The sequence below is a fragment of the Nocardiopsis coralliicola genome, assembly GCF_054779695.1.
In genome coordinates this window covers 1-57671 of the sequence record NZ_BAAGXT010000031.1, presented here as the reverse complement: position 1 = coordinate 57671, position 57671 = coordinate 1, and the positions used below count along the sequence as shown (strand labels likewise).

Sequence of the window (57671 nt, the reverse complement as noted above, 5' to 3'; positions counted from 1 at the left end):
GCGCTGGTCGCCCGCCAGATGACCAACTACTGGGGCTACAACACCCTCGCCTACCTCGCGCCGCACAGCGGCTACGCCGCCAACGGCTCGCGCGGCCAGCAGGTGCAGGAGTTCAAGGCGATGGTGAAGGCCCTGCACGGCGCCGGCATCGAGGTGCTGCTCGACGTCGTCTACAACCACACCGCCGAGGGCGACCACATGGGCCCCACGCTCTCGCTGCGCGGTATCGACAACCTCTCCTACTACCGGGTCGCCGACGAGGACCCGCGCTACTACGTCGACTACACCGGCTGCGGGAACAGCCTGAACGTGCGCCACCCGCACTCGCTGCAGCTCATCATGGACTCGCTGCGCTACTGGGTGATGGAGATGCACGTCGACGGGTTCCGCTTCGACCTCGCCTCGGCGCTGGCCCGGGAGTTCCACGACGTCGACCGGCTGAGCACCTTCTTCGACATCGTGCAGCAGGACCCGGTCGTGTCGCAGGCCAAGCTGATCGCCGAGCCGTGGGACGTCGGCCCCGGCGGCTACCAGGTCGGCAACTTCCCGCCGCTGTGGACCGAGTGGAACGGCAAGTACCGGGACACGGTGCGCGATTTCTGGCGCGGCCGCCCGGTACTGCCCGAGCTCGCCTCGCGGCTGGCCGGCTCCAGCGACCTCTACCAGGACGACGGGCGCCGCCCGGTCGCCTCGATCAACTTCGCGACCTGCCACGACGGCTTCACAATGGCCGACCTGGTCTCCTACGACCACAAGCACAACGAGGACAACGGCGAGCAGAACCGGGACGGCACCGACGACAACCGGTCGGCCAACCACGGGGTGGAGGGGCCCACCGACCGGCCGGAGGTGCTCGCGCTGCGCCGCCGGCAGGTGCGGAACCTGCTCACCACGCTGTTCTGCTCCCAGGGCGTGGTGATGCTGTCGCACGGCGACGAGGTCGGGCGCACCCAGGGCGGCAACAACAACGCCTACTGCCAGGACAACGAGATCTCCTGGGTGGACTGGAAGGCGGCGGCCGGCGAGGAGGACCTGCTCGGCTACGTGCAGTTCCTGGCCCGGCTGCGCCGCGAGCACCCGGTGTTCCGCCGGCGCCGGTTCTTCCAGGGCCGCGAGTCCGGGGCCGGCGCCCTGCCCGACATCGCGTGGCTGCGCCCGGACGGCGCGGCGCTCGGCGCGGACGACTGGCACAGCGGAGCCCGCGAGCTCGGCGTCTTCCTGAACGGGGAGGCCATCACCGAACCGGACCCGCACGGCCGGCCGGTACGCGACGACTCCTTCCTGCTGCTGCTCAACTCCGGCACCGGACCGGTCGACTTCACCGTGCCGGGCAAGGAGTACGGCATCGCGTGGGAGACGGTGCTGGACACCGCCGAACCGGACACCGCCGACCGGCCCTTCGTGCCGGCGGGCGGCAGCGTCCGGGTGATCGACCGCGCTCTGCTCCTGCTGCGGCGCGTGTCGCACGGCGATCCCCCGGCGGGTGGGCGGGACGGCCGGCCGGCGGCGCCGCTACGCTGAGCCCTGATGGACGACGCCCAGCCCCGCTTCCGCACCCTGCTCGCCGGCGGTGCTCCGCCCGCACCCGGTTCGGCCGTGCCCGGATCCGCCCCGGAGGGCGCCTCCGGGACCGACGCGCTCGCGGCGCTCTACGCCTACCCCGAACCGCTCGGCCGGCCCTGGCTGCGCGCCAACATGGTCTCCTCTGCCGACGGCGGCGCGTGGGGGCCCTCCGGACGCACCCGCGAGCTCGGCGGACGGGCCGACAGCGCGGTGATGGGGGTGCTGCGCGGCCTGGCCGACGTGGTCCTGGCCGGCGCGGCGACGGCCCGCATCGAGGGCTACCGCCCGGTGCGCCCGCGCGAAGTCTGGGGCGCGCTGCGCGCGGGCCGGCCGGCGACGCCGCCGATCGCGGTGGTCACCCGCACCATGGACCTGCACCCCGACCTGATCGCGACCGCCCCCGGCGACGCCGCCACCCTGGTCTTCACCACCGACGCGGCTCCGCTGGACCGGCTCCGCGCGGCAGAGGAGGCGGGCGCCGAGATCGTCATCGCGGGCGCGGAGTCGGTGCAGCCGCACGCGGTGCTGGCGGCGCTCGGGGCACGCGGCCTGCACCGGGTGCTGACCGAGGGCGGCCCGCACCTGCTCGCCGAGTTCGCCGCCGAGGGCCTCCTCGACGAACTCTGCCTCACCCTCAGCCCCCACCTCACCGGCCCCGCGGCCTCCCGCATCGTCGCCGGCGGCTCCCCCTCGCACTGCGTCCCGGTAGAGCTGGACCTGCTGCTGGAGTCCGAGGGCACCCTCTTCGCCCGCTACCTGCGCGGCTGACGCCCCCGCTCCGGCGCGGCCTCCGGCCCGGCCCTGACCGGGCGCAGCCATCGCACCGCATCGGGCGGCAGGCCGTCCGACCGGGTACACCCCGGTGCGCGCCGGCGGCACGGAGACGGCGCGGCCCCGCGGTGCGGTACTGCGGAAGCGCCGGCGGCGCGGCTGCACACTGCTTCCCGCGCCCGAAGGCGGCCCCCGCATCCGCAGCGCGCTCGCGGCTGCCGCGGGTTACGGCCAGGGCGGACCGGAGGCTTCGTGCGTCGCTCCGGGCTCGGATCCGGGCCCCTTTCCGGCCTCTGATCCGGACCGTAATCCGGTCAGGCTGACGCGCATGACCGATTTCGGTTGTGCGCCAATCACGCATGAACCACGGCACGGATGGACATATCGCCTGTGGGAGCGGCCTCCGTCCACCCTCGGGGAACACCGGTTCCCCTCCTCCCGGTCGCCCCCGCCGCACCACTGTCCGGGCGAGAGGAAGACCACCGTGCCCACGTCCGACAACGACTCCCCTCCGGTCTACCGCGAGATCGCGGACGACCTGAGAGCCGCCATCGAGGCCGGCCGGCTCGCCGACGGCGACCGCGTCCCCGGGGAGAACGAGCTCATGCGCCGCTACTCGGTGGCGCGCGCTACCGCACGGCAGGCCCTCTCGGTCCTCATCAACGAAGGCATCGTGGTCGCGGTGCGCGGCTCCGGCGTGTACGTGCGCGCCTTCCGCCCGCTGCGCCGGCACGGCCCCGCCCGGCTCTCCGCCGACCTGTGGGGCGCCGGGAGGGCGATCTGGCAGGCCGACGCCGGCGAGCGCTCGTTCGCCACCGACGACGTCCGCGTCGACGAGGTCGAGGCCGAGGCGCCGGTGGCCCGTGCACTGGCCGTCGCTCCCGGGACGCCGCTGCTGCGCCGCCGCCGCCGCTACCTCCTCGACGACCGGCCGATCCAGCTCGCCACCTCCTACCTCGACCGGGACCTGGTCCGCGGCACCGCCGTGGAGCGCGTCGACAGCGGCCCGGGCGGCATCTACGCGCGCCTCGCCGAGCTGGGCCGGGCACCGGCCCGGTTCACCGAGGAGATCCGGGTGCGGATGCCGACACCCGCCGAGGCCGACGCGCTCGGGCTCGCGCCCGGCACGCCGGTGATCGACGTCCACCGCACCGCTCTCGACTCCGGCGGCGCCCCGGTCGAGGTGAACGCGATGGCCCTGGACGGCTCCGCCTACGTGCTCCAGTACGACTTCGACGCCTGACGCCTGACGCCCGGCGCCGGCAGCGGAGCGCCGGCCGCGCCCGGACGGGACCCGCCGTCGCAGGCGCGGCTGCGCACCGGAGCCGGCGGTCCGACCGCGCGTGCGCCGCCGGCCCGCCCCCCTTCCCCACCGCGGGGCAGGCAGCGCATCCGCCGCCCGTCCGGGTATTCGGGCATTCGGCGCACCCGGGACGCACGGATGCATCCGGCGGCCACTCCGGTCTTTGCCCGGACACCGCACGTGGGCGGGGATACACCGGTTCTGCTTCGGCCGACCGAAAGTGTGTACTGACTCGAGAGGCGATTGACTCCGGGGGCCGTCCGTGTCGTGATGGACGCAGCGGCTCTCTCTAGAGAGGCGCGTGCGAGCGGGCCGGGGAGGACGGCCCCGGCCCGCTCGTATCGCGGCTCTGTGCAGTGGTGCCCGGAGCCGGCCGGCGCTGCTCAGCGCCGGCCGGTCCTGCCCTCCGCTGCGTGGAGCCGCCGTGCACTGCTGACCGCCTCCGCGGCGCGCTGCCGCTGGGCCGCGCCGAGGAGCTGCTGGGCCGGCCCCGCCCCGGCCAGCGGCTCGGCCGCAGCACCGGGTCCGGTTCCGGCCGGCGCCGCGCCGCCGGCCGCAGCCTCCAGGGCACCCGGTGCGGCCGGCCTGCGCCCGCCCTGCTCGCGCTCCCGCTCCCCGAAGACGAGGACCAGCAGCGCCAGCACGGCAGCGCCGACCACCAGCGCACCGCCCGCAGCGGGCAGCGCATCGCTGGAATCGGCCGCCGCCCACCCGGCCAGGGCGAGCCCGGCCAGAACGGAGGCGACCAGGCCGATCAGGGCCGCCACCGCGAGCCCTGCGGTCATCGCCCGGTCGTCCCAGGGCACCGGGCGGAGCCGGCGGAGCACCGCGGCGGCGCGCGCCGCGGCCAGGGCGAGGGCCATCCGGACCTCTCCGGCGGCCCCGGACACGGTCTCCATCGCGGGTCGGAGGGCCTCCGCCGCTGCGGCGAGAGGCCCATCGGTGTCGTGGGCGCGGCGCGCCCAGCCGTCATGGATTCGATCGCGGACCGCACCGGCCTGGTACCCCGCCCACAGGCGGAGGTACCCGGAAAGGCGGACCGCGGGACGCGTGCGCGCCGCCGCGGACCGCCAGCGCCGGAACAACCCCCTCCGATATGCAACGAGCATGGCCGATCGCTCCCGCCTGTCGACGCCCGCTCGATATCCTGACGTTCTCCTTACCCGGTGCACATCGCGGCGAACACGCCGTGTTCGGCCAAAAGGACCGCAAAGACGCGTGCCCGGAAATGTCACCCGGGCGCGCCCGGGAAGGCACGGAGGGCGCTGACGCGGTAGCGTCGTCACCATGGACGACTCAACGCGCGGCGCGGACCCGCAGGGGCCCGCTGCCGTTCCGAGTGAAGAGGAGCTGCGGCGGCGGCTCTCCGAGGAGGAGTACGCGGTCCTGCGGCGCGGGGCCACCGAGCGGCCGTGGAGCGGCGCGTACGTGGACACGGCCACGGTCGGCGTCTACCGGTGCCGCGCCTGCGGCGCGGAGCTGTTCCGCTCCGCAGAGAAGTTCGAGTCGCACTGCGGCTGGCCGAGTTTCTATGATCCTGCAGACAGCTCTGCCGTAACGCTGCACGAGGACCGCTCGCTTGGCATGATACGGACCGAGGTGCGCTGCACACACTGCAATTCGCACCTCGGGCACGTGTTCCGCGGCGAGGGCTACGACACCCCCACCGACGACCGGTACTGCATCAACTCCGTGGCGCTCACCCTGGAGGCGGACGACTCCGTGCATTAGCATCCTGTCTTCTCCACCGCCCGCGGCGCCCCCGGGCTGCCCGCTCCCCCGCGGTCCGGCCCTGCGCCGCGTGAGCGCCCCACGACGAAAGCTCCTGATGACCGACTCCTCCCATCCACGCTCCCGCCCCACCTCCCGGGTGCGCCCCCCGCGCATGGCGAAGGGCTCGGCCCCGTGGCTGGTCCCCGCGTGCGCGGCTGCCGGGGCGGCCCTGCTCGCCGGCCGCCGCCGGCGCGCGGGCCGGGCGCTCGCCGTCCCCGCGGTCGGCTTCGCCGCCGCGATGGCGTGGTTCTTCCGCGACCCCGACCGCACCCCGCCCCCCGCGGGCCTGGTCTCCGCCGCCGACGGCACCGTGCAGAGCATCGACACCCGGCCCGACGGGCGCACCCGCGTCGCCGTCTTCATGAACCCCTTGAACGTGCACGTCAACCGTGCCCCCATCGCGGGAGCGGTCATCCGGCAGGAGCACCGCCCCGGAGGATTCCGCCCCGCATTCGACAAGGACAGCGAGCGTAATGAACGCGTCATCTGGACCTTCGAAACCGAGGTCGGTGAGATCACGGTCGTCCAAATCGCCGGCGCGATGGTCCGGCGTATCGTCCCGTATCTCGCTGAGGGGCAGAAGGCGGAGAAGGGACAGAGGATCGGCCTCATCCGGTTCGGGTCCCGCGTCGACGTCTACCTCCCGCCGGGGATCGCCCCGGCGGTGGAGGTCGGGCAGGTGGTCCGGGCCGGAGAAACCCGCCTTGACCGCGACTAGCGCGGCCGCGCCGGCTGCCGCCGGCCTCACCGCCGACGCCGGGCCGGCATCGGCCGCGGCACCGCGGATGCGGCTCGCCCTGGCCGACTACCTGACACTGGGCAACGCGCTGTGCGGGTTCATGGCGGTCTGGCAGCTGGCCTCGGCGCAGGCGGAGCACCTCGCCGCGGGCGGGAGCGGTCCGCTGGACCGGGGCGCGATGGCCGCCGCGGTGGTGCTGCTGCTAACCGCGGCAGCGTTCGACCTGTTCGACGGCAGGGTGGCGCGCAGGCTCGGCGGCAGCGGCATGGGCGCCGAGCTGGACAACCTGGCCGACGTGATCAGCTTCGGGTTCGCCCCCGCGTTCTTCGTGGTGGCGTGGGGCACGTCGGTCTCCGACAGCGGTCCGCTGCCGATCGCGGCCGCCGCCGCGGTGCTGCTCGCCGTGGTGGTGCGGCTGGCGCGGTTCTCCTGCGAGACCCCGGGGGCGTCGTCGTTCACCGGCCTGCCCAGCCCGTTCGGCGCGATGGCCGTGGTCACCATCGTCCTGCTCGACCCGCCGGCGCTGGTCGGTACCGCCGCGGTGCTCGTGGTGGCGTGGATGATGGTCAGCCGGCTCGAGTACCCCAAACCGCGCGGGCGGGCCGCCTTCGGCGTGCTGTTCTGGATCCTGGGCAGCGTGGGCTGCCTGGCCGCCTGGGCGCTGAACGCGCCCGCGGGCGACGCCCTGCTGTACTCGGGGTCGGGCCTGGTCCTGGTGCTACTGCTGGCGATCCCCGGTTACCTGCTGGCGACGCGCCGCTCGGCCGGCGCCGGCCCGGACGCCGCCGAGGACTGACCCGGAAGGGCTCCGACACGCACCGGTGCCCCGCATCCGCCGCTCGGCGGGTGCGGGGCACCGGTGCTTCCGCGCTCGGCCCTCCGGTTCAGGCCAGTGCGGCCACGAGCTCCTCCGGGGCCTTGCGGCGGCCGGTGTAGAACGGCACCTCCAGGCGGGTGTGCCGGCGCGCTTCGGCGGCGCGCAGGTGCCGCATGAGGTCGACGATGCGGTGCAGCTCCTCCGCCTCGAAGGCGAGCATCCACTCGTAGTCGCTCAGCGCGAACGTCGAGACGGTGTTGGCGCGCACGTCCGGGTAGGGCGCCGCCATCCGGCCGTGCTCGGCGAGCATCGCGCGGCGCTCGTCGTCGGGCAGCAGGTACCACTCGTAGGAGCGCACGAACGGGTAGACGCAGATGTTGTCGAGGGGCTCCTCGCCGGCGAGGAAGGCCGGCACGTGGCCGCGGTTGAACTCGGCCGGGCGGTGCAGGCCCATGACCGACCAGACCGGCGAGCAGGCCCGGCCCAGCGCGGTGCGGCGGAACGACGCGTAGGTCTCCTGCAGCTGGTCGGGGCTGTCCGCGATCCACCAGAACATCAGGTCGGCGTCGGCGCGGAAGCCCTGCAGGTCGTAACCGCCGCGGGTGGTCACCCCGGCCTTCTCGGCGCCGGCGAGGAAGTCGGCCAGTTCGGCGCCTGCTGCCGCGCGGTCCAGCTCCGCGGTGTCCTCGGCCTTGAAGACCGACCACATGGTGTAGCGGATGAGCTGGTTCAGCTCTTCGGTGCCGGCGGTCTCAGCGGTCGTTCCGGTGCTCACGGGTGGCTCCTTGTTCTCGCGCCGCGGCGCTGCGGCGCCCGGTCGGTGCTGTCGGTCGGTGGAAGGTCGGTACGGCTCCGGCGGGCGCCGGAGCCGGGGGCGCGTCCGAGCGCCCGCGGTCAGGGCTGCCCGGGCGGGTGCACGGCCGCGGCGATCCGCTCGGCCGCACGGGTCGCCCCGGCGATGCACGCGGGGATGCCCACGCCGTCGTAGGCGGCGCCGCACAGCTCCAGCGCGGGCAGGCCGGCCAGCGCGGACCGGACACCGCCGATGCGCGCCTCGTGGCCGACGTCGTACTGCGGCAGCCCTTCGGCCCAGCGTGTGACGCGGGTGTCCAGCGGTGTGCCGGGGGTGCGGCCGAGGACCGCGCCGAGGTCGGCGCGGGCGGTCTCCGCCAGCTCTGCGTCGCCGGCGCGCAGCGCGGCCTCCTCGCCGGCGCGGCCGATGGAGCAGCGCACCACGGTGAGGTCCTCGCCGGGGTGGGCCGCGGCCAGGGCGTCGGCGAGCCAGGGCCACTTGGTGCTGCTGAAGGTGGCGGCCTTCACGGTGAGCCCTTCGCGGGGCGACACCAGGAATCCGCTGCCGTCCGGGCGGCCGGGCAGGTCGCCGGAGCGGAAGGCGAAGGCGGCGATGGCCATACCGGCGTAGCCGATACCGCCGAGAAGGCCTGCCGCGTCCGGAGCGGCGGCCCGGAGCAGGGCGGCTGCGGCGGGTGCGGGGGCGGCCAGGACGACGGCGTCGACGTCGGCGCGGCCGTCGGCGGTGTGCACCCGCCAGCCGCCGCCGTGCGGCTCCAGCGCGGTGACCGGCGTCGCGGTGTGCACGGTGCCGCCGTGCTCGGCGACGGCTCCGGCCAGAGCCGCGGGCAGTCCGGCGAGGCCGCCGGTGAGCGTGGCAAACGGCGGGCCGGGCGCACCGCCGCGCTCGGCCGCCGGGGCGCGCTGGGCGCGGACGAGGGCGTGCACGCCGCGCATCAGCGAGCGGCGGGCGCGGGCGGCGGGCGCCACCTGGGGCAGTGCGGCGTCGAGCGAGAGGCGCTCGGTGCGGCCGGCGTAGACGCCGCCGAGCATGGGCTCGACGAGGCGGTCGACGACCTCGGCGCCCATCCGCGCGCCGACGTAGTCGGCGACCGCGACATCGCCCCGCGCCGGGGTGCGGGGCAGGACCAGGTCGGCGGCGGCACGCAGGGCGCCGGCCGGGGACAGGACGCCGCTGCGGGCGAGCGCGACCGGGTCGCCGGGGACGCCCATCACGTGGCCGGCGGGGAACGGGCGGAGCCGGCCGCGGCTGTAGATGCGGGCGGGGCCGGGCGCTGGGCGGGCGATGCGGTCGGACAGGCCGAGCTCGCGCACGAGTTCGAGGGCTTCGGGCCGGCGGGTCAGCACCGACTCGGCGCCGGCGTCCACGGGAACGCCGGCCACCGGCGAGGCGGAGATCTTGCCGCCGGTCTGCGGCGCGGCTTCATAGACGGCGGGGCGCAGTCCGGCGCGCGCGAGCCGGTAGGCCGCCGTCAGGCCGGCCACGCCGCCGCCGACGACGGCGACCCGGTGCCGGCTGCGTCCCGCGGAGGCGCCGGCGGCGGTGCCGCCGGCATCAGCATCTGCGCTCATGCCTGCAAGCTTTCCAGACGTTCGGCACCCCCCGCAGCCGCCCCCGGTGTGGCGTCGGCGTCGTTGCTCCGGTGCCGCGGCGCTGCGGGCTGCCCGTGCGCGGCGCGGCAGGTCGGGATGGTGCGCACTGGCGCCCGATCCGGTGCCGGCCGCCGGCCGCCGCAGGCGCAGGGCGGCGGCCGCGCGGGAACCGCCGTGGCCGATTTCACGTCGCAGCAGCATGGACGTTGAGACGCGGCAGAGCAGAGCCCGGACAGCGCGGCCGCACCGCGCCCGGATGCGGCGCACGGCACGGTCGGCGGCCGTCCCTGCGGCGCTGCTCGCGGTGGTGCTGACCGGCTGCGGTGCGCAGCAGGCGGACACGTCGGCACCCGCGGATGCGCCCGCCGGGCAGAGCAGCGACCGGGGTGCGGAGGGCGGCGCCGCGGCGGCCCCCGAGGACGGCGGCGCGGAACCGGGCGCGGCGGACGGCAGCGTCGAGGCGGGTGAGCGGCTGCAGGTGCGCACCGCGCAGCTGCAGGTGGAGACCGACGGCGTTGCGGAGGCCGCGGAGCGGGCCACGGAGATCGCCGACTCCTACGGCGGCCATATCGAGCAGGAGAACGTCTCCGGCGGTTCCAGTCCGCACGCGGACCTGGTGCTGCGGGTGCCGGAGGACTCCTACGCGGAGGCGCTGGACGAGTTCGCCGGGCTGGGCGAGCGGACCGGGCTGCAGAGCTCGGTGGAGGACGTGACCGAGGACGTGGCCGACGTCGATGCCCGGACCGCATCGGCGGAGGACTCGCTGGAGCGCCTGCGCGGCCTGCTGGACGAGGCCGAGAGCGTCGAGGACGTGCTCGCCGTGGAGGCGGAGATCGCCACCCGCCAGGAGAACCTGGAGTCGCTGCAGGCGCGGCAGGACGCGCTGGCGGAGAGCGTGGCGCTGGGCACCGTGGAGCTGACGCTGTCCGAACCGGGTACGGCGCCCGCGGACGACGGCCCGCCCGGATTCCTCGCCGCCCTCGCCGCCGGCTGGTCGGCGCTGGTCGCCACCGGCCGCCTGATCGCGGCGGTCGCCGGCTGGCTGCTGCCGTTCGCCGCTGCCGCTGCCCTCCTCGCCGCCCCGGCGGCCGCCTGGCGCGCCCGGCGCGGCCTGCGGCCGGTCCTCCCCCTCCCCCGCCGCCGTGCACGGCGCCCTGCCCCCGCGGAGCCGCCTCAGGACCGGGGAGAGGCGGCCGCCGCCGATTCCGGCAGCCCCATCGGCCCGGACGGACCGGACGGACCGGACGGACCGGACGATCACCGGACCGGGTGACCCGCCGCTACCCGGGGAACGGCCGCCGCGCTGCCGATGCGGCGCGGCGCCCGGCCGAACCCTGCCGCGCCCCTTCGCTGAAGTCCCGGCCGCTCCCCGGCCGACCGCGTGCGCAGGGGCCAGCGGACGCCGCACCGCCGCCGAGCGGGGACGCAGTCAGCCCCTCGGCGGCAGATCCCCGGACATCCCGCTCCGGCCCCTGGCCCGCCGGGGCGCCGGAGCGGCACGGCGGGCCCCGGTCCCACCCGCCGCCGTCCGGCGGACCTCCGGCGGCCGTGCGCCGGCGCGTGCCGAGCGCGGAGCGGACGCCGCACGCCGACGGTCCGGCGGTTCCGTCTACCGCGCCGGACCGGACGTGCGCACCGGGCCGGGCCGGCACCGCGGCCGGGTGGGCCGCCAGCGGGTGAGGGGGCCGCACGGTGGTACCGCCGGGTGCAGTTCGGCCGCGGGCAGCCGCCGTGTGCCCGATGCGCAATCGGACGCGGCAGGGACGGGGCGGGCACGGTTCGCGCGGGCCCGGCCGCGGCGGAGCGCCGGTGGCGCTGCCGGCGGGGCGGCGGAGGGGCGGCCTCCGCTGAGCGCTGCGGCGCTGCAGTGCGGTGCGCGCGGGCTGCGCCGGCGGCGGGCGCTGCGGCCCGCCGGACAGAAGCAGCGCGGCCCCTCCGGTGCCGGGGCACCGGAGGGGGTGCGGCGCTGCGGGGCGGTTCGCTCAGTCCTCGGTCTCGGCGTGGACGAACTCGGTGAGGCGGGTGAGCACCTCGGGGTCGGTGTCCGGCAGGACGCCGTGGCCGAGGTTGAAGATGTGGCCTTCGGCGGCCTTGCCGCGGGTGAGCACGTCGCGGGTGCGCTCCTCGATGACCTCCCACGGCGCGAAGAGCGCGGCCGGGTCGAGGTTGCCCTGCAGGGCGGTGGCGGGCTGGACGCGCTGGGCCGCCTTGTCCAGCGGCACCCGCCAGTCCACCCCGACCACGTCGGCGCCGGCCTCGCTGAGCAGGCTCAGCAGTTCGCCGGTGCCCACGCCGAAGTGGATCCGCGGGACGTCGTGCTCGGCGAGGCGCTCGAAGATGCGCGCGCTGTGCGGCAGCACCGACGCCCGGTAGTCCTCGGCGCTGAGCGCGCCGGCCCAGGAGTCGAAGAGCTGCACGGCCGAGGCGCCGGCCGCGATCTGCACCTCGAGGAAGGCCAGGGTGATGTCGGCGATCCGGCCCATCAGGTCGTCCCACAGCGCGGGCTCGCCGTACATCAGCGCCTTGGTGCGCTCGTGGTTCTTCGAGGGGCCGCCCTCGATGAGGTAGGAGGCGAGGGTGAACGGCGCGCCGGCGAAGCCGATCAGCGGCGTCTCGCCGAGCTCGCCGACCAGCTGGCCGACGGCCTCGCTGACGAAGGCGACGTCGTCCGGCTCCAGCGGGCGCAGCCGCTTGGCGCCGGCGGCGTCGCGGATCGGGTCGGCGACGACCGGGCCGGTGCCGGGCAGGATGTCCAGGTCCACCCCGATCGCCTTCAGCGGCACCACGATGTCGCTGAAGTAGATGGCGGCGTCGACCCCGTGCCGGCGCACCGGCTGCAGGGTGATCTCAGTGATCAGGTCCGGGCGGGCGCAGGCTTCGAGCATCGGCACGCCGGCCCGCGCTTCGCGGTATTCGGGCAGGGAGCGGCCGGCCTGGCGCATGAACCACACCGGTGTGCGGGACACCGGGAGGCGCCGGCAGGCGCGGAGGAAGGGAGAGTTGTGCAGCGTCACGGTCCGATCGTGCCACGAACGCGGCGGGGCCGGAGACGGCCCCGGGGATTGGCGGGCGTCCGAGTGCGGCCGCGCGCCGGAGCGCGGTGGCCGCTCCGGCCCGAAGCCCCGCGCTGCAGCCGGATCGGGCCCGTGGTAACGGCGCGGGGATGCACCGGGTCCCAAGATCATCACGAAACACCGACACGCCGGTGAAACGCCGGAGTGCGACGCGTGACTCGTGCCACGGTTGCAGCTGATCGGCCCCGTCACGCGCTGCGGCTGCCGCCGCCAGCGGCCGCGCCCGGCAGGCCGGCGGCGAACCGGGCCCGGACCCCCTCGGCTCCCGGCCTCCCAACGACCATGGTTAAGGCAGACGTGTCCAACAAGCCTCCTGTCAACAGGGACAGGGTCGGGGTCGACGACGCGCCCCCCGCGTTCCGGCGCGCGGTCGAGCGGCTGAATGCGGCCGCGATCCGCCCGGAGATCACCGTCGAGGCGATGCCGGCGCCGCGCCGACTGGCGCCGCACGCGGTGGCGCTGTCGGCGCGGGTGACCGGCCCCGGCGCCGCGGAGGACGATCCGGTGGCGCTCGGCCGGCTCATCGTGCTCTACGACCCCGACGGCACGCGCGGCTGGCCCGGGCCGTTCCGGGTGGTCGCCTACGTGAGCTCCGAGGTGGAGTCGGAGATCGCGGCCGACCCGCTGCTCGGGCAGGTGGCGTGGAGCTGGCTGACCGACGCCCTGGAGTCGTGCGGCGCGGACCACTCCGCGCTGAGCGGCACGGTGACACGGGCGACGACCGAGGGGTTCGCGGCGAAGTCCGAGGAGCCGGTCAGCACCGAACTGGAGCTGCGCGCCTCCTGGACCCCCGGCGACGAGGACCTCGCCGGCCACATGGCGGCCTGGTGCGCCCTGCTGTCCGCCGCTTCCGGACTCCCGCCCGCCGACGTCGCCGACCTCTCGGCGCGCCGCGCGACCGACCCCGAATAGACCGGCGCACCGGCCGGCGGCCGAACAGCTGGGCTCCGGCCGCCCGAAGCACCGGAGCGCCCGCTGCAGGCCGCTTCCGGACTCCCGCCCGCCGAGGCCGCCGACCTGCCCGCACGCAGCGCCGCAGAGGCCGGGGAGGGCGCACGCGGCACCCGGGGAGGGCGGAGCGTCCCGCGGAGCGCATACCGTAGAGCTGTGGCGAACGTGCTTGATTCAACGACACCGGCCCCCGATCCCGACGACTCCCAGGGCGCGGACGGCGCCGAGGCGCCCCTGCTGCGCACGCCACGCGAGGGGCTCCCGCCCGTCACCGACGACGGCGCCGCGCTCGCCTCCGCCGTCGCCGCGTTCGGCGCCGGCTCGGGACCGGTTGCGGTCGATGCCGAGCGGGCCTCGGGCTACCGCTACGGCCAGCGCGCCTATCTGGTGCAGCTGCGCCGGGACGGCGCCGGGTCGGCGCTGATCGATCCGATCGCCTGCCCCGACCTGTCCGGCCTCAGCGACGCGCTGTCCGGCGCCGAGGCGGTACTGCACGCCGCCCACCAGGACCTGCCCTGCCTGACCGAGGTCGGCTTCCGGCCGGGCGCGCTGTTCGACACCGAGCTGGCCGGCCGGCTGCTCGGCTACCCCAAGGTCGGCCTAGGCTCGATGGTGGAGAACGTCCTGGGGCTGCGGCTGGCCAAGGAGCACTCCGCGGTGGACTGGTCCACCCGCCCGCTGCCCGAGGAGTGGCTCACCTACGCCGCGCTGGACGTGGAGGTCCTCGTCGACCTGCGCAACGCGCTGGAGGCCGAGCTCGCGGAGTCCGGCAAGCTCGACTGGGCCCGGGAGGAGTTCGCCGCCTCGCTGAACGCGCCCCCGAAGGAGCCGCGCCCGGACCCGTGGCGCCGTACGTCAGGCATCCACCGGGTCCGCAACCAGCGCGCACTGGGCGTGGTCCGCGAGCTGTGGCAGGAGCGGGACCGGATCGCCCAGGAGCGGGACACCGCGCCGGGCCGGGTACTGCCGGACGCCGCGATCGTGGAGGCCGCCGCCGCGATGCCGCGCACGCCGCAGGAGCTCGCGTCGATCCGCGCGTTCGGCGTGCGGCTGGCGCGGCGCTACGTGCCGCAGTGGATCAAGGCGGTCAACCGGGTGCGCGACATGGCGCCGTCGGAGCTGCCGAAACCGAGTGCGCCCGGCGACGGGCCGCCGCCCACCAACCGGTGGTCCGACCGGGACCCGGCCGCCGCCCGCCGGCTGGAGGCGGCGCGCGCCGCGGTCTCGGAGATCGCCGAGCGGGTCACCATGCCCACCGAGAACGTGCTGCAGCCGGATGCGGTGCGGCGGCTCTCCTGGACGCCGCCGGAGCAGACCGGCGCCGATGCGGTCGGCGAGCGGCTGCGCGAGCACGGCGCGCGGGAGTGGCAGATCGGCCTGACCGCCGAGCCGCTCTCCGCGGCGCTGCGCCGCGCCGCGGCCTGATGCGGGCGCGGTAGGCGCGCCTCCGGAGCGCTGCCGGAGGGCGGCCGCGCCCGCGCCCGGAGCGTTCGGCCCAGCCCCGCCCGCCGCCGCTGGGCCCCGCCCTGCCACACTGCGCTGCTGGGCCCTCACTGCGCGATCCGCTGCGCCGCGGAGCGGCGGGTTCCCGGGCGGTCTGCGCGCTGCGGAGCGCCGCGCAACGGTTTCCGCCCAGGTGTCTACAAACCAGACACAGAGCGCTTTAAACATGATCTAACTGTAAAAATGCGATAAGTGGCGCGACTCACAAGCGAGAACCCCCCGGGGATGGTTCCACTGCCACCCCGGAGCGGATTAAGTTATGGAATCGTGCTGTTGTCGATGCGGACTGGCAAGCCCAACCGGCGGACCCCCCACAAGGAAGCGTCCCCCGCTGGGCGTTCCAGCGTGCTCCGTGAAGGGGAGGTGGACCTGGTGTCCATGTGGCGCAACCTGGTGCGCAAGGGCACTGGCCGCAGCGGTGCGCCGGCGTCCGCACCCGCCCCGGCACCCCGCCCGTCCACCGCATCCGATGCCGCCATCGCCGCCGGGCACACCCCGGCGCAGCGCGCCGCGTCGCTGGAGCGCACCCTCGACGACCGGCTGACCCGGCACGGTTCGGAGGACCCGCGCACCATCGCCGCGCGCAACAACCTGGCGAGCAAGTACGCCCAGATCGGCCGGCGCGAAGCCGCGATGGCCCAGTTCGAGCAGGCGCTCGACGTGGCGGTGCGGGTATTCGGCGCCGAGGACTCCCAGACCGACGTGATCCGGGAGAACCTCGCCTGGTGCTACGGCGACTCCGGGCGCGCGGCCGATGCCGCCGTCCAGTGGGAGGCGCTGCTGCGCAGCCGCACCGAGCAGCTGGGACCGGTCGCGCACGACACCGTGGAGGCGCGCAGCCGACTGGCCTCGGCTCTGCGCCGGTCCGGCGAGTACGACGCGTCGATCGCGCACTACGAGCGGGCCATCGAGGACGCCGCCGACCCGCTGTCCCGGGAGTCCCTGCGCACCGGCCTGAGCCTGGCGCTCAACGCCGCGGGCCGGCACGGCGAGGCGATCCGCCAGCTCAAGCTGGTCCTCGCCCAGCGCACCCGCCGGCTCGGCGCGCGGCACTACGAGACGCTGGTCGTGCACCACCGGCTCGGCCGCGCCTACACCCAGGCCGGCGAGCACGGCGATGCGATCTCGACGCTGCGCGACGCCTACCGGAACGGGCTGGCCGCGGTGGGCGACCCGGAGATCCGGATGCTCACCTTCAAGCTCCGCCGCGACCTCGCCGGCGCCTACAGCGCGGCCGGACGGCACCGCGAGGCCGCGTCACTCTTCTGAGCGCCCTGCTGCAGCCCGCCGGCCGCCACCGCGCAGCGCGCGGTGGCGGCCCTGTGCCGCGGGCGGTGCGGCGCCGTGCGCCCCTTTCCGCCGGCCGCCCGGCAGCCCCTGCCGTTCCGGGCGCACACGGCGCGCGCCCGGAACGGGAACACCGCGGACGACACGGTGGTTACTCATGAGTAGCATTGGGGCGAGAAGCCGTTCATCCGTGTGAGAAGGAGGGGCAATCGTGCCGCGAACCGCCCGCGACGTGGTGTTCGTCGACGGTGCCCGCACCCCGTTCGGCAAGGCCGGCAAGGGGATGTACGCCGAGACGCGCGCCGACGACCTTGTGGTCCGGGTAATCCGGGAGCTGCTGCGCCGCAACCCCGGGCTGCCGCCGGAGCGCGTCGACGAGGTCGCCATCGCCGCGACCACCCAGATCGGCGACCAGGGCCTGACCATCGGGCGCAGCGCCGCCCTCCTGGCCGGGCTGCCGCGCAGCGTGCCCGGCTACGCCATCGACCGCATGTGCGCGGGCGGGCTGACCGCCGTCACCACCTCCGGCGCCGGGATCTCCTTCGGCGCCTACGACGTGGTCATCGCCGGCGGCGTCGAGCACATGGGGCGCCACCCCATGGGCGAGGGCGTCGACCCCAACCCGCGCTTCCTGTCCGAGAAGCTCGTGGACCCCACCGCGCTGGTCATGGGCAACACGGCGGAGAACCTGCACGACCGGTTCCCCTCCATCACCAAGGAGCGCTCCGACGCCTACGCGGTGCGCAGCCAGGAGAAGGTCGCCAAGGCCTACGCCGACGGCAAGATCCAGCAGGACCTGGTCGAGGTGCTGGTCCGCTCGGCCGAGGAGGGCTTCGGCCTGGCCACGGCGGACGAGCCGCCGCGTCCCGGCACGACGCTGGAGGGCCTCGCCGGCCTGAAGACGCCGTTCCGGCCGCACGGCAACGTCACCCCGGGCAACGCCGCCGGCCTGAACGACGGCGCGACCGGCGCGATCCTGGCCGCCGAGGACACCGCCGCCGAGCTCGGCCTGCCCGCGCCGATGCGCCTGGTCGACTTCTCCTTCGCGGGCGTCGAGCCCGAGGTGATGGGTGTCGGTCCGGTCCCGGCGACCGAGAAGCTCTTCGCCCGCCAGGGCATCTCCATCGACGACATCGGCCTCATCGAGATCAACGAGGCGTTCGCGGTGCAGGTGCTGGCCTTCCTGGAGCACTTCGGCATCGCCGACGACGACGCCCGCGTCAACCCGTGGGGCGGCGCGATCGCGCTGGGCCACCCGCTGGCGTCCTCCGGCGTGCGGCTGATGATGCAGCTGGCGCGCCAGTTCGCCGAGCGCCCCGACGTCCGCTACGGCGTCACCACGATGTGCGTGGGCATGGGCATGGGCGGGACCGTGCTGTGGGAGAACACGAACTGGGAAGGGAACGCCAAGTGAGCAACGCCATCGACGGGCTCGAAGAGGCACGCGCACTGTTCACCGGCGAGGTCGTCACCAAGGCCCTCGCCCGCGACGTGGAGCTCCCCTACGGCGCCGGCACCGCGGTGCTGATCACGCTGGACAACGGGCACGACCACACCAAGCCGAACACGTTCGGACCCGGCGGCCTGACCGCGCTCGGCGAGGCGCTGGACGCGGCCGCCGCGCGCACCGACATCGTCGCGGTCGCGGTCACCGGCAAGCCGTTCATCTTCGCGGTCGGCGCCGACCTGACCGGTGTGCCGCTGCTGCAGAACCGCGAGCAGGCGCACGCCATCGGCCAGCTCGGCCACGCGGTGTTCCGCAAGCTCGGCGAGATGAGCGTGCCGACGTTCGCCTTCATCAACGGTGCGGCCATGGGCGGCGGCGTGGAGGTCGGGCTGCACGCGCAGTACCGCACCATCTCCTCGGGCGTGCCGGCGCTGTCGCTGCCGGAGGCCTTCCTCGGCCTGGTGCCCGGCTGGGGCGGCACCTACCTGCTGCCGAACCTGATCGGCGCCGAGAAGGCCCTCAAGGTCATCATCGACAACCCGCTCGCGCAGAACAAGCAGCTCAACGGCCCCAAGGCGTTCGAGCTGGGCATCGCGGACGCGATGTTCGAGCCGGCCGACTTCGTCGAGGAGTCGCTGCGCTGGGCGGCGAAGGTCGTCAAGGGCGACATCGCCGTGGAGCGCCCCGAGGTCGACCGGGGCGAGGCGTGGGACCAGGCCGTCAACATGGCCCGGTTCACCCTGGAGGGCAAGCTGCACGGCGCCGCGCCGGCGCCGGTGCGCGCGGTGGAGCTGGTGGCCGAGGCCAAGGACCGCACCCGCGACGAGGGCTTCGCCGCCGAGGACGACGCGCTGGCCGACCTGATCATGAGCGACCAGCTCAAGGCCGGGCTGTACGCCTTCGACCTGGTGCAGAAGCGGGCCAAGCGGCCGGCCGGCGCGCCGGACAAGTCGCTGGCCCGCAAGGTCACCAAGGTCGGCGTCGTCGGGGCCGGCCTGATGGCCGGCCAGCTGGCGCTGCTGTTCGCCCGCCGGCTGGACGTGCCGGTCGTGCTGACCGACCTCGACCAGGACCGGCTGGACAAGGGCGTCGCCTACGTGCACGGCGAGGTCGACAAGCTGCTCGCCAAGGGCCGCGTCAACCCGGACAAGGCCAACCGGCTCAAGGGCCTGGTCACCGGCTCGCTGACCAAGGAGGCCTTCGCCGACGCCGACTTCGTCATCGAGGCCGTCTTCGAGCGGATGGACGTCAAGCAGCAGGTGTTCGCCGAGGTCGAGGCGGTCGTCTCGCCCGAGGCGATCCTGGCGACCAACACCTCCTCGCTGTCGGTCACCGAGATGGCGAGCAAGCTCCGGCACCCCGAGCGGGTCGTGGGCTTCCACTTCTTCAACCCGGTCGCGGTGCTGCCGCTGCTGGAGCTGGTGCGCGGCGAGCAGACCGACGACCCGGCGCTGGCGACCGCGTTCGCGGTCGCCAAGAAGCTGAAGAAGACCGCGGTGCTGTGCAAGGACACTCCGGCGTTCGTCGTCAACCGGCTGCTCACCCTGTTCATGGGCGAGGTGCTGGGCGCGGTCGAGGAGGGCACCGACGTCGAGGCCGCGGACCGCGCGGTGGCGCCGATGGGGCTGCCCATGTCGCCGCTGCTGCTGCTCCAGCTGGTCGGGCCGGCCGTGGGCCTGCACGTCGCCGAGACGCTGGCCGGCGCGTTCCCGGACCGGTTCAGCGTCTCCGCGCAGCAGCGCACGGTCGTCGAGGAGGGCATCACGGACTTCTACGGCGCCGACTTCCAGCTCGACCCCAGGGTCAAGGAGATCTTCTCGGCCGAGGGCGAGGGCCCCGGCGAGCAGGAGGTCCTGGACCGCGCGCTGGCGGCGCTGGCCAAGGAGATCAAGCTGATGCTGGACGACGGCGTGGTGGCCGAGGCCGCCGACATCGACCTGTGCCTCATCAGCGGCGCGGGCTGGCCGTTCCACCTGGGCGGCATCACGCCGTACCTGGACTACTCCGGCGTCGCGGAGAAGGTCAACGGCGCCAAGTTCCACCCCGAGGGCCTCACGGCGGTCTGATCCGCCCGGCGCTCCAGCACCGCTGAGGCAGACCCGGAGGGCTCCGCCCGTCCGCGCCCCGGATGGGCGGGGCCCTTCGCCGTTACCGCCGGTCCGCGGGACCGGCGGCCGGGGGCCGCCGGCGCTCGCGTCGCTGCCGCGCTCGCGGTCCGCCCTTCTCCGCGCGGCGCCTCCCCGAGCGCCGCCAAGCGCACGCAGAGCCCCTGGTGCACCCGCCCGGGGGCTCTGCGCGTCCGCGGGGTTCCGCCTACCCCAGCGGAGCGCTCTGCGCGCTGCGCTCGGTAGCGGGCGCCTGCTGCGGCCCTGGCGCGTCCCCGCCCTCGGTGATGCCGATGCGGTCGTGCAGGCGGCGCAGCGGGCCGGGCAGCCACCAGTTGGCGTCGCCGAGCAGCCGCATGGTGGCCGGCACCAGCAGCGCCCGGACCAGGGTCGCGTCGACGACCACCGCCACGGTGAGGCCCACGCCGATGATCTTCAGGACGAGCAGCGCCGAGGAGCCCATCGCGGCGAGCACCACGACCAGCAGCAGCGCCGCGCTGGTGATGATGCGGCCGGTGCGCTGCAGGCCGATCGCGACCGATGCCCGGTTGTCGCCGGTCGCCAGGTACTCCTCGCGGACCCGGCTGAGCAGGAACAGCTCGTAGTCCATCGCCAGGCCGAAGGCGACGACGAGGATCAGCACGAGGTAGGTCGGGTCCATCGAGCCGACGGCGTCGAAGCCCAGCACCGGGGCGAGGTGGCCGTCCTGGAGTCCCCACACGACCACGCCGAGGGACGCGCCCAGGGACAGGAACCCCATGAGGACCGCCTTGACCGGCAGCACGAGCGAGCCGAAGGCGAGGAAGAGCAGCACCGCGGTGACCGCGACGACGAAGCCGAGGGTGGCCGGGATCGCCTCGGTGATCGCGTCGACGTTGTCGATCTGCTGTGCAGCGACTCCGCCGACCAGCACCTCGTCGGCGCCCTGCGGGCCGGGGTCGGCGCGGATGGCCTCGATGAGGCGCTCGGACTCCGGGGCGTCGGCGGCGCCGCGGTAGGCGACGGTGACGTGCGCGGCGCCGTCTCCGGTGCGCGCGGTCTCGGCCTGCACCACGCCGTCCATTCCGGCGAGGCGCTCGGTGTAGTCGTCGAGGGCGCTGTCGCCGACAGTGCCGGCGACGGCGATGTCGGCGGTGCTGACGGCGCCGGCCGGGAAGTCGTCGGCGAGCGACTCCATTGCGGTGCGGCTGTCCGCGCCCGCCGGCAGGTAGCGCTGGTCGGTACTGCCGACGTCCAGGGAGAGCAGCGCGGAGGCGAACACGCCGAGCACCCCGCCGACGGCGAGCACGTACAGCACCGGGCGCCGCATCACGCTGTGCGCCAGGCGCTCCCAGGCCCCGCTGTGCCGCACCCGCTGCACGGCCCGCCCGGCACCGCCGGCCGCCGCCGCGGTGAGGCTGAGGGCGCGCCTCCGGTGCACCCGGGAGAAGACGCGCAGCGCGTCGATGCGGCGGCCCACGACGGCCAGCAGCGCCGGCAGCGCGACGAGCGCGGCGATGAGGTCGAACAGGACGACGGCGATACCGCCCAGCCCGATCGAGCGCAGGATCGGCTGCGGGAAGAAGAGCAGCCCGGCGAAGGCGATCATCACGGTCACACCGGAGAAGGCCACCGTGCGCCCGGCGGTGGCGAGGGTGCGCGGAAGCGCCTCGGCGACGGTGCGCCCGGCAGCGAGCTCCTCGCGGAACCTGCTGACGATGAACAGGCCGTAGTCGATGGCCAGGCCGAGGCCGAGCAGGGTCGCGACGTTCACCGCGAACACCGACACCTCGGTCATCCCGGTCAGGCCGCGGAGCACCGCCAGCGATCCGACGACCGCCAGCCCGCCGACCGCCAGCGGCATGAGCGCCGCCACCACGCCACCGAAGATCACCACCAGCAGCACCAGCAGCAGCGGCATCGAGATGAGCTCGGCACGGACCACGTCGCCCTCGGCCCGCTCGGAGATCTCGGCCTCGACGGCGAGCGGGCCGCCGAGCGACCGCTCCAGCGGTCCGGCGCTGATCTCGTCGGCGATAGCGGTGAAGTTCTCCAGCCGCTCGGCCTTGGTGTCCCCTTCGATCACCATGGGCACGTAGGTGGCGTGTTCGTCGGTGGAGAGCAGCATGCCGCGCTCGGTGCGCGAGAGTCCGTCGTCGAGGTAGGTCGTCGCCGAGGCGACCTCGTCGGGCAGGCCGTCGCGCATCTGCTTGATCTGGTGCGCGAACGTCGGGTTGTCGTACTTCAGCTCGGGGCTGCGGAACACGGCGATGACGTCGGTGCCGTCGTGGCCGAGCTCCTCCTCGATGACTGCTGCGGCGCGGGCCGACTCCGAGCCGGGGTCTTCGAAGCCGCCGTCGCTCACCGCGCCGAACACACCGCTCCCCCACACGGCGGCCGCAGCGGCCAGCACGGCGGTCAGCGCCAGGACCGCGATCCGGGCCCGGTAGGTGAACCGGCCGAGTGCTGCGAACATGCGGCTCCTCCTGGGTGCGGCTTCGGGCGCTCGCGGCGCCGATGCGGCTGGGGGTGCGGCACTGCGGTGCGCCGGACCCGGCGCGGCCTGCAAGCCCGCGGCGCACGCTGTTACCGTGGAAGAACACGTTCGCAAACAGGGTTCGCGATCGTGAACAGCGTGAGCTAACAGTGTTCGCAGGTGGACGCTAGACACGGCGACGTCTACTGTCAAGAACGACAAACGGGACACCAGGTCGCAGAGCACGCGGCGCGGGCGGGAGATGCTCCGGGCCGCCCGAGGCAGGAGCGGGCGGCCGCGCCCGGTCGAGGAGGGGCGGATGCAGACGTCGGAGCCGGGCCGGACGCGGCCCCACCTGGGCGGGGCCGCGGCGGACGGCGGCCCAGCCGCCGGCGCCTCCGAGGGCGCGCCGAGCCGACGCGCGCGTGTGCGCGAGGCCACTCTCGCGGAGATCCGGCAGACCGCGCGCCGGCAGCTCGTGCAGAGCGGGCCGGACGGCATCAGCCTGCGGGCGATCGCGCGCGACATGGGCATGACCGCGCCGGGGCTGTACCGCTACCACTCCTCACTCAGCGACCTGCTCGCCGCGCTGCGCGCCGAGCTGTTCACCGAGCTCGCCGACGCGGTGCGCGGCGCGAGCGCCGCCCTGCCCGCCGGCGACACCGACGGGCGGGTCTTGACGGCGCTGCGCGCGTTCCGCCGCTGGGCGCTGGACCATCCGGCGGAGTTCGGACTGCTGTTCGGCGCGCCGGGCACCGAACCGCCCGATCCGGACCCGCGCGTCCTCGCGGCCGCGCAGGGCTTCGCCGCCACCTTCTTCGCCCTGTTCGACCAGGTGCTGGCGGAGGAGCGCTTCACCCTCCCCGCCGACGCGACGGTGCCGGACTCGCTGCGCGCCCAGCTGGACGAGTTCGCCGGCAACATCGCCTTCACCTCGGCGGCCACCCCCTATGCGGCGCAGCGGCTGCTGATGTCGCTGTGGGTGCGGCTCTACGGCCTGGTCTGCATGGAGGTCTTCCAGCACATGCGCATCATCATGGGCGACATGGAGCCGCTCTTCGAGGCCGAGCTCGCCGACATGCTCACCCTCGCCGGCCTCGAGTACCGCCCGCCCGGGAATGCCTGACCCCCTTCCGGCCCGGTGCCGCCCGCGCCCCGGCAGCGCGGCGGAGGCGCCGCCCCGGCCCTGTGACCGGGGCGGAGGCCGGTGGCGGGCACGCTTCCCCTTCCCGCGCAAATCGTCATATGGTGGATGATCTCTCCCCCGCCCGACGGTCCGCGGGCGGGACGGCGATCAGGCGGGGGCGGCAAGGTGGACACGTTCAGCAGCTCCGATGCGGCGCGCCCGGGGCCGCCGCCGGCGCCGCCGTCCGGCCCTCCCCCGGCCGCGCACGCGCCACAGGGCCCGCACCCCCAGCCGCCGCCTCCGGTGCCGCCAGCGGCCCCCTACGGCCCGCCGCAGCCCCCTCCGCACGGCCCCGCCCGCTACGGCCCCCCGCCTTACGGAGCCGCCCCCTTCGGCCTCGCGCCCTACCGTCCGCCCGGACCGTCGGCGCCCCCGCAGAGGAAGGCGGCGTCCCGCGCCCTGGTCTGGACCGCCGCGGGAACCGCTGCGGCGGTCTCGCTGACCGCCGCCCTGGCCGCCGGAGCGCTCGTCGCCGCGCAGGTCGGCGCGGCCACCGATCCGGCCCGCCAGGCCGTCGACCCGTCGACCGGCTACAACCCCGAGCTCACCGTGCCGCCCGAGGCGGTCGCCGTGGACGTGGCCGACCACCCCGCCTACGGCCTGGACGCTCCCGCACCGGTGGACTGCCCGCTGCCCGACCTCCAGCCGTCCTCGGACACCTCGTGGAAGTCGTTCAGCGCCGAGCTGGGCGACTGCCTGAACGACCTGTGGCGGCCGCGGCTCGAGGAGGTCGGCGTCCGCGGCGCCGACCCGTCGTTCCACACCACCGACACCGACCCGGACGGCCTCTCCAGCGACGAGGGGATGACCCTCGCCTACTACTCCGGTTCCGACCACAGCATCACCGTGGTGCTGCCGAACGTCACGGAGCTGTCCGGGGAGTTCCCGGCGCGCGACCAGGAGGGGGTGTGGGCGGCCCTCATCGCGCACGAGTACGGCCACCACGTCCAGCAGGTCACCGGGGTCCTCGGCGAGTCCTACGCGATGGAGGCGGAGGCGGCCACTGAGGGCGAGGAGCTGGAGGCGCTGCGCCGGACCGAGCTGCAGGCCGAATGCATGGCCGGCCTCGCCCTTCCCCGCCTGGGCACCTTCAGCGGCGCCTCGGTCGACCGGGTCAACGACCTGCTCAACGGCGGCGACGACCTCGCCACGCACGGCAGCGCCGACAACCGCCAGGAATGGTACGACCGCGGCGCCGCGGCCGACACCCTCGACGACTGCAACACCTACGCGGCTTCGCCCCCCTCCGTCCGCTGACTCCGGCCCAGGCCCCCGCCAGCACGGCAGGGGCGGCTTCGCCGGCGGTCCTCCGGCTCTGTCCCGCCGCCCCGGGCGGCCCGCTGCACCACCAGGGCTGCTGCTGTTCGCGGGACAGGGGCGGCTCAGGCCGAAGGCTCCCAGCCCTCTGCAGCCGGGGTACCGGTGTTCAGTGCGTCGGACAAGCGTAAAAGCGGCAGCGACGGCGAGGGGGCCAGGCCCCGGGGTCGGCGACCGAGCGCGGCCTGGTCACCGGGCTGATCCGCTGAGCTGGTCGCGGGGCACGAGGGGCAGATGTGACTGGTGTGAATAGTGGGACTGCAGGTCGGCGGCTGGCGGGGCGGGTGGTTCGCGAACCCCGGGTACCACCCCATCGGCGCCGCGACTGCCACCTCTTCGGCGGCGAATCCGCGGGGAATCGAGAGGCGTGAAGTTTCCGCGGCACATTCACCGGGCTATTTCCACTCTGCGTGGCGACATATAGGGCGAAACCGAGCACTGGCCACCGGCGGGGCGCGGGTGCCCGGTTTGGGGCCCGCACGCAGGAGCGCGGCGCGTTCCTTTTCGCCGGGAGGCGGGATCGCTCCCGCCTCACATCGCCCAAAGCAGCCAATTCGACGCCGCGGCTTGCGCCTTTTCGCCGATCGGGCCGCGGCAAAGGCGGGTGCGCGGGAATCAGACACCGCAACAGCAGGTGACCCCCATGTTGGCGCGCAGGTCAGTGTGGCGCGACATGGGGCTCTGTGTGCAGGGTCCGCAGGGGAGGACGTCTTCTGCTAGGGCGGGGCGTGCAGGGCCCCGCCGCAGTGCCCGTTCTCCCGGCATTTCCTTCGCTACCCGGCCCGCCCGCCCGCGTCCGCCCCAGGCCCTCCCCTGCCGCGCCGTCGCTGCCGCTTTCCCGCTGGTCCGCCGCACTCAACACCGGGGAGCCGGCTGCAGGGCTGCGGGATGCTGCGGTCCCCGCCGCCTGGGCCCGCGAACAGCAGAAACCCCGGTCGTCCGCCGGTCTCGGAGTGGCGGGACGGACTGGAAAGGCTGCCGGCGAAGCCGCCCTTGTCCCGGTGCTTTATGCCCCAGCCCGACTCACAGCAGAAATCCTGTCCACACACCGCCCCCGAAGCGGCGGAACAGAGCAGGAAGCCCGCCGGCGACCGGCCCCGGGACCGGCAGCACCACCGGTCGCAGAGCGGAGAGGGAACACCGCCGCCGAAGCCGCCCGTGCCCCTCCTGCCGGGCCCGCCCGGCGGACTGCCGCGGGAGCGCCCCGGCAGGCCCTACGGCGAGCGCCGGCTAGGCAACGCCGCCGTTGTGCTCCGTGCGCGGGGGGAGGCCGGCCGCGCGGCGGTTCTCTGGCCAGCCGAGGAGCTTCACCCGCTCGCCGCGGCCCAGGTCCTCGGCGAGGCCTGCCTCGGCGGCGTCGATGGCGAGCCAGGCGGCGTAGTCGGCGGGCTCGACACCGCGCTCGGCCAGCAGGGCATCGGGGTCGGCGGCCGGCGCACGGCGGCGCAGCGCGTCCGCGTCGTCGAGCAGGGCGCGGACGGTGGCCGCGGCGTCCGACTTGTTGGTGCCGATGACGCCGCTGGCACCCCGTTTGGCCCAGCCGGCCGCGTAGACGCCGGGCAGGGGCGCGCCGTCCGCGTCCACGACGCGCCCCTCCTGCTGGGGCAGCACGGCGCCGTCGTCGTCGAAGGGCAGCCCCGGCATCGGCACGCCGCGGTAGCCGACCGAGCGGAAGACCAGCCCGGCCGGGACCTCCTCGGTCTCGCCGGTGCCGGTGAGGCGCCCGTCCGCGCCGAGGGCGGTGTGTTCGGTGCGCACGGCGCGGACCCGTCCGGTGCCTTCCAGTGCGACCGGGCGCCGCCAGAACCGGAAGCGGATCTCGCGCGGGCGACCGGCGCGCGGGCGCTGCGCCCACTCGGCGAGGTAGCGCAGGTTGGTGCGGGCCGCCCGGGCGGCGCCGACCAGGTCGGGGCCGTTGGGGTCGATGTCGACGTCGGCGGGGTCGACCAGGACATCGGCGTTGTCGAGCGCGCCGATGTCGCGCAGCTCCGGTGCGGTGAACCGGGCCTGCAGCGGGCCGCGTCGGGCCAGCAGGTGGATGCGGCGGATCCGGCTGGCGGCGAGCACGTCCAGGATCGGCTGGGGCACGTCGGTGCGGCGCAGCTCGTCGGCGCTCTTGGCGAGGATGCGGGCCACGTCGAGGGCGACGTTGCCGGCGCCGACCACGGCGGCGTCCTCGGCGTCGAGCAGGAACCGCTCGACACGGGTGTCGGGGTGGCCGCAGTACCAGGCGACGAAGTCGGTGGCGGCGACGCTGCCGGGCAGGTCCTCTCCCGGTACGCCGAGCCGCCGGTCGGCTGCCGCGCCGGTGGCGACGACGACGGCGTGGTAGGCCCTGAGGAGGTCGTCCAGACTGACGTCGCGGCCGTACTCGACGCCCCCGAGGAAGCGGACGCCGGGCCGCTCCAGTGCTTCCCGCAGGGCCCGCGCGACACCCTTGATGCGGGTGTGGTCGGGGGCGACGCCGTACCGCACGAGGCCGTAGGGGGTGAGCAGGCGGTCGAGCACGTCGACGCGGACGGGCGCGCGCTCCTGCCGGGTCAGGGCGTCGGCGGTGTAGACGCCGGCCGGGCCCGATCCGACGACGGCCACCCGCAGCGGCTCAGCAGCACTCATGGCCGCCATTGTGGCCGATCGCGCCGCCCCGCGCCCGGGCCCTGGCCCGGCGTCTGGGATCGGACTCCGCACCGCCGCCCGGAACATCCCCTGCCGCCCGGATAGCGGGCCCGCGCCAGGAGCGCGGTGGGCAGCGAACTCGGCCGCACCGCACCGGCCGCCTGCGGGCGCTGCGCGGACCGGTCGGGGATCTGCCGCAGGAGCTGCGGTGGCCGGGGCGGTTCAGCGGCTCAGCGGGGCTGGCCGGTGCAGCTGTCGTGCGGCCGACAGGTCCGGCCCTCCCGCCCGGGGCGCGGACGGCGCGCCGGATACCGCGGACCGGGGGTCTCGGTGGCCGGGCCCCCGGACGGGTGGCCGCAGCAGGCCGCGGCGCGGCCCCGGGAAACCGGGGCCGCGCCGCGTGCGGAGCGCTGTGTCCCGCGCTGGCGGGGTCGGGCGCGCTTCAGGGCTGCGCGGGCTCGCCGTCCTCGGAGCGCTCGGTGTGCCGGGCGACGGTGCCGATGAGTTCGGCGGCGAGCAGGCGCGGGGTGAGGCCGAGCCGCTCCAGGATGGCGTCGCGCGAGGCGTGGTCGAGGAACTCCTGCTCGATGCCGAAGGTCCGCACCGGCAGGTCGAGGCCGGCGTCGCGGAGCGTGCGGGCTACCGTGTCACCGACGCCGCCCACCCGGCCGCTGTCCTCGACAACGGCGACGACCTTGTGCCGCGCGGCCTCGGGCGCCAGCGCCGGGTCGAGCGGCTTCACCCAGCGCGGGTCCACCACGGTGACGCCGATGCCCTGGTCGGCGAGGCGGTCGGCGACCTCGGTGCAGGTCTGGGCCATCGCACCGACGGCGACCAGCAGCAGGTCGCGGTCCTGGCCCTCGGCCGGGCTGCGCAGCACGTCCATGCTGCCGAGGGTGTCCACGGCCGGGATCTCGTCCGGCGCGACCCCCTTCGGGTAGCGCAGCACGGTCGGCGCGTCGTCGACGGCGACCGCCTCGCGCAGTTCGGCGCGGAGCCGGGCTGCGTCGCGCGGCACGGCGATCCGCAGGCCCGGCACCACCTGCAGGATGGACAGGTCCCACATGCCGTTGTGGCTGGCGCCGTCGGTGCCGGTCACGCCGGCCCGGTCCAGGCAGAACGTGACGCCCTGGCGGTGCAGTGCGGCATCCATCAGGACCTGGTCGAAGCAGCGGTTCAGGAAGGTGGCGTAGACCGCGACGACCGGGTGCAGGCCGCCCATCGCCAGGCCGGTGGCCGACGTGGCGGCGTGCTGCTCGGCGATGCCGACGTCGAAGGTGCGCTCGGGGTGGGCCTCGGCGAACGGCGCGAGCCCGGTGGGGTGCAGCATGGCGGCGGTGATGGCGACGATGTCGTCCCGCTCGGCGCCGAGCGCGACCATCTCCTCGCTGAACACCGAGGTCCACTTGGCCCCGGACGCCTTGCCTGAGGACCGGGCTTTGCCGGTCTCGGGGTCGAACGCGCCGGGCGCGTGGAACTGGTCCTCGTCGTGGTTCTCGGCGGGCGCGTAGCCCTTCCCCTTCTGGGTGAGGCAGTGCACGATCACCGGGCCGCCGTAGTCGCGGGCCCGGCGCAGCGCCTTCTCCACGGCGGCGGCGTCGTGGCCGTCGATCGGGCCGAGGTACTTGATGCCGAGGTCCTCGAACATGACCTGGGGCTGGATGGCGTCCTTGATGCCCTTCTTCAGCCCGTGCAGGGCGTCGTAGAGCGGCTGCCCGACGACGGGCGCGCGGTTGATCGCCGACTTGGCGACCTCCAGGGCCTGCTCGTAGCCCTGGCTCATCCGCAGCGACGCGAGGTGGTCGGCGACGCCGCCCATGGTGGGCGAGTAGGAGCGGCCGTTGTCGTTGACGACGATCACCAGCCGGGCGTCCTTGCGCTCGGCGATGTTGTTCAGCGCCTCCCAGGCCATGCCGCCGGTGAGCGCGCCGTCGCCGATGACGGCGGCGACGCAGCTGTCGACGCGGCCGCGCACCGTGTTGGCCTTGGCGAGGCCGTCGGCGTAGGAGAGCACGGTGGAGGCGTGCGAGTTCTCGATGAAGTCGTGCTCGGACTCGGCGCGCGACGGGTAGCCGGACAGGCCGCCCTCGCTGCGCAGACCGGAGAAGTCCTGGCGGCCGGTGAGCATCTTGTGCACGTAGGACTGGTGGCCCGTGTCGAACAGGACCGGGTCGCGCGGAGAGTCGAAGACGCGGTGCAGCGCGATGGTGAGCTCGACGACGCCCAGGTTGGGGCCGAGGTGCCCGCCGGTCCGTGCGACCTCGGAGACCAGGAAGCTCCGGATCTCCGCGGCCAGCGCCGGGATCCGGTCCGCCGCGAGCCTCTTGAGGTCGTCCGGGTTGCGAACGGTGTCGAGCAGCGTCACGTCTCGTCAATCCCCTCGTCTGCGTGTCGTCCCCCGCGCGCCTGCTGCGGGCGGGCGCGCGCGGTGCCCCAGAGTCTATGGTCGGACCGAACCCGCCGTTACCCGAACCTACCCGCCGTAGGGGTTCACGGCGTCCCCGCGGCCGCGCCGCCGCTGCGGGTGCGCAGCTCGGCGAAGGCGCCGGCGAGCGCGTCGGGCGTCCACCGCGCGTTGAGCCCGCTGGGGTTGGGCAGCAGCCAGACCGGGGCGCCGCCGATGCGCTCGGGCTGCGGGCCGACGGCGGCGCCGCGCACGCCGAACGCGGTGCGGTAGGCGCCGACGCCGAGGATGGCGAGCACGCCCGGCCGGTAGCGGGCGACCCGTCCGGCCAGGTCGCCGGCTCCCTCGCGGAGCTCGTCGGGGGTGAGTTCGCCGGCCCGGCCGGTGGCCCGGGCAGCGATGTTGGTGATCCCCAGGCCGAAGCCGGGCAGCTCCCCCTCCTCGTCCGGGGCGAGCTGGCGCGGCGTGAATCCGGAGCGGTGCAGCGCGGGCCAGAAGCGGTTGCCGGGGCGGGCGAAGTGGTGTCCGGACCAGGCCGAGTAGAGGCCGGGGTTGATGCCGCAGAACAGCACGGCGGGGGCGGCCCCCACGACGTCGGGCACGGTCCGGCCGCGGGCGGCCGCCAGCTCGTCCGAGCTGGGGCGGGGGCGGCGCGGGGAAGGGCTCATCGGGCCCGATGCTACCCCTCCGCTGCGTGCCGGCCGGGGGCGGTTGCGCATCTCACAGGGCCGGCCGCGCGGCTCAGAGGAGGGCGCGGGCGATGAGCACCGCTCCGGAGCAGGCGACGACCGCGAGCAGGGCCGTACGGAGCAGGCCGGCGTCGACGCGGCGCTGGAGCGGCTTGCCGAGGAGGAACCCGAGCACCACGCCCGGAAGCAGCGCGACGCCGGCCAGGGTCTGGCGCTGGTCCATCTGGCCGGAGGCGATGAGCGCGGTGAGCGACACCGCGATGCCGAACAGGAAGAACGCGCCGAGGGTGCCGCGCACCCGGGGGCCGGCCTCGTTCTGGTAGAGCAGCGCGACCGGCGGGCCGCCGATGGAGGTGGCGGTCCCCATCACCCCTGACAGCGCTCCGGCGGCGACCAGCGGTCCGGGCGTGGGCTGCACGCGCACCCGCGACAGCGACAGGGCGACCGCGACCAGCACCATCGCGCCGACGGCCGCGCCGAGCATCTCCGGCTCCAGGACCGCCACCACCCAGGCGCCCAGCAGCGATCCGGGCACCCGCGCGGGCAGCCCCCAGGCCAGGCCGCGCCAGTCGACATGGCGCCACTCGGAGGCGAGCGTGAACATCGGCAGCACGCCGGTGGCGATGAGCAGCGTGCCGGGCATCAGCGTGGGGTCGATGAAGGAGATGACCGGGGCGGCGACCAGCCCGAGGCCCAGTCCGACACTGCTCTGCACGGCGGCGCCGGCCACCACGGCCAATCCGGCGACCAGCAGGAACACGAAGGGCGACATGGGCGACGACGCTATATGCCGCGCTCTCCGGTCGGGAATCAGAGGTAGGGCGCCGACCGGCGCGGGAGGCCCGCGCCGCCGGGGGGAGGGCTCCGGCGGCGCGGGCCGGCTCAGCCGCGGGCGTGCGTCCTCCTGCTGCGCCGGGACAGCGCGTCCAGGACGACGGCGACCAGCAGGACCGCCGCGGTGATCATGAAGCGGACCGGTGTACCCATCTGCAGCAGGTACAGGCCCGAGGTGATGGCGCCGAGGACGAGGCCGCCGAGGAGCGCCGAGTAGGCGTTGCCGCGGCCGCCGAACAGGCTGGTGCCGCCGATGACGGCGGCCGCGATCGCCATCATCAGCTCCTCGCCGGCCGCGGTGTCCAGGCTGGCCGAGAACGACCGGGACACCAGGAGCACCCCGCCGAGGGCGGACAGCATCGACGCGAGGCCGAACACCGAGATGCGGATGAGGTCGACGTTGATGCCGGCCCGGCGCGCCGCCTCGGGGCCGCCGCCCACGGCGAACACCATGCGGCCGTAGCGGGTCTTGCGGAGCATCAGGTCGAAGGCGACGACGAAGCCCACGAAGATCAGGAACGCCAGCGGCACGCCCTTGAACGCGTTGAGCACCGCGACCGCGCCGAACACCGGGACGGCCAGCAGCAGGCTGCGCAGCGCGATCTCGGCTGCCGGCTTGGCCGGCAGGCCGGCGGCGGTGCGGCGCAGCGCGCCCCACCAGTTGAGCGCGGTGAACAGGGCGACCGCTCCGACGGCGATGAGCCAGCCCATCCACGGCACGAAGTAGGTGTGGGTGAGCGCGGCGATGGTGCCGCTGTCGCCGATGTTGACGGTGCCCTCGCCGCCCAGCAGCCAGAGCTGGGCGCCTTGCCAGCCGAGCAGTCCGGCCAGGGTGACGACGAAGGCGGGGACGCCGACTTTGGCGAAGAACACGCCGTGGATCAGGCCGATGGCCAGTCCGGCGGCGACCGCCGAGCCGATCGCGGCCCACTCGGGCAGCCCGTAGCGCACCGCGAGCACCGCGGTCAGCGCCGCGGAGACGCCGGCCACCGACCCGATGGACAGGTCGATCTCACCGAGCAGCAGCACCATGATCACGCCGGTGGTCATCAGTCCCACCGCGGCGACCTGCAGCGTCAGGTTGGACAGGTTCTGCGGCGACAGGAACCGGTCGTGCAGCGACTGGAAGACGATGCAGATGATGAGCAGGCCGGCGATGACGGGCAGCGGGCCCAGTTCGCCGCCGCGCAGCCGCCGCAGTGCGGCCCGCAGCAGTTCGGCCGGCGAGGTGCGGGTGACCAGGACCGCCGATGCGGCGGGCTGCCCCGCGGCCTCCGCGGCGCCGCCGGCCTGCGTGCCGTCGGCCCCGACGCCCCCGGAGGGAGCCTGCTGGGCTGCCATCACTCGCCTCCCGTCTGCGGTGCCGCGCTGCGCTCCGCGCGCCGCGACACCGGGTTGTCGGCCGCACCGGTGATCGCGGCCACGATCTCTTCGTAGGGCGTGTCCTGGACCGGGAAGTCCCCTGCGTTGCGCCCCAGCCGCAGTACCAGCGCCCGGTCGGCGACCGCGCGCACGTCGGCCATGTTGTGGCTGATCAGCATCACGCCGAGCCCGCGGTCGCGGAGCCGCTCGATGAGGTCGAGCACCTGGGCGGTCTGCGCGACGCCGAGCGCCGCCGTCGGTTCGTCCAGCAGCACCACCTTGGGTTCGCCGAGCAGGGCGCGGGCGATGGCGATGATCTGCCGCTGGCCGCCGGACAGCGACGCGGCGGGCACCCGCAGGTCGGGCAGTGTCACCGAGAGCGAGTCGAGGAGCTCGCGGGCGGTGCGCTCCATGGCGACCTCGTCGAGGGTGCCCAGCCGGGTGTTCTCGTGGCCGAGGAACAGGTTGGCGACGATGTCCAGGTTGTCGCAGAGCGCGAGGTCCTGGTAGATCGTCGCGATGCCGAGCCGCTGGGCGTCGGCCGGGCGGGACACCGTTGCGCGGCGCCCCTCCCACAGCAGGGTCCCCGAGTCGGCGGGGTTCACCCCCGCGACGACCTTGACGAGGGTGGATTTGCCGGCGCCGTTGTCGCCGAGCAGGGCGACGACCTCGCCGGGCGCGACGGACAGGTCGACGCCGCTGAGCGCCTGGACGGCGCCGAACCGCTTGGAGACGCCGGACAGCTCCAGGACGGGTGTGCTCATTGTTCTCTCTTTCCTGCCCCGCTGCTGGTGCGGGGCGCGGCCGGGTGCGCGGCCGCCCGGCGGGGCGGACGGCCGCGCACCGAGCGGACCGGGGCGCCTCCCCGGCGCGCCGCCCGCACCGGGGCGGGGCCCGGTGCGGGCGGGGGTGCGGGCGCGCCGGGGCCGGCGGGCCCTATTCCTTGCCCACCTCAGTGCAGAAGTCGGTGTCGGCGTAGTCCTCGGTGCAGATCTCCTCGACCGTGTAGTACTCGTCGGCGATGACGGTCTCCTCGATCTCGTCCGCGGTCACCGGGACCGGGGGCAGCAGGACCGCGGGCACCTTCTCGCCGGAGCCGTCCTCGGCCTCGGTCAGCTCGTACTCGCCGCCGTCGTACTCCTCGCCGGTGGCGGCCGCGACGGTCATGTCGGCGGCGATCTCCGCCTCCGGCCGGATGGCCTTGTAGATCGACATGTACTGCTCGCCGGCGATGACCCGCTGCAGCCCGGAGACCTCGGCGTCCTGGCCGGTGACCGGCGGGAGCTCGTCGACGCCGGCGCCCTTCAGCGCAGCGATGACGCCGGCCGCCATACCGTCGTTGGCGCTGTAGACGCCGTCGATCTCGTCGGCCCCCTCGGCGGTGATCGCCTGCTCCATCTGCGTCTGCGCCTGGTCGGGCGACCAGTCCGGGGTGTCGAACTCCTGCACGATGTCGACTTCTCCGTCGAGCACCTCGTGCGCACCGGCCTTGTAGTCGCCGGCGTTGGGGTCGGTGGGCGCACCGTTGATCATCACGATCTTCGGGTCGTCCACGCCCTCGAGCGCGCCGAGCAGCGACTCACCCTGGACGCGGCCGATCTCGCGGTTGTCGAACGAGACGAAGGAGTCGACGCCGCCCTCGGCGAGCCGGTCGTAGGCGACGACCGGGACGCCCTGGCTCTTGGCGTTGGAGACGATGCCGCCGGCCGCCTCGGAGTCGACCGCGTCGAGCACCATGACGTCGATGCCGTCGGTGAGCATCGCCTCGGCCTGGGACTGCTGCTTGGCGGTCTCCTGGTCGGCGTTCTGGTAGAGCAGCGTGCACTCCGGGCAGCGCTCGTTGAGCGCCTCCTCGAAGAACGGCTTGTCGAACTTGTCGTAGCGGGCGGTCTTGGACTCGGGGAGGAGGAGGCCGACGGTGAAGCCCTCCTCGACGCTGTGGGTCTCGCCGTCCGCGGCGTCGCCGCCGCTGGTGACCGCGCCGCAGCCGGTGGCGAGCGCGGCGAGCAGTGCGGCGCCGGCCGCGGCGCCGCGCAGGCGCCGGCGGGAGCGGTGGAACGGTGCGCGGGAGCGCGCTGGGTCGGTCTGCACAGGGCCTCCTCGGGGGTGCCACCGGGCGGGGGATCGGAGCGCGAGGGGTGCGCTCGGCTGTGGCCCGGCTCACCGAAGTCAAACCTGCCGCCCTCTTGCCGTCAATGCTTGAACGCATAACTGAAATGTCACGAACTCTTCATTCAACCCGTGAACAGAAAGCTCCCGCAGGTGAAAGCCGGGCCGGTCCCTTGCGTCCCGCGCCGGCTCCGGCAGAACCGGCCGCCCGCGTTCACACCCGGCCTCTCCCCCGCGCCCGTCGGCCGCACCGGGACGCGCCGAGCAGCCGGTCCAGCGGCAGAGGGGGCACACCGAAGCCGCCGGCGGCCCGGAGCCTGAGCTGGAGCGCCCCGGGCCGGGGCTGACCGCGCGGCGCCGCCCCGGGCCGAAGCGCCTGCTGGCGGCCGGCGCCTCCGCGGGCAGCGGCGGCGCCCGGATCGCGGAGTCCGCACCGGTGGAGTGCAGACGCTCCCGCGCGACCGTCACACCCTGCGGGACGGGCCGAACGCGCCGTCCGACCGCTGCGACCGGCCCGCCAGAGCGAGCCGGAACGGCCGGGCGCCCCGCCGTTCACGCCGGAGCGTCAGGCCTGCGCCCCGGCCGGCCGGGGGGGGCGCCCTGCGCGCACTGGACGTCTGCGGCCACCCGCCGCAGACCCGGGGGCTGGGCCGTCCAGGGCGTGTTGGGTAAATGGCGTTCACCGCGAGCGGTGTCGGCGGTGCACCCGTCGCACGGCCGACGAGGGAGTCCGGGCGGGGTTTTCCTCCTCGATTGAGGAGAACCGGGCAGCAGGGCAGGTGTCCGCCCACCACGCGCTAGATCGTTGATGGGAAATTTCTGAACCGGCTGCGCGCATAACGAAGGGCGTCAAGGATCGGTGTGTGACCACTAACCTGGACGCCCTTCTGACGGCACGCTACGTCTATCTCGACGATGAGGTGATCCCTTCGGCCGACAAGCGCCGCGGCCCCGGCCGCCCGCGCCTGCTCACCGGCGCCGAACTCGTCTGCGTTGCCACCGCCCAGGTCCTCCTCAAATGCGACGACGAGCGCCGGTGGCTGCGCACCGCGCCGACCCGGATCGGCCGCCTCTTCCCCCGCCTGCCCGGCCAGTCCGAATACAACCGCCACCCGCGCGATGCGGCCCCGGCCCTGCTCACCGCCTCCTAGTGGCTGGCCGGCAGATCCCCACCTGGCAGGAGCCGCTGCGTTTGATGGATGGCACACCCGTGCGCTGCGGCGCTTCCCGGACCACGGTCAATCGCTCCGGGCTGGGCGAGATCGCCGGCTACGGACGCGATGCCTCCCACCACGCCTTCTACTAGGGCGCCAAACTCATGCTCATCACCACCGCCGACGGCGCGGTCTGCGCCTTCTCGCCCGCCCATCTAGGGGGCTCCGGCCGGCACCGGGGCAGCGGCGGCCGGATCGGCGGAGCGGGATTGGGCGGTCGCCGCAGCGAAGCGGAGGGCACCCCGGACGATGGCGCCGTCGCCGAGCGCCCCGGCCTCCACCCGCAGGCCGCGCAGAGCACCGCCGAGGGCACCGAGTTCGAGGGCGCGCCGGAGCGGGTCCAAGAGCAGTTCGCCCGCGTCGGTGAGGTCGCCGCCGACCAGCACCGCCTGCGGGTTGAGCGCGTTCACGAGCATCGCGGCGCCGCGGCCCAGCGCCGTCCCGGCCTCGGCGACGACGCGCCGCGCGCCCGGGTCGCCGCCTACCGCGGCTGCCACCAGCCCGGCCGGCGTCGGGGGGTCGGCCGCACCTCCCGGCGGCACCATCTGCACCAGGTGCGCGGCGCCGACCAGCGTCTCCAGGCAGCCGCGGTTGCCGCACCGGCAGACGCGGCCGCGCTCATCGAGGCCGATATGGCCGATCTCCCCTGCGCCGCCGGACGCGCCCCGGTAGAGCTGCCCGCCGAGCACCAGGCCGGCCCCGACACCCTCGCCGACCTGCAGGTAGACCAGGTGGTCCAGGCCGCGGCCGGCACCCTCGGCGGTTTCGGCCAGCGCCGCCAGGTCCGCGTCGTTGGCCACCTGCACCGGGAGGCCGAGCCGGTCGGCGAGCTCATCGCCGGGCCGGGCCCCCGCCCAGGCCGGCATGCAGGTGACGGCGCCGACCTCGCCGGTCTGCGGGTCCACCGGCCCGGGCACGGCCGCCTGCACGGCGAGGACCGAGATCCGGTCCTGGCGGGCACCGGCGAGCACGGTCTCCAGCAGCCACACGGCGCGGCGGACGCCCTTCCCGGGGTCGTCGGCGGCCTCGTAGCGGATGGTCTCGCGGGCGAGGGTGCGGCCGTCGGTGTCGCCGAGGGCAGCGGTGATGCGGCCGTGGTCGAAGGCGACGGCGGCGACGGTGCCCGGCGCGCGGGTCAGCGTCACGGCGCGGGCACGGCGGCCGTTCGACGAGGTCGTGCGGACCGCGACCGTGCCGGTGGAGCGCAGGTCGCGCACGATGTTGGAGACGCTGGCGGCGGACAGGCCGGTGGCGCGGGCGATCTCGGCCTGGGTGAGGGTGCCTGCGGTGCGCAGCGCCGCGACGACCCGGCGCCGGTTGGCTTCGCGCAGCGCAGCCTGGGACCCCGGCGTCACCTCGCTGTCGGCCACTGCGCTCCCTCCTCGGCCCGGCTCTGCCCCGGCCGCTTTCCGGACAGCCTACAAGCCGTGAACGCGGGCGGCCGCGCCTGTGCGCCCCGGATGAGGGCGCCCGGGTAGGGTTCGGTGCATGCCGACGGCCCCGCCCCTGCTGTCCGCCCGCACCCCGGGCTGGCGCTCCGCCATCGCTGACCTGCTGCGCACCGCGCCGGCGCGGGCGGGGCAGTGCCGCGTAGTGGCAGTGGAGGGCCGTTCCGGTGCCGGCAAGACCGCCCTCGCCGAGGCGCTGTCGGCGCGGCTGCGCTGCCCGGTGGTGCACATGGACGACCTGTATCCGGGCTGGGACGGCCTCGCGCCGTCCGGCCCGCGGCTGGCAGCGGAGGTGCTGGCGCCGCTGGCGGACGGAGCCGCGCCGTCGTGGCGGCGGTGGGACTGGGCGGCCGGCGGTTGGGCCCCGGACGACCCGGGCGGCTGGCACAGCACCGCTCCGGCCGACACGCTCATCGTCGAGGGCTGCGGCAGCGGCCATCCGGCGGCGGCCGCCTACCTGTCGCTCCTGGTCTGGGTCGATGCCCCCGCCGGCGTCCGCGCCGAGCGCCTCGACGCCCGCTGGGACGCCGGCCTCTACCGCCCGCACCGCTCGGCCTGGGCCGCCCAGGAAGACGCGTTCTACCGCACCGCCGCACCTCAGGACCGCGCCCACGCCATCCTCGACAACTCCCAGCCAGCGGCGTAGCCGGCTAGGGCGTGCAAGGGCGGCTTCGCCGGCAGTCTCTCCGCTCTATGCCGCGGGAGGCCGGTGCGCGGGCAGTGTTTCTGCTGTTCGCGGGGCGGGGGCGGCTTCGACCGCAGGCTCCCGCATCCCTGCGGCCGGTCGGCCGGTGTTCTTTGCGTCGGACCCGCGTAAAAGCGGCAGCGGCGGCAGAGCTCGGCGGCACCTAAGGCGAGCGTCCGGGCGCGGGCTGGTCGCGGGGGGGGTGTGGATGGAGAGGCGGGGAAGATTGCGGGCTCCCGCCCGGGGGTGGCCGGGTGGCGGGTTGGTCAGTGCGTCGGACAAGCAAAAGACGGCAGCGACGGCGAGGCTGGGTGGGCCCTCGGGGCGGCGGCGGGCCGCGGGCTGGCCGCAGAGCGGGGGTGGCTGCGAGGGCGGCCGAGGCTGAAAGCTCCCGCGCCTCTGTAGCCGACCGACCGATGTTCAGTGCGTCGGACCAGCGGAAAAGCGGCGGCAACGGCAGAGCTCGGCGGCGCCTGAGGCGGGCGGTCGGGCGGCGGCTGGTCGCGGGCCGGCCGGATGGCGGGCGCATGCCAGGACAACGGACACCGCAACGGGACCCCTGCAAACCCGCCCAAGCAAGCACCACCCTCCACTCCTGCGGGCCCTGCGCGGAGAGCCCGATTCCGCGCCCTGCGGACCTGCGCAGAACGAGGTTACGCAGCGTGGCGGTGTCTGATTCCCGCGCACCCACCTTTTTTGGTGGCCTGGTCGGTGAAAAGGCGAGAGTCGCGGCGTCGGATTGGCCGCTTTGGGCGGTTTGAGGCGGGAGGGGTTTCATTGCCCCGCGAAAAGGAACGCGCCGCGCTTTCGCGCGCGGGCCCCCAAACCGGACACCCGGGCCCCGTCGGTGGCTGACGCCCGACTTAGCCGATATGTCGCCACGCAGAGTGAAACCAGCCCTGGATATGGGCCGCGAAAGGATCGCGCCCCTCGATTCCGCGGGGATGTGGCGCTGAAAAGGTGGGAGTCGTGGCGCCGATGGGGTGTTACCAGGGGTTGGCGAACCACCCGCCCACGCCCGGCCCGCCGGCCGCCGACCCTCCAGCCCCTCGATTCACACCAGTCACACCCGCCCCGCGCACCCGATCCGCGCCCGGCTCGCGGCCAACCCCGCGGCCCCGCCCTGTGGCAAACCCGCGCCCGGCCGCCGCCCCGAGCTTCCGCCCAGCCTCGCCGTCGCTGCCGTCTTTGGCTTCTCCGACGCACTGGCCAACCCGCCACCCGGCCGCTCCCGCGCGGGAGCCCGCAGCCTTCCCCGCCCTCTAGCCACACCCGCCCCGCGACCAGCCCGCGCCCGGCCGCCCGCCTGAGGTGCCGCCGAGCTCTGCCGTCGCTGCCTCTTTTCCGCTGGTCCGACGCAAAGAACACCGGACAGCCGGCTACCGAGGAGCGGGAGCCTTCGGTCCATGCCGTTCTGGCCCCATGGTCAGCCGCACGGCTGTTCGCCCACCGGTTCCGAAGTGGAGAGCGGAAACCTGCCGGCGAAGCCGCCCTTGTCTTCATGGCGTGCGCACGCACTCCAGGGGATGGCGCGAATTCGGGCGCTCCGTGCAGGGCCCCGCAGGCGGAGGGCCCTTCTGCTTGGGCAGGGGGTGCAGGGCCCGCGGCGCAGTATCCGTCTTCCTGGCGTTTGCCCCCACCGCCGCCAGGCGGCCCGCTGACACCCGGCCGACCGCCCCGAGCGCCTGACCACCGGCTCCGCCGCTGCCGCTCCTGTACCTGTCCGACGCACTGACCACCGGAATCCGGCTGCAGGGGTGCGGGAGCCTGCGGTCTCAGCCGCCCCGCCCCCGCGGCCAGTAGCCCCCCTGGCCGCACACCCGTCCCGAGCCGCGGGACCGAGCGAAAGGCCGCCGGCCAGTCTCGGTGCGAACCGCGCTACTGTCCGGGGCCGCCCCGGGGCGGGATCTGCTGGGTGGAGCCCGGAGCGGGGGGAAGGACCGAAGTCGCCTCGCCCCTGGACGGGAGCGGGGGCACGATCGAGGTCTGCTCGCCGCTGCCCGGCGCCGGGGACACGACCGACGTCTGCCCTGCCGGGCCGGGCGCAGCAGACCGGGCCTGGGCGGGGGCGGCAGAACCGCTCTCCGGGCCGGCCACGCGGGTCGGGCCCGCCGGCTCGACCGTCGTCGAAGGCGCGCCCGCAGCCCCCTGCGGCGGAGCGATCGCGGTGGCCGGGGCCGCTCCTCGGACGGCCTCCGGAGCTGCGCCGACTGCCGCTGCCGGGCCGCCGGACACGGGAGGAGGGCCGAACTCCCCGACGAGGTGCGCCAACTCCTCGTCCATGCGGATGACCGTCTCGTACAGCTGGGCGAGGTGCGCCTGAGACTGCTTGAGCTTCCACTGGGCCATCTGCTCCGGCGAATAGTAGCCGACCTGCGGCCCCTGCTTCGACCGCACCGCGATCGCGCCGATGCGGGCGCCTCCCCAGGCGAGAACCACCAGGGTCACCGCCGTCATGCCCCAGTCCGCCGCGACGGTGATGACGCCGACCACCACGACCAGCGCGATCAGCACCCACAGCGGAACCTCGAGCATCCCGGCGTTGCTCGCCAACCGCCGCTCGCGCTCCAGCGCGGACCGGGCTTCGGTCTCCGCGCGGCGGGCCTGGTCCAGCGAGGCCGACCACTGGGCGTGCTCCTGCCCGCGCGAGGCGATGCGCTCGGCCGCGGCGTTGATGACCGCGGCCGCGCCGGCGCGCTGGGCTCCGCGGGAGCGTTCGGCCTCGGCCCACATGGTGCGGACGATCTCGGCGGCGTGCGCGCCGCCGCCGGACGTCTCCGGCGGGGCGATCCGCTCGGGGTGGAGCAGGTAGGAGAGGATCAGCGCCGAGTCGACCGGCGCCGTGGCGAAGTGCGGCATCGCGGTACCCACCCGGTCCCGCAGCCGCACGGCGGCGCGTTCGGCCTCCTCCAGGTCGGCGACGAGGCGGCGGCGGTCCGCGGCGTCGGGCCCCTCGTGCAGGGCCATCGCCGAGAGCACCTCGGGGCGGGAGAGCAGCAGCGTCTCGTGGGCGCGGGGGGCGTTCGTGGTCGCCGGGCGCACTGCGCCCAACTCCGAGCGCAGGCCCTCGACGGTGGCGTCGCGCCCGCGGAAGGCCGGCGGCAGGTCCGGGCGCAGCTGGGCGATGAACCAGGCCAGGGCGATGCCGGCGTCGTCCGGGCGGCGGCGGAACAGCGACCGGTCGACGAGCGTGTCGCGGGCGTCGTCGATGACCCACCGGCCGAGGGCGTCGCGGGCGCCGTCGTCGGCGAAGACGGCTGCGGCCCGCTGCCAGTCGCGCTGCATCGCTGCGGCGAGTGCGCCCGGCTCGGTGAACTTCGCCCCGCCGAACCAGTACGGCGGCACGCCGCCGGCCGAGGGCGCCCGGTAGGGCTCGGCGAACGGCTCCACCTGGGTGCCGCTGGGCGGGGGCGCCCCCGGGGCGGGCGAGACGGGTGCTCCGGGCGGGAAGCTGGGCGGGACGTAGGCCGGCACCGCGGGCGGCGCATACGGCGGCGTGTGGCCGCCCTGGCCCGGAGGCGAGTACGGCGCTGCAGGCGCCGCCGGCGACGCGGTGCCAGCAGTACCGGCGGTGAGCAGCAGGTCGAGCAGAGCGCGGCCGGACGGCCGGGCCTCCGGCTGCTTGGCGAGGCTCGCCGCGATCACGCCGTGCAGCGGCTCCGGAATACCGCCGAGGTCCGGCTCGCCGGAGAGGATACGGGTGATCCGGGCGACCTGGGTGGGCGCGGCGAACGCCTCGCGTCCGGTGGCGGCGAACGCCATCACGGCACCCCAGGCGAACACGTCGACGGCCGGGCCCAGGCGCAGCCCTTCCAGCTGCTCGGGCGCCATGTAGCCGACTGTTCCGACGATGCCGCTGGCGGTGACCGAGGTGCTCTCCACGGCGCGGGCGATACCGAAGTCGATGACGCGCGGGCCGTCCGCAGCGAGCAGGATGTTGTCCGGTTTGAAGTCGCGGTGGACGACGCCGGCGCCGTGGATCGCGGCGAGCGCGGTGGCCGTGGACACGGCGAGCCGGTGCAGGTCGGCGCCGGTGCGCGGGCCGCCCTCGGTGACGGCGTCCTGCAGGGTGGGGCCGTCGATGTACTCGGTGGCGATCCAGGGGCGCTCTGCCTCGGGGTCGGCGTCGAGGATCGGGGCGATGCAGAAGCCGCTGACCCGGCGGGCCTGGTCGACCTCCGCGGCGAACCGGCGGCGCATCCCGTCGTCGCCGGACCAGGAGGCGTGCAGGACCTTCACTGCCGCACGTCCGCCGGCGGCGTCCTCGGCGAGGTGGACCTCGCCGAATCCGCCGCGGCCCAGCGTCCTGATCAGCCGGTAGGGGCCGACCCGCCGCTCGCCGCCGTGCTCCCCGCCGTCCACGCCGCCTCCTCGTCCGCATTTCGGCCCTATGCCGTGCCGCCACAGGGTATCGCCGGCGGCTCGCGGGAACGACATGGAAGCGGCCCGGACCCCGTTCGGGACAGCGGAAGAGGGGCGCCGGAGGCGCCCCTCGGGGAGTGGTGCTAGCGGCGGCTAGTCGTCGCCGTCACCGTCCTGCCCGTCCCCGCCGTCGCCGTCCTCATCTCCGTCGCCGCCGCCCTCGTCTCCGTCGCCCTCGTCTCCGCCGTCCCCGTCCTCGCCGTCTTCATCGCCGTCGCCGCCGTCCTCGCCGTCCGCCCCGTCGCCGCCCCCCTCGCGGGAGTCGCTGCCGGGGTCGCGGGCGTCGCCGCCCGAAGTGAGGTCGCAGGCGAGTCCGGTGAAGAGCAGCGCCGTGGCGAGGCCGCACGCGGCGGCCAGGCGGAGCAGGCGGACGAGCAGGGCGGGTTCGGCCACGCGCACGGTGCCTCCTGGAGGGCTCGGAGCAGTCGGGGCAGGCATACCCCGCTGCGCCGCCCGGTCAGCCGGACTTGCCGAGGAACTTGGAGACGGCTCCGAAGACGAGCACGGCGAGGGCGATGATCAGGCCCCACTTGAGCAGCGTCATGAGGATGCTGAAAAGCCACCCGGCGACGAAGAAGGCCAGGAAGACCAGCAGTGCGATGAGGAAGATGCGTCCCATGCCCCCACGCTATGCGCCGCGCCGCCCGGCGCGGCCCCTGTCCGCCCCGATTCAGGGACATCCCGGGGGTCCCCGGGGCTCCCCTCAGGGACGCGGCGCACCCGCCGGGCGGGGTGCGCGCCGGGCGGCGGGCCCGCCGCCCGGCGCGGGGCCTACAGGTGCCGGCCGAACCAGTCGAGGATGGCGTCGAACCGGGCGAGGCGGTGCGAGGGCAGCCCCGAGCGGGACATCTCGTGGCCCTCACCGGGGAAGAGGAGGAGTTCGGCGGTAACACCGGACTGGCGGAGCGCCACGTAGTAGCGCTGCGCCTGTTCCAGGGGCACGCGCCAGTCCTCCTCGGAGTGGATGACCAGGGTGGGCGCGGTCGTCCGGGGCGCAGCGGCGATCGGGCTGTTTGCGGCCCACGTTTCCGGTTCGTCCCACAGGTCGCGGGAGAAGAACCAGCCGATGTCGCTGCTGCCGAGGAACGAGTCGATCGCGTAGACGCCGCGCTCGGGCACCGCCGCGCGGAACCGGTCCGGGTGGTGGCCGGCCAGCCAGGCGGTCATGAACCCGCCGTGGCTGCCGCCCAGGACGCCGACCCGGTCTCCGTCGAGCCCGTCCCGCTTGAGTGCGGCGTCCAGCAGCGCGATGAGGTCCCGGCCGCAGATCTCGCCGACGTCGCCCACCACGGCCTGGCCGTGCGCCTGGCCGTAGCCCGACGAGCCGCGCGGGTTGCCCATCACCACCGCGTAGCCGTGGTCGGCGTAGACCTGCGCCTCGTCGAACACGCGCCAGCTGTACTGGGCGAACGGCCCGCCGTGGATGAGCAGCAGCACCGGGTGCGGCCCCGGGCCGTCGGGCCGCACCAGCCAGCCGTGTACCGGGTGTCCGTCATCGGCCGCGGTGTCGATCTCCTCCAGCGGGCGCCAGGCGTTCCCGGTGCCGAACGCGGTGAGCACGCGCTCGCCGCTGTCGTCCAGGGCGACGAGTTCGCCCGGCGACTCCTGGTCGCCGACTGCGGCGGCGGTGACCCCGCCGGCGCGGGCCGCGGTGCCGGCGAGCCGGGGGCCGGACAGCAGTACCTGCGCCTCTCCCCCGCCCTGGGGGATGAACAGCAGGTCGACCGCTCCGCGGTTCTCCACCGGGAGCAGAACGCCGCCGTCGACCGGGGTGGGCTCGGTGCCCATCGCGACGTGGACGCGCTCTTCGTCGGTGAGCCGTTCCGGGGTGCCGCCCGCCGCCGGAACCGACCACAGCCCGCTGCTCATCACCGCGCCCCGGTCGCGGCCGGGCCCCGTCTCGTGCGCGGCGAAGTAGACCTCGGCGCCGTCGGCGGAGAACCGCGGGTCGGCGGTGGTCAGGGTGGTGCCGGTAAGGCGGCGCAGCCCGGTCCCGTCGGGCGCGCAGACCCACACGTCGTTGGCGATGTCGCTGTCGTGCGTCTCGTGGCGGGCCGCCGCGAAGGCGAGCAGGCCGCCGCCGGGGCTCCAGTCGATCCCGGCGTGGTGGTAGGGCCCCTCGGTGACCTGCTCGGATTCGGGCACCTCAGTGGTCTCTGCGGCGGCGACGGTGAACACCTGGGCCGGCTTGTCCTGGGTGAAGCCGACCCCGTCGACCCGGTAGGCGTACCCGGTGATGCGGCGCGGCGGCTCCGCGCCGGGCGCGCCCTGGTAGCGGCCCTCTTCCGGGACGCGCGCGGTGTAGGCGATCCGGGCGCTGTCCGGGCTCCAGGCGAACTCGGCGACGCCGAGCGGTGCGTCGGTCACCGCCCACGGCTCTCCGCCGCCGGCCGGCAGGACGTGCAGCTGCGGCGCAGCGCTGCGGCCCGCGGCCGGCTCTGCGGCGCGCAGGAAGGCCAGTGCGGACCCGTCGGGTGCGAACCGGGGCGCGCTGTCGCGTCCCCCGCGGGTGAGCCTGCGCGGCGGTGCGGAGCCGTCGGTGGGCACCGTCCACAGTTCGCTGCGGTAGGTGTCGGCGCCGGGATCGGGCCGGGAGACGGCTGCTACGGCCACCGCTCCGTCCGGAGTGAGCGTGGGAGCGCCGAGGGCGTGGAACCGGTCAAGTGCGATGTCGGCCATCGTTGGATGCTAGGGCGCGGCTCTGCATCCCGCAGCACCGGGCCGCGGCCAAAGGCGGCCGCGGCGCCGGAGGGCGGGCCGGCGGCCCGCGCGGCCCGGGGTTCCGCACGGCCGGACATGCGGCTGCCCCCGCCGGCCGGGCCGGCGGGGGCAGTTGCGGGGCGCTGGGTCAGCCTGTCGAGCGCTCGACCGCGGGAGCCTCCGGGGCATCCTGCGCCGCGTCGGCATCGGCACCGTCCGCGCCGGCTTCGCCGGCGGCCGCGCCGGCCGCCGAGCCGCGGACCAGGAAGGTCGCGAAGAAGGCGAGGGTGCCGATGGACGCGCCGACGATGAACGCGGTGTGGATGCCCGCCATCTGGCCGTCGACCGCGGAGGTCCCGGCGGCCTGCTGGCTCGCGGCGATGCTCGTCATGATGGCGACGAACGCCGCGGTGCCGGCCGCACCGGCCACCTGCTGCACGGTGCCGACGACGGCGCTGCCGTGCGAGTACAGCGACGGCTTGAGCGAGCCCAGTGCGCCGGTCAGCAGCGGCGTGAACATGAAGCCCAGGCCGGCGCTGAGCGCCATGTGCGCCGCCACGACGTAGCCGATCGGGGTGTCGGTGCCGAAGAACGTCATGCCCCACAGCACGCCGGTGACCATCGCGGCGCCGGGGGTGACCAGCGGTCGCGGTCCGAACGCGTCGAAGAGCCGGCCCACCAGCGGCCCCATGAGTCCCATGACCAGGCCGCCCGGGAGCATCGCGAGACCGGTGACCAGCGCGTCCAGGCCGAGCACCTGCTGGATGTAGAGCGGCAGCATGATGATGGCGCCGAACAGCGCCATGAAGCTCACCGCGACCAGGCCGATCGACAGCGAGAACTGGCCGGAGCCGAACACCCGCAGGTCGAGCAGCGCCCGGTCCTCGCGCTGCAGCTGCAGCTGGCGCAGCACGAACGCGACCAGGGTGAGGGCGCCGACGGCCACGGCGAGCCACGGCGGGATACCGCCGGAGGCGTGGCCCTCGCCGCCCATCGCGGAGAAGCCGTACACCAGGCCGCCGAAGGCGAACGCGGACAGCACCACGGAGGCGATGTCGACGCGGGCCGGGCGCGGCTCGGTGACGTTGCGGATGAAGGCGGCGCCGAGCGCCAGGCCGAGCACGGCGATCGGCAGGACCAGGCCGAACATCCAGCGCCAGTCGAGGGCGTTGAGGATCAGGCCGGAGATCGTCGGGCCGATCGCGGGGGCGACGGCCATGACGATGGAGATGTTGCCCATCGTGCGGCCGCGGCGGTCGGCGGAGACCATGTTGAGCACGGTCGTCATGAGCAGCGGCATCATGATGGCCGTGCCGCCGGCCTGCACGATCCGGCCCAGCAGCAGCACGGTGAACCCGGGCGCCAGGAAGCAGATCAGGGTGCCCAGGGTGAACAGCGACATCGCGGCGATGAACACCTGCCGGACGTGGAAGCGCTGCAGCAGGAACCCGGTCACCGGGATCACCACGGCCATGACGAGCATGAACGCCGAGGTGAGCCACTGGCCGGTGGAGACCGGGATGCCCAGGTCGGTGTTGAGCACGGGCAGGGCGACGCTCATGATCGTCTCGTTGAGGATCACGACGAACGCCGAGACGAGCAGCAGCGGAATGACCAGCCGGTCGCCGGCGCGGCCCCCCGCGGCGCTGCCGGCCGGTGCGGTGGTCCCACTCGAAGCGGGTGGGGTGTCGGGTGTCGATCGCCCGGTCACAGCTCTCCTCACAGTGCGGTCACTGGATCCGCGCAACGCGGCCCATCGTGCCCGGCAGGGCAGGGGGCCGCCGCAGCGGGACGGTGGTGGTCAATGGCGGAGTCGCCGGCGCGCCCGGCGGAGCCGCACCGCTCTGCGCTCGCGAATACGCACGTGATGGGAAACTCGCGGGGGAACGCGCAAATTCCCTCGGCCAGTGTAGCCCGCACCACAGAACCGGACCGCGGTCCGGTGCGGGCCCGGCAGCAGCGCCCCCTCGCCCGGAAGGGCACGGATTCCGCCCGGCGGCGCGCGCTCAGCGCCCGCGGCGCAACCCGGTACGCCACCGCCCAGCAGCACGAAAACGGGCCGCCCGCCGCGGATGCGGCAGGCGGCCCGAAACCGGTCCCGGTCCCCGGCTGGAGGCGGGGCGGGCCTGCGGATCAGCTGGAGATCAGCTGGCGCAGCACGTACTGCAGGATGCCGCCGTTGCGGTAGTAGTCCGCTTCACCGGGGGTGTCGATCCGGACGACGGCGTCGAACTCGACGCCGGAGTCGGTCACCACCGCGACCGTGGCGGGCGTGCGGCCCTCGTTCAGCTCGGTCACGCCGGTGATGGAGAAGGCCTCCTCGCCGGTGAGGCCGAGCGAGTCGGCCGACTCCCCCTCCGGGAACTGCAGCGGCAGGACGCCCATCCCGATCAGGTTCGAGCGGTGGATGCGCTCGTAGGACTCGGTGATGACGGCCCGCACGCCGAGCAGCGCGGTGCCCTTGGCGGCCCAGTCGCGCGAGGACCCGGAGCCGTACTCCTTGCCGCCGAGGACGACCAGCGGGGTGTCCTGCGCGGCGTAGTTCTGCGCGGCGTCGTAGATGAAGCTCACCGGCGCCTCGGCGGCGTCCGCGGCCCGGGTGAAGTCGCGGGTGTAGCCGCCCTCGGTGCCCGGGGCGATCTGGTTGCGCAGCCGGATGTTGGCGAACGTACCGCGGATCATCACCTCGTGGTTGCCGCGGCGGGAACCGTAGGAGTTGAAGTCCTTGCGCTCGACGCCGTGCGCCTTGAGGTACTCGGCTGCCGGGGTGCCGGGCTTGATGGCGCCGGCCGGCGAGATGTGGTCGGTGGTGACCGAGTCGCCGAGCTTGGCGAGCACCCGGGCGCCGGAGATGTCGGTGACCGGCGCCGGGGTGGTCTGCAGGCCCTCGAAGTAGGGGGGCTTGCGGACGTAGGTGGACTCGGCCTCCCACTCGAAGGTGTTGCCGGTCGGCGTCGGCAGCGACCGCCACCGCTCGTCGCCCTTGAACACGTCGGAGTAGGCCGACTCGTACATGTCCGAGGCGATCGCGGAGTCGATGACCTCCTGGATCTCCTCCGGCGCGGGCCAGATGTCGGCCAGGTAGACCGGGTTGCCCTGCGGGTCGGTGCCGAGCGCCTCGGTGGTGATGTCGACGTCCATCGAGCCGGCCAGCGCGTAGGCCACGACCAGCGGCGGCGACGCCAGGTAGTTCATCTTGACGTCGGGGTTGATCCGGCCCTCGAAGTTGCGGTTGCCGGAGAGCACCGCGGTGACCGCCAGGTCGTTGTCCTGCACGGCCTTGGAGATCTCCTCCGGCAGCGGGCCGGAGTTGCCGATGCAGGTGGTGCAGCCGTAGCCGACCAGGTTGAACCCGAGCTTGTCCAGGTAGGGCGTGAGGCCGGAGCGCTCGTAGTAGTCGGTGACGACCTTGGAGCCCGGGGCCAGCGACGTCTTCACCCACGGCTTGCGGGACAGGCCCTTCTCGACGGCCTTCTTCGCCAGCAGCGCGGCGCCGATCATGACCGACGGGTTGGACGTGTTGGTGCACGAGGTGATCGCGGCGATGGTGACGGCGCCGTGGTCGATCTCGGTCTCGGTGCCGTCAGCCAGGGTGACCTTGACCGACTTGCGCGGGCGGCCGTTGGCGGTCTGCGCCGGAGCGTCGGAGGCCGGGAAGGACTCCTCGTTGGCCTCGTCGACCTCGTCGGTGACGTAGTTCTCCACGTCGCGGCGCCAGGTGCGCTTGGCCTCGGACAGCGCGATGCGGTCCTGCGGGCGCTTCGGGCCGGCGATCGAGGGCACCACGTCGGCCAGGTCCAGCTCGAGGTACTCGGAGTAGACCGGCTCGTGCTCCGGGTCGTGCCAGAGCCCCTGCTCCTTGGCGTAGGCCTCGACCAGCGCGGTCTGCGCCTCGGGGCGGCCGGTGAGCTTCATGTACCGGATGGTCTCGTCGTCGATCGGGAAGATCGCGGCGGTGGAGCCGAACTCCGGGCTCATGTTGCCGATGGTGGCGCGGTTGGCCAGCGGCACGGCGGCGACGCCGTCGCCGTAGAACTCCACGAACTTGCCGACGACGCCGTGGTCGCGCAGCATCTCGGTGATGGTGAGCACCAGGTCGGTGGCGGTGGTGCCCGGGTTGAGCTTGCCGCTCAGCTTGAAGCCCACCACGCGCGGGATCAGCATGGAGATCGGCTGGCCGAGCATCGCGGCCTCGGCCTCGATGCCGCCGACGCCCCAGCCCAGGATGCCCAGGCCGTTCTGCATCGTGGTGTGGGAGTCGGTGCCGACACAGGTGTCGGGGTAGGCCTGGCCGTTGCGGTCCATCGTGACGCGGGCCAGGTGCTCGATGTTGGCCTGGTGCACGATGCCGGTGCCGGGCGGGACCACCTTGAACTCGTCGAACGCGGTCTGGCCCCAGCGCAGGAACTTGTAGCGCTCGTGGTTGCGCTCGTACTCGATCTCGACGTTGCGCTCGAACGCGTCCGGGCGGCCGAAGAGGTCGACGACGACCGAGTGGTCGATGACCAGCTCGGCGGGCGCGAGCGGGTTGATGCGGTCCGGGTCGCCGCCCAGGTCCTTGACGGCCTCGCGCATGGTGGCGAGGTCGACGACGCAGGGGACGCCGGTGAAGTCCTGCATGATCACCCGGGCCGGGGTGAACTGGATCTCCTGGCTCGGCTGGGCCTTCTCGTCCCAGTTGCCGAGCGCGCGGATGTGCTCTGCGGTGACGTTCGCGCCGTCCTCGGTGCGCAGGAGGTTCTCCAGCAGCACCTTCAGGCTGTAGGGAAGCCGCTTGGAGCCGTCAACGGCGTCCAACCGGAAGATCTCGTACGACTCGTCGCCAACGCGGAGCGTGTCACGGCTGCCGAAGCTGTTCGTGGACACGGTGTATGCCTCCTGATCTCGCCACGTGATCCCGCCATCATCCCGCATGCGCGGCGCGGTTGACGCGCACGGCAAGCCGGGAGTCGGCCGAGGTCGCACCCGCCGCTCGCGGTGCGGGCGCACCCCTGTCGGCCCCGGGCGCGCGGGGCGCGCTACCCCTCCCCGGTGGCCGCGGAGGGCCGCCCGGCGCGTCCGGAACCCGAAAACGGTCCTCGAAAGATTTATCTCGACATCAAGGTATCGAGCAGATCTCTCGATATCAAGTTACCGGGGCGGTTCCGCGCGCCCCCCGACGCCCCCGCCTCTCCGACCGCCTACCCGCCCGGCCCCCCGCCCGAACCGCGCACAGGGCGCGCCGACGGTGGCGCGGCACGCCACCGTGCGCCCACTCGACCGGCCACCCCGCGCCCGCCCGTCACCCGCAGACGCATGCAGCCCGGTAGGTTCTGCGCGCCGGGCCCGCCAGGGGGCACCGGCGCCGGCAGAGCGCCCGGCAGCACCGGAAGGGAAGAGCACCGATGGGCGACCCCCTCATCCTGCTGAACTCCAGCATCGCGACCGCGCCCGGTGACTACACGGTGCGGCTGGTCAGCGAGGACGAGGCGCGCCAGATCGTCGCCCGGGCGCTCGCCGGCGACGGCGTCTTCTCCGCCATCGGCCACAAATCGACCGCCGCCTTCCTGTCCGAGGTCCTGGAGACTCCGGTCGCCGACCAGCGGCCGACGATCCGCCAGCGGCCGGGGCAGAGTGCGCTGGTGCTGAAGCTCGACCAGCGGCTGCCGGACCCCGCGGGGAAGGACTACACGCGCGAAGAGCTCGACCACATCTTCGCGACCTACGGCTACAGCTTCTACCTGATGACGCGGGCCGAGGAGCCCCCGCTCGACGGCATCGACTGGACCCCGACCGCGAAAATCAGTGCGGCCCGGATGGGCGACCCGGAGGTACTGGAGCAGGTCCGGCGCGAGCGGCGCCCGGTGGCCGTCGCGCTCGGCGACGGCGAGCCGCTGCTGCTGGAGCCGCCGCACCGCGTCTTCAGCACGGCAGAGCAGCTGAACGAGCACGTCGACCAGCGCTACCCCGATGCTCCACCCCGCGCCCTGGAGCACCTCCCCGCGCTGCTCGGCCCGGGCCGGAAGGTCTACCTGCCGCCGGACGGCACCGGCGACCCCCGCGTCCACCTGGCCGAATGGGACCGCTCCAACCGCCTGTGGCGCCTGCACGAGGTCTCCCCCGCCCGCTTCTGCGACGAGGTCGAGGCCGCTGCGGCCACGGCGCCTGCAGACCTGCGCAAGGCTGCATCCGAGGAGCTGCGCCGAGTCCGCGCCCTCGCCGGCCGCCCGCCGGGCACCGGCCCCGCCCAGGGCATCGGGGCGGCAATGGATCGGGCGAAGCGCACCGCCGGGATGGTCACGTCGGGGCGCCCGGGACACGCGCCGACCGAGCGGCGCAGGGGCAAGGGCGGCCGGGGCAGGTAGCGGCCCGGGACCGGCTACCGCGGGGGGCTGAACCGGCCCCCGCCGGGGCCGCCGTCCGCCGCAGCCAGCTGAATCCCCGGATTCAGCGGCGCACCTCGCCCTCCTTGGCGAGGACGGCGACGCACTCCACGTGCTGGGTCATCGGGAAGGCGTCGAAGGCGCGCAGGGACTCCAGGGCGAAGCCCTCCTCGGCGAAGACGGCGAGGTCGCGGGCGAGGGTTGCCGGGTCGCAGGAGACGTAGGCGATGCGCGCCATCCGGCGCAGGCGGGACAGCGACCGGACGATGTCGCGGCCGGCGCCGTTGCGCGGCGGGTCCAGGACGGCGGCATCGGCGCGCAGGTCGGACCATTCGCGCAGGCGGCCGGCGACGTCGCCGGCCTCGACCCGCGCCCAGGGCAGGTCGCGGAGGTTGTGCTCGGCGTCGCGCACAGCGTCCCGGTCGCCTTCGGCGCCGAGCACCCGGCCCTGCTCGCCGACCGCGTCGGCCAGCGCGGCCGTGAACAGGCCGGCGCCGCAGTAGAGGTCGAGGACGGTGGCGCCCGGCTCCAGGCGCAGCGCGTCGAGCACGGCGCCGGTCAGCACCTCCGGCGCGCCGGGGTGCACCTGCCAGAAGCCGCCGGGCGAGACGCGGAAGGTGCGGTCGCCGACCGGCTCGCGGACGCTCTTGCGGCCGTGCAGCGGCTGCACCCGGCCGCCCTTGCCGCGGCGCAGCACCGCGGCCGGCGCCTCGGGCTCGGGCAGCGTCGGCATCTGCGGGCCGCGCGTCGACACCACGACGGCGCGGTCGCCCGCACCGGAGGCGACGACCTCGATCTCGCGCACCGACGGCCAGGGCAGGCCGGTGACGCCGACCCGCTCCACCTCGGGGTGGGCGATCCGGCAGCGGTCGATGCGCTCCAGCTCGTGCGAGCGGTTCCGGCGCAGGCCGGGGCGCCCGTCGGCGTCGACGGCGTAGCGGACGCGGGTGCGCCAGCCCAGCCCGTCCGCCGCGCCCGGCAGCTCCTCGACCTCGACGTCGCGCTCGATGCCGGCGATGCGGGAGAGCTGCTCGGCGACGACCTCGCCCTTCAGCCGGCGCTGCGCGTCCAGCGAGGCGTGCTGCCAGTCGCAGCCGCCGCAGCGGCCGGGGCCCGCGAACGCGCAGGGCGCCTCGACCCGGTCCGGGGAGGCGTCGAGGATCTCGACGGCGTCGGCGCGGACGAAGCGGCGGGTGGTCTCGGTGACCTCGGCGATCACGCGCTCGCCGGGCAGGGTGTGCCGGACGAACACCACGACGTCGCCGTCGCGGGCGACGCACATGCCGCCGTTGGCGACGCGCTCGACGGACAGCTCGATTCGGGCCCCGACTTCGGGCATGGCTTTGACGGTGGACACGGTGTACCTCCGGCGGCAGGGACTGTCGGGTGTCGCGGCCGTCTGCGGAACGGCCCGGGTTCGGGTGACCCGGACCAAGCCACCAACCATCTGCGGCAACTCTAGCCGACCGCGCGCGCCGGACGGTCCCCGCGCGGGCGGGCGCGAGCAGCGGGGAGGGCCCGCGCGGGCCGCGATGCGGGTGTAGCGTCGGCGGCGGAGCACACCGGCGGCGACGGCGGGCGGGAGCGGACGGGGCAATGCACATCGTGATTCTGGGCTGCGGTCGGGTGGGGTCGACCCTGGCCCACTCGTTGGAGGATGCGGGCCATACCGTCGCGGTGATCGACCGCGACCCCGAGGCGTTCCGCCGCCTGCGGCCGGCGACCGCGCGGGCCGCGGTGCGCGGCCTCGGCCACGACCGCGCCGTGCTCGCCGAGGCCGGGATCGACCGCGCTGCTGCCTTCGCCGCGGTCTCCAGCGGCGACAACTCCAACATCATCGCCGCGCGCGTGGCCCGCGAGACCTACGGCGTGCGGCACGTGGTCGCGCGGATCTACGACCCGCGGCGCGCCCAGGTCTACCAGCGGCTCGGCATCCCGACGGTGGGCACGGTGCACTGGACCGCGGAGACGATCCTGCGCCGGCTGCTGCCCGGCTCGGACCTGGCGCCGGGGCCCCTGTGGCGGGACCCGTCCGGCAGCCTGGTGATGACGGAGGCGCCGCTGCCGGAGGCGTTCACCGGCCACCGGATCCCGCAGCTGGAGGCGGCGCTGCCGGTGCGCGTGGCCTATCTGGTCCGCGGCGGCGAGCTGGTGCTGCCGCGCGGCGACGAGGCGCTGCTGGCCGGCGACGTGCTGCACGTGCTCGTGCGCACCGGCGACCTGGCGGCGGTACAGGCGCGGCTGGGCGGACTGGACGGCGCCGCGGGCGGTGCGGACGCCGTGCTGCGGCCGGCCGGGAACGGGGCGGACGAGGCGGAGGGCCGGGAATGAGGATCGCCATCGCGGGTGCGGGGGCCGTCGGCCGCTCGATCGCCGCCGAACTGGTCACCGCGGGGCACGAGGTGCTGCTGATCGACCGCAGCGCCCGCGCCATCGACGTGGACGCGCTGCCGGGCGCGGACTGGCTGCTGGCCGACGCGTGCGAACTGGCGGCGCTGGAGAGCGCGCAGCTGGCCGGGTTCGACGTTGCCGTCGCAGCGAGCAGCGACGACAAGGTGAACCTGGTCTTCTCGCTGCTGGCCAAGGAGGAGTTCGGCGTCGGCCGGGTGATCGCGCGGATCAACGACCCGCGCGACGAGTGGCTGTTCACCCAGGCGTGGGGCGTCGACGAGGCGGTCTCACCGCCGCGGCTCATCGCCGCCCTGGTCGACGGCTCGGCCGCGGCCGGCGCCGGCGACGAGGCCGGCCTCCCAGGCGCCGACCTGCTGGAGTTCACCCTCCCCGGCGGCTCCGCGCACACCGGAAGCACGATCGCGGAGCTGGCGCCGCGCCTGCCGGACGGCGTCGTGCTGGTCTCGCTGGTCCGCAGCGGCACCGCGCTCCCGCCCGCCCCCGGCACGGCCCTGCAGCCCGGCGACGACCTGGTCTTCCTCAGCACCGCCGACGACACGGCCCCTCTCGACGCCCTCCTCTCCGCCGACTAGGGCGTGCTCTGCGGTGCGCGGTCGGGCTTCCGGCGTAGACTGCGGCCCTCTCGTCGTAGCGGGTGGCGACCGCCCGGTTCTGCTTGAGCAGGCTGCTGGAGCGTTCCGCGGTGGCGCGGTCGCGTAGGCCCCCACCGGTCGCAGGCGGGCGCCCGCCCGTCCTTTGCGCCTGCGGTTGTCGCGCTGGTCTGCGCGGATCGCGGCGCAGGGGTATGGCTGTGTCGGCGAGGAGGCGGTCGGGGCGTGCGATCGCGAGGGGGCGGCAGCGCGTATCGGCGAGGAGGCCGACCTCGGTGGCCGGTCCGCCGCGGGAGCGGCCGAGTGTCTCCGGGCCGTCCTTCTCATCCCGGGCTGTGTCCCCTTTTTCGGCGCGCCGAGGGCGTGGGAGTGGGCGCGCACAGTAATGGAGTCGGTGCTGGCGATGAGCGCTTCGCCAACAGCGGCGTCGGCACGCAGCCGGTCGGCGATGCGTTGCCCGGTGCCGCCGTTGGGCCGGCTGCGGTGGCGTCCGGCCGCGGTCTCCCAGGACCCTGGCGCTCGGGCAGGACGCGCCAGCGGTATGCCGGTGCAGAACAGGATCGCGTCGACGACCTTGCCGTGGCCGGCCCGGCGCCTGCCGTTGAGTGCTTGAGCGGGGCGGCTGCCAGGCCGACCATCCGCCCCGCAGACACGTCCAGCAACAGGACCTAGGGGGCGGTGCGCGAGTCCGTCTCGGTCGGGTCGGATTCGAGGGACGCGCGAGTGCCGCTGTCCATGGGGGTGCGGCCGCGGGCGAGGAGCCAGACCATGCCGGCCAGCGCGGCGACCTGGAGGGGCCAGCCCATGGCGACCTTGGCGATACCGAGGAAGGCGAAGGTCTCGGCGATGTTGTTCTTCGCCGCCCACCAGAGCGGCAGCTGCACCGCAACCCGGATGACGCACGGCAGCACCAGCAGCCACGTCATGCGGGAGCTGAGCTTCACGACCGCGGGACTGCTGCGCCACCCGGACGGGTCGCCGGTCACCGCGCCGATGAGCAGGCCGATCGCCGGCCAGCGGATCAGGATGGTCAGGGTGAGCACCGCGGCGTAGACGGCGTTGTAGATGATGCCGGGGAGCGCGAAGTCCTCTGCGTCGCCGCTGCGCAGCGCGAACACCGCGGCGATGCCGATGCCGAAGAGGCTGTTGACGACGAACTGCACCGAGGAGCGCTGCAGCAGCCGGACCGCGCCGAGCACGACCGCGGCACCGACCCCCACCGCCAGCGCCGTCGGCACGTCCTGGAAGACGAGGTAGGAGACGGTGAAGCCGATGGTCGGGACGGCGGCCTCGAGCATGCCGCGCTTGCCGCCGAGCGCCTTGGCCAGCTGGCCGCGGACTACGGCTTCGACCGTGCCCTCGGAGACCGGGGCACCCTGGGCGGCGCCGTCCGCGGAGTCACCCGCAGCCGTGGCTCCCCCGGGGCTCGCGCCGCTGCGCTGCGCCTCCGGTCCACCGTCGCCGGCGCGGTCCGGCGCACCCTGCGCTGTGCCCTGCTGCTCGGTCATCCCGCCCCGTTCGTCCTGGCCGCCGGTCGTGCGCACCCCACCCTAGGGCAACGTACCCGCGAGCGGCGGCGATTCCCACGGCCCCCTGCGCGCCCGCCGGCCGGATCAGCGGCCGGGGGCGGCCGGCGGGGAGGTTCTAGGGTGGGGACGCGATGAGGACGCTTTAGGTTCTGGAGGACCGCATGCCCCGACGCGCCCCGCTCGACGCCGACCACGTCGCCTTCGCTGCCGCCCTCGACGCGCGCTTGCGCGGCCGCGGCCACGTCTGGTCGCCCTACTCCGTCGGAGAGGCGCTCGCGCTGCTCGCCGAGGGCGCACGCGGGCCCGCCCGGCAGGAGCTGGAGCAGGCGCTCGGCGGCGATACCGCTGCGCAGGCGCGCGTACTGGCGGCGGCGGTCGACGCCGGCGGCGCCGACGGCCCCGAGCTTGCGGCCGCGACGTCGCTCTGGCTGGCTTCGGGCGCCGCCGTCGACCCCGGCTTCGAGCGCGCACTCGCCGAGCGGACGGCAGCGTCGGTCCGCACCGCCGACTTCGCCCGGGCGCCGGAAGCGGCCCGCGCGGCGGCGAACGCCGAAGTCGCCGACCTCACCCGCGGCCTCATCCCCGAGCTGCTGCAAGCCGGCGACATCACCGCCGACACCCGTGCGCTCCTCGTGAACGCGCTCTGGGTCAGACTGGCGTGGACGGCGCCGTTCGACCCCGCCGCAACACGACCCGCCCGGTTCCGCGCCCCTGCGGACGAGCTCCGTGTCCCGATGATGCGCCGAAGCGGCGACATGCCCTACGCGGAGGCCGACGGGTGGGCGATGGTGGGCCTGGACGGCGGGCACGGCCTCACCCTCGACCTGCTGCTGCCCCCGAGCGGCGGCAGCGCGGGCCCGGCACCGCTGCCGGAGGTCGACGCCGGCGTGCTGGAGCGGCTGGCGGCACAGTCCCGAACCGCCCGGGTGGACCTGGCGGTGCCGCGGTTCCGGCTGTCCGGGCGGGCGCTGCTGTCGGGCGCGCTGAAGGACCTCGGTGTGCGCACGGTGTTCACCCCCGGCGCCGACCTGTCCGGGATCGCGCGGCTCGGCGGGGCTGAGTCGGGGCGCCCGTTCTTCGTCGACGAGATCGTGCACGAGGCGGTGCTCACCGTCGACGAGAAGGGCGCTGAGGGGGCGGCCGCGACGGCCGTGGTGCTGCGCACGCTGTCCGCGGTCACCCCGCCGAAGGCGAAGGCCTTCACCGCCGACCGGCCCTTCGCGTTCGTGCTGCGCCGCAACGGCGCGATCCTGTTCCTCGGCACCGTGGAGTCCCCTGACGACCCGGGCCCCGCGCGCTGACCCGGGCACGGGCACCAGCTACTGACCTGCTCCGGCGCCCTCCGCGGAAGCTCTGCCCCGGCAGCGCGGAGACCCCGGCACCGGAGGCTGCAGTGCAGGCCGGCTCTGGCACGGCGCGCGTCCGTCCGGACCCTTGACGCAGCGCGGCCCCTCGGCGGCCGGCAGCGCCGGGGGCCGGGGCGGGTGCCCCCCGCCTGGCCGACGCACCGGCAGTCCCGCGAGGCGGAACCGCCCCAACCAGCGGGCCGCGGCGCCGGCGACCGCGGTGCCCAGCGGCGCAGCACGCCGGCTCCGCGG

At 74.9% G+C, this 57671-nt stretch carries 40 protein-coding genes and 1 pseudogene (1 of these 41 running past the window's edge); 20 read left to right on the top strand and 21 right to left on the bottom strand.

Features of this window, described 5'->3' with window-relative positions; all coding sequences use genetic code 11:
- From glgX to ACYVGT_RS19680, 3 genes are all read left to right on the top strand, one after another.
- Nucleotides 1–1521, top strand: the 3' portion of a protein-coding gene (glgX, locus tag ACYVGT_RS19690) for a glycogen debranching protein GlgX (RefSeq protein ID WP_460860533.1). 636 nt of this gene lie to the left of the window's left edge; only the last 1521 of its 2157 coding nucleotides appear in the window; its start codon lies off the left edge, out of view; its stop codon occupies nt 1519–1521.
- Nucleotides 1522–1527: 6 nt separating this feature from the next.
- The gene (locus tag ACYVGT_RS19685; RefSeq protein ID WP_460860529.1) at nt 1528–2331 is read left to right on the top strand and encodes a pyrimidine reductase family protein; all 804 of its coding nucleotides are present in this window, start codon (nt 1528–1530) and stop codon (nt 2329–2331) included.
- A 487-nt stretch (nt 2332–2818) separates the two neighbouring features.
- On the top strand, nt 2819–3577 hold the full coding sequence (locus tag ACYVGT_RS19680) for a GntR family transcriptional regulator (RefSeq protein WP_460860526.1): 759 nt from the start codon (nt 2819–2821) through the stop codon (nt 3575–3577).
- 443 nt (nt 3578–4020) lie between these two features.
- On the opposite strand, the gene ACYVGT_RS19675 is transcribed toward ACYVGT_RS19680, so the two are convergent.
- Complete coding sequence (locus ACYVGT_RS19675) at nt 4021–4536, bottom strand: hypothetical protein (RefSeq protein ID WP_460860523.1); 516 nt, start codon at nt 4534–4536, stop codon at nt 4021–4023.
- Nucleotides 4537–4924: 388 nt separating this feature from the next.
- Here ACYVGT_RS19675 and msrB point away from each other — a divergent pair, with 388 nt between their 5' ends.
- The 3 genes from msrB to pssA all read left to right on the top strand — a co-directional run bounded on the left by msrB (nt 4925) and on the right by pssA (nt 6945).
- Nucleotides 4925–5368 carry a peptide-methionine (R)-S-oxide reductase MsrB gene (msrB, locus tag ACYVGT_RS19670; protein WP_460860520.1) on the top strand — a complete coding sequence of 148 codons (444 nt, stop codon included), beginning with the start codon at nt 4925–4927 and terminating at the stop codon, nt 5366–5368.
- A 97-nt stretch (nt 5369–5465) separates the two neighbouring features.
- On the top strand, nt 5466–6128 hold the full coding sequence (locus ACYVGT_RS19665) for a phosphatidylserine decarboxylase (RefSeq protein WP_460860517.1): 663 nt from the start codon (nt 5466–5468) through the stop codon (nt 6126–6128).
- Nucleotides 6115–6945 (top strand): CDP-diacylglycerol--serine O-phosphatidyltransferase, encoded by an 831-nt coding sequence (gene pssA / locus ACYVGT_RS19660; RefSeq protein WP_460860514.1) that lies wholly within the window; start codon nt 6115–6117, stop codon nt 6943–6945. The genes ACYVGT_RS19665 and pssA overlap by 14 nt, the downstream gene beginning before the upstream one ends.
- An 88-nt stretch (nt 6946–7033) precedes the next feature.
- Here the strand turns inward: pssA and hemQ are convergent, their stop codons facing one another.
- Together hemQ and hemG are read right to left on the bottom strand one after the other, a co-directional pair.
- Entirely contained in the window at nt 7034–7741 is a 708-nt protein-coding gene (gene hemQ / locus ACYVGT_RS19655) for a hydrogen peroxide-dependent heme synthase (protein ID WP_460860512.1), read from the bottom strand.
- 119 nt (nt 7742–7860) lie between these two features.
- Nucleotides 7861–9351: a protoporphyrinogen oxidase gene (hemG, locus tag ACYVGT_RS19650; RefSeq protein ID WP_460860511.1), complete on the bottom strand. Its 1491-nt coding sequence runs from the start codon at nt 9349–9351 to the stop codon at nt 7861–7863.
- 277 nt (nt 9352–9628) lie between these two features.
- Between hemG and ACYVGT_RS19645 the strand changes: the two genes are divergently transcribed.
- A complete protein-coding gene (locus ACYVGT_RS19645; protein WP_460860509.1) occupies nt 9629–10645 on the top strand; it encodes a DUF4349 domain-containing protein in 1017 nt (338 codons plus the stop codon).
- 709 nt (nt 10646–11354) lie between these two features.
- Here ACYVGT_RS19645 and hemE read toward each other — a convergent pair.
- On the bottom strand, nt 11355–12380 hold the full coding sequence (hemE, locus tag ACYVGT_RS19640; protein ID WP_460860571.1) for a uroporphyrinogen decarboxylase: 1026 nt from the start codon (nt 12378–12380) through the stop codon (nt 11355–11357).
- Between the two features lie 348 nt (nt 12381–12728).
- Here hemE and ACYVGT_RS19635 point away from each other — a divergent pair, with 348 nt between their 5' ends.
- The 5 genes from ACYVGT_RS19635 to ACYVGT_RS19615 all read left to right on the top strand — a co-directional run bounded on the left by ACYVGT_RS19635 (nt 12729) and on the right by ACYVGT_RS19615 (nt 19700).
- Nucleotides 12729–13358, top strand: a complete 630-nt coding sequence (locus ACYVGT_RS19635) for a DUF3000 domain-containing protein (protein WP_460860507.1) — start codon at nt 12729–12731, stop codon at nt 13356–13358.
- Between the two features lie 195 nt (nt 13359–13553).
- Nucleotides 13554–14822, top strand: a complete 1269-nt coding sequence (locus tag ACYVGT_RS19630) for an HRDC domain-containing protein (protein ID WP_460860505.1) — start codon at nt 13554–13556, stop codon at nt 14820–14822.
- 456 nt (nt 14823–15278) lie between these two features.
- A complete protein-coding gene (locus ACYVGT_RS19625) occupies nt 15279–16169 on the top strand; it encodes a tetratricopeptide repeat protein (RefSeq protein ID WP_460860567.1) in 891 nt (296 codons plus the stop codon).
- 229 nt (nt 16170–16398) lie between these two features.
- Complete coding sequence (locus tag ACYVGT_RS19620; RefSeq protein ID WP_460860501.1) at nt 16399–17601, top strand: thiolase family protein; 1203 nt, start codon at nt 16399–16401, stop codon at nt 17599–17601.
- Nucleotides 17598–19700, top strand: coding sequence for a 3-hydroxyacyl-CoA dehydrogenase NAD-binding domain-containing protein (locus ACYVGT_RS19615; RefSeq protein WP_460860497.1), 2103 nt, complete (start codon nt 17598–17600; stop codon nt 19698–19700). The genes ACYVGT_RS19620 and ACYVGT_RS19615 overlap by 4 nt, the downstream gene beginning before the upstream one ends.
- Before the next feature lie 247 nt (nt 19701–19947).
- On the opposite strand, the gene ACYVGT_RS19610 is transcribed toward ACYVGT_RS19615, so the two are convergent.
- A complete protein-coding gene (locus tag ACYVGT_RS19610; protein ID WP_460860495.1) occupies nt 19948–22194 on the bottom strand; it encodes an MMPL family transporter in 2247 nt (748 codons plus the stop codon).
- A 319-nt stretch (nt 22195–22513) separates the two neighbouring features.
- Between ACYVGT_RS19610 and ACYVGT_RS19605 the strand changes: the two genes are divergently transcribed.
- Both ACYVGT_RS19605 and ACYVGT_RS19600 read left to right on the top strand, forming a co-directional pair.
- Nucleotides 22514–23320 (top strand): TetR/AcrR family transcriptional regulator, encoded by an 807-nt coding sequence (locus tag ACYVGT_RS19605; protein ID WP_460860493.1) that lies wholly within the window; start codon nt 22514–22516, stop codon nt 23318–23320.
- A 303-nt stretch (nt 23321–23623) separates the two neighbouring features.
- Nucleotides 23624–24637 carry a neutral zinc metallopeptidase gene (locus ACYVGT_RS19600; RefSeq protein WP_460860490.1) on the top strand — a complete coding sequence of 338 codons (1014 nt, stop codon included), beginning with the start codon at nt 23624–23626 and terminating at the stop codon, nt 24635–24637.
- Between the two features lie 1290 nt (nt 24638–25927).
- On the opposite strand, the gene ACYVGT_RS19595 is transcribed toward ACYVGT_RS19600, so the two are convergent.
- The 7 genes from ACYVGT_RS19595 to ACYVGT_RS19565 all read right to left on the bottom strand — a co-directional run bounded on the left by ACYVGT_RS19595 (nt 25928) and on the right by ACYVGT_RS19565 (nt 34693).
- Complete coding sequence (locus ACYVGT_RS19595; protein WP_460860488.1) at nt 25928–27313, bottom strand: FAD-dependent oxidoreductase; 1386 nt, start codon at nt 27311–27313, stop codon at nt 25928–25930.
- 442 nt (nt 27314–27755) lie between these two features.
- Nucleotides 27756–29678: a 1-deoxy-D-xylulose-5-phosphate synthase gene (dxs, locus tag ACYVGT_RS19590; protein WP_460860485.1), complete on the bottom strand. Its 1923-nt coding sequence runs from the start codon at nt 29676–29678 to the stop codon at nt 27756–27758.
- 125 nt (nt 29679–29803) lie between these two features.
- Entirely contained in the window at nt 29804–30385 is a 582-nt protein-coding gene (gene mug / locus ACYVGT_RS19585) for a G/U mismatch-specific DNA glycosylase (protein WP_460860483.1), read from the bottom strand.
- A gap of 73 nt (nt 30386–30458) precedes the next feature.
- A complete protein-coding gene (locus tag ACYVGT_RS19580) occupies nt 30459–31178 on the bottom strand; it encodes a sulfite exporter TauE/SafE family protein (RefSeq protein WP_460860481.1) in 720 nt (239 codons plus the stop codon).
- Between the two features lie 110 nt (nt 31179–31288).
- Nucleotides 31289–32581 (bottom strand): sugar ABC transporter permease, encoded by a 1293-nt coding sequence (locus ACYVGT_RS19575; protein WP_460860478.1) that lies wholly within the window; start codon nt 32579–32581, stop codon nt 31289–31291.
- On the bottom strand, nt 32581–33366 hold the full coding sequence (locus ACYVGT_RS19570) for an ATP-binding cassette domain-containing protein (RefSeq protein WP_460860476.1): 786 nt from the start codon (nt 33364–33366) through the stop codon (nt 32581–32583). The genes ACYVGT_RS19575 and ACYVGT_RS19570 overlap by 1 nt, the downstream gene beginning before the upstream one ends.
- A gap of 172 nt (nt 33367–33538) precedes the next feature.
- Nucleotides 33539–34693, bottom strand: a complete 1155-nt coding sequence (locus tag ACYVGT_RS19565) for an ABC transporter substrate-binding protein (protein ID WP_460860474.1) — start codon at nt 34691–34693, stop codon at nt 33539–33541.
- Nucleotides 34694–35574: 881 nt separating this feature from the next.
- Here ACYVGT_RS19565 and ACYVGT_RS19560 point away from each other — a divergent pair.
- Nucleotides 35575–36080, top strand: a pseudogene (locus tag ACYVGT_RS19560) (IS982 family transposase); the annotation flags it as partial.
- Here ACYVGT_RS19560 and ACYVGT_RS19555 read toward each other — a convergent pair.
- Nucleotides 36081–37295, bottom strand: coding sequence for an ROK family transcriptional regulator (locus tag ACYVGT_RS19555; RefSeq protein WP_460860473.1), 1215 nt, complete (start codon nt 37293–37295; stop codon nt 36081–36083). It lies immediately after the preceding pseudogene.
- 118 nt (nt 37296–37413) lie between these two features.
- Between ACYVGT_RS19555 and ACYVGT_RS19550 the strand changes: the two genes are divergently transcribed.
- Complete coding sequence (locus tag ACYVGT_RS19550) at nt 37414–38019, top strand: nucleoside/nucleotide kinase family protein (protein ID WP_460860472.1); 606 nt, start codon at nt 37414–37416, stop codon at nt 38017–38019.
- Nucleotides 38020–39936: 1917 nt separating this feature from the next.
- On the opposite strand, the gene ACYVGT_RS19545 is transcribed toward ACYVGT_RS19550, so the two are convergent.
- From ACYVGT_RS19545 to acnA, 6 genes are all read right to left on the bottom strand, one after another.
- Nucleotides 39937–42420, bottom strand: coding sequence for a serine/threonine-protein kinase (locus ACYVGT_RS19545; RefSeq protein WP_460860471.1), 2484 nt, complete (start codon nt 42418–42420; stop codon nt 39937–39939).
- A gap of 153 nt (nt 42421–42573) precedes the next feature.
- Nucleotides 42574–42873 carry a hypothetical protein gene (locus ACYVGT_RS19540; protein ID WP_460860467.1) on the bottom strand — a complete coding sequence of 100 codons (300 nt, stop codon included), beginning with the start codon at nt 42871–42873 and terminating at the stop codon, nt 42574–42576.
- A 64-nt stretch (nt 42874–42937) separates the two neighbouring features.
- A complete protein-coding gene (locus ACYVGT_RS19535) occupies nt 42938–43099 on the bottom strand; it encodes a hypothetical protein (RefSeq protein WP_460860464.1) in 162 nt (53 codons plus the stop codon).
- 152 nt (nt 43100–43251) lie between these two features.
- Nucleotides 43252–45159 carry a S9 family peptidase gene (locus tag ACYVGT_RS19530; protein WP_460860462.1) on the bottom strand — a complete coding sequence of 636 codons (1908 nt, stop codon included), beginning with the start codon at nt 45157–45159 and terminating at the stop codon, nt 43252–43254.
- 169 nt (nt 45160–45328) lie between these two features.
- Nucleotides 45329–46891, bottom strand: coding sequence for an MDR family MFS transporter (locus ACYVGT_RS19525; RefSeq protein WP_460860460.1), 1563 nt, complete (start codon nt 46889–46891; stop codon nt 45329–45331).
- A 422-nt stretch (nt 46892–47313) separates the two neighbouring features.
- The gene (acnA, locus tag ACYVGT_RS19520) at nt 47314–50046 is read right to left on the bottom strand and encodes an aconitate hydratase AcnA (protein ID WP_460860458.1); all 2733 of its coding nucleotides are present in this window, start codon (nt 50044–50046) and stop codon (nt 47314–47316) included.
- Nucleotides 50047–50564: 518 nt separating this feature from the next.
- Between acnA and ACYVGT_RS19515 the strand changes: the two genes are divergently transcribed.
- Nucleotides 50565–51524, top strand: a complete 960-nt coding sequence (locus ACYVGT_RS19515; RefSeq protein ID WP_460860456.1) for an STIV orfB116 family protein — start codon at nt 50565–50567, stop codon at nt 51522–51524.
- An 82-nt stretch (nt 51525–51606) separates the two neighbouring features.
- Here the strand turns inward: ACYVGT_RS19515 and ACYVGT_RS19510 are convergent, their stop codons facing one another.
- The gene (locus ACYVGT_RS19510; protein WP_460860454.1) at nt 51607–52881 is read right to left on the bottom strand and encodes a class I SAM-dependent RNA methyltransferase; all 1275 of its coding nucleotides are present in this window, start codon (nt 52879–52881) and stop codon (nt 51607–51609) included.
- A gap of 257 nt (nt 52882–53138) precedes the next feature.
- On the opposite strand from ACYVGT_RS19510, the gene ACYVGT_RS19505 reads away from it, so the two are divergent.
- Both ACYVGT_RS19505 and ACYVGT_RS19500 read left to right on the top strand, forming a co-directional pair.
- A complete protein-coding gene (locus ACYVGT_RS19505) occupies nt 53139–53873 on the top strand; it encodes a potassium channel family protein (protein ID WP_460860450.1) in 735 nt (244 codons plus the stop codon).
- Entirely contained in the window at nt 53870–54526 is a 657-nt protein-coding gene (locus ACYVGT_RS19500) for a potassium channel family protein (protein WP_460860447.1), read from the top strand. The genes ACYVGT_RS19505 and ACYVGT_RS19500 overlap by 4 nt, the downstream gene beginning before the upstream one ends.
- A gap of 686 nt (nt 54527–55212) precedes the next feature.
- Here the strand turns inward: ACYVGT_RS19500 and ACYVGT_RS19495 are convergent.
- Entirely contained in the window at nt 55213–56052 is an 840-nt protein-coding gene (locus tag ACYVGT_RS19495; protein WP_460860444.1) for a DUF3159 domain-containing protein, read from the bottom strand.
- A 182-nt stretch (nt 56053–56234) separates the two neighbouring features.
- On the opposite strand from ACYVGT_RS19495, the gene ACYVGT_RS19490 reads away from it, so the two are divergent.
- Nucleotides 56235–57374, top strand: a complete 1140-nt coding sequence (locus ACYVGT_RS19490; protein WP_460860442.1) for a serpin family protein — start codon at nt 56235–56237, stop codon at nt 57372–57374.
- Nucleotides 57375–57671: the final 297 nt, after the last annotated feature.

Excerpts from the sequence above, each read along its gene's own strand:
- ACYVGT_RS19510 (WP_460860454.1), bottom strand. The coding sequence starts at position 52,881 with ATGCCCGAAGTCGGGGCCCGAATCGAGCTGTCCGTCGAGCGCGTCGCC.
- msrB (WP_460860520.1), top strand. The coding sequence starts at position 4,925 with ATGGACGACTCAACGCGCGGCGCGGACCCGCAGGGGCCCGCTGCCGTT.
- ACYVGT_RS19625 (WP_460860567.1), top strand. The coding sequence starts at position 15,279 with ATGTGGCGCAACCTGGTGCGCAAGGGCACTGGCCGCAGCGGTGCGCCG.
- ACYVGT_RS19490 (WP_460860442.1), top strand. The coding sequence starts at position 56,235 with ATGCCCCGACGCGCCCCGCTCGACGCCGACCACGTCGCCTTCGCTGCC.
- ACYVGT_RS19495 (WP_460860444.1), bottom strand. The coding sequence starts at position 56,052 with ATGACCGAGCAGCAGGGCACAGCGCAGGGTGCGCCGGACCGCGCCGGC.
- ACYVGT_RS19635 (WP_460860507.1), top strand. The coding sequence starts at position 12,729 with ATGGTTAAGGCAGACGTGTCCAACAAGCCTCCTGTCAACAGGGACAGG.
- ACYVGT_RS19685 (WP_460860529.1), top strand. The coding sequence starts at position 1,528 with ATGGACGACGCCCAGCCCCGCTTCCGCACCCTGCTCGCCGGCGGTGCT.
- ACYVGT_RS19575 (WP_460860478.1), bottom strand. The coding sequence starts at position 32,581 with ATGGCAGCCCAGCAGGCTCCCTCCGGGGGCGTCGGGGCCGACGGCACG.
- ACYVGT_RS19665 (WP_460860517.1), top strand. The coding sequence starts at position 5,466 with ATGACCGACTCCTCCCATCCACGCTCCCGCCCCACCTCCCGGGTGCGC.
- ACYVGT_RS19570 (WP_460860476.1), bottom strand. The coding sequence starts at position 33,366 with ATGAGCACACCCGTCCTGGAGCTGTCCGGCGTCTCCAAGCGGTTCGGC.
- mug (WP_460860483.1), bottom strand. The coding sequence starts at position 30,385 with ATGAGCCCTTCCCCGCGCCGCCCCCGCCCCAGCTCGGACGAGCTGGCG.
- hemG (WP_460860511.1), bottom strand. The coding sequence starts at position 9,351 with ATGAGCGCAGATGCTGATGCCGGCGGCACCGCCGCCGGCGCCTCCGCG.
- ACYVGT_RS19535 (WP_460860464.1), bottom strand. The coding sequence starts at position 43,099 with ATGGGACGCATCTTCCTCATCGCACTGCTGGTCTTCCTGGCCTTCTTC.
- ACYVGT_RS19505 (WP_460860450.1), top strand. The coding sequence starts at position 53,139 with ATGCACATCGTGATTCTGGGCTGCGGTCGGGTGGGGTCGACCCTGGCC.
- ACYVGT_RS19675 (WP_460860523.1), bottom strand. The coding sequence starts at position 4,536 with ATGGAGACCGTGTCCGGGGCCGCCGGAGAGGTCCGGATGGCCCTCGCC.
- ACYVGT_RS19550 (WP_460860472.1), top strand. The coding sequence starts at position 37,414 with ATGCCGACGGCCCCGCCCCTGCTGTCCGCCCGCACCCCGGGCTGGCGC.
- ACYVGT_RS19530 (WP_460860462.1), bottom strand. The coding sequence starts at position 45,159 with ATGGCCGACATCGCACTTGACCGGTTCCACGCCCTCGGCGCTCCCACG.
- ACYVGT_RS19500 (WP_460860447.1), top strand. The coding sequence starts at position 53,870 with ATGAGGATCGCCATCGCGGGTGCGGGGGCCGTCGGCCGCTCGATCGCC.
- ACYVGT_RS19645 (WP_460860509.1), top strand. The coding sequence starts at position 9,629 with ATGCGGCGCACGGCACGGTCGGCGGCCGTCCCTGCGGCGCTGCTCGCG.
- ACYVGT_RS19515 (WP_460860456.1), top strand. The coding sequence starts at position 50,565 with ATGGGCGACCCCCTCATCCTGCTGAACTCCAGCATCGCGACCGCGCCC.
- ACYVGT_RS19610 (WP_460860495.1), bottom strand. The coding sequence starts at position 22,194 with ATGTTCGCAGCACTCGGCCGGTTCACCTACCGGGCCCGGATCGCGGTC.
- ACYVGT_RS19605 (WP_460860493.1), top strand. The coding sequence starts at position 22,514 with ATGCAGACGTCGGAGCCGGGCCGGACGCGGCCCCACCTGGGCGGGGCC.
- ACYVGT_RS19580 (WP_460860481.1), bottom strand. The coding sequence starts at position 31,178 with ATGTCGCCCTTCGTGTTCCTGCTGGTCGCCGGATTGGCCGTGGTGGCC.
- ACYVGT_RS19595 (WP_460860488.1), bottom strand. The coding sequence starts at position 27,313 with ATGAGTGCTGCTGAGCCGCTGCGGGTGGCCGTCGTCGGATCGGGCCCG.